Origin of the sequence: Vreelandella zhanjiangensis DSM 21076, assembly GCF_000377665.1 — a bacterium.
Lineage (GTDB): Bacteria > Pseudomonadota > Gammaproteobacteria > Pseudomonadales > Halomonadaceae > Vreelandella > Vreelandella zhanjiangensis.
Genome location: NZ_KB898648.1, coordinates 1 through 56,563 on the forward strand (window position 1 = coordinate 1; position 56,563 = coordinate 56,563).

A 56,563-nucleotide genomic window follows, 5' to 3' on the forward strand; every position below is an offset into this window, starting at 1 on the left:
GCTTACCGGCGCAAACTCGCGGAGTATGGTGTGATCCAGAGCATGTCACGCAAGGGAAATTGTCTCGATAATGCCGCCATAGAGAGCTTCTTTGGAACGCTGAAGTCTGAATATTTCTACCTGAACCGGTTCGACAATATTGAACAGTTACAGGCGGGCATCCGACGCTATATCCATTACTACAACTACGAGCGCATTAAGACCAAGCTAAAAGGCCTGAGTCCGGTACAGTACCGAAATCAGGCCTTGGCCGCTTAGTTTTTTTACTGTCCAAATTTATGGGGTCAGTTCAGACTGGCGGCTTTTATCGATCGTACTTATCAGGCTTACGCCTCGCGCCGATAGATCAGATCCCATACGCCGTGACCCAGCTTCTCGCCGCGGGCTTCAAACTTGGTTAGCGGGCGGAAGGTGGGGCGGGGCACGTAAGGCGCCGTGTCGGCATTGGCCGTGTTGGCGTAGCCGGGGGCGGCTTCCATTACTTCGGCCATCCACTCGGCATAGGCTTCCCAGTCGGTCGCCATATGGAAGGTGCCGCCGGGCTTGAGGCGCGTGCGAATCAGCTCGACAAACGCGGGCTGCACGATGCGCCGTTTGTGGTGCTTTTTCTTCGGCCAGGGGTCGGGGAAGAACAGCTGCACGGTGGTCAATGAGCCTTCCGGCAGGCATTTTTCCAGTACGGCCAGCGCGTCTTCCTTGTAGATGCGCAGGTTGGTCAGGCCGCGCTTGTCCACTTCATCCAGCAGCTTGCCGACGCCCGGCGAATGCACCTCAATGCCGATAAAGTCGGTGTCCGGATGGGTTTCGGCCTGCTCGATCAGCGAGTTGCCCATGCCGAAGCCGATTTCAACCACACGCGGGGCTTCCCGGCCAAACAGCGCGGTCAGGTCCTGCAGGCCGTCGTCAATCGTCAGACCAAAGCGTGGCCATACGTCTTCAAGGCCCCGGTTCTGCGCCTGGGTCATGCGCCCGGCACGGATTACATAGCTTTTAATCCCCCGACGATGCAGCGGCGCTTCAGCGCTTTCCGGCCCGGTTGAGGACTCGTCGGTACTTTTAATATCAGTCATAAAATCTCTTAACCGTTAATGCGGCCAGCAAAAGGTGATGATGGGTCTGCCGTTTGGCGACGCGGCATGCGTCCGGCCAGGAAAGCATCACGCCCGGCTTCTACGGCGCTTTTCATGGCACGCGCCATGCGCAGCGGATCGCGTGCGTGGGCAATCGCCGTATTGAGCAATACGCCGTCACACCCCAGCTCCATGGCCATAGCGGCATCCGAAGCTGTACCGATACCGGCATCCACCAGCACCGGCACGCTGCTTTGTTCCACAATCAGGCGCACGTTGTGCGGGTTCTGAATGCCATGACCTGAGCCAATCAGCGAGCCCAGCGGCATGATGGCGCAGCAACCCATGGCTTCAAGCTCGCGGGCTACAATGGGGTCATCGCTGGTGTACACCATGACGTCAAAACCATCGGCCAAAAGCGTCTCGGCGGCTTTCAGGGTTTCAACCACGTTGGGGTAGAGCGTGGTCTCATCGCCCAGCACTTCCAGCTTGACCAGTTTATGCCCGTCGAGCAGTTCGCGGGCCAGACGGCAGGTGCGCACGGCGTCTTTGGCGGTGTAGCAGCCTGCCGTGTTGGGCAGCAGGGTATAGCGCGATGGCGAAATCACGTCGAGCAGGTTGGGCCCTGCTTCCTGGCCCAGGTTGGTACGGCGTACGGCAAAGGTGACGATCTCGGCGCCGCTTTCGGCAATCGCCGCGCCGGTCTCGTCGAAGTCTTTATATTTGCCGGTACCCACCAGCAGGCGAGAGCTAAAATTACGTCCGGCAATGGTAAACGGCGCATCGTTTTGAAGTGTCATAGCGAATCCTGGATAAAACGCGAGCAATAGAACGCGAAAAAAGGGCGTAGCCAGTCAAAGAGACATAAGTGCTGCGGGTTAGCCACCGCCGATGGCATGCACCACTTCCACCTGGTCGTCTTCAGCCAAGCGAGTGGTGGCCAGCTGGCTGCGCGGTACGATCTCTTCGTTGATCTCTACCGCGACCCGCCGGCCGGTGAGCGCCAGTTGATCGATTAGATCTGCGGCTGTCAGGCCCGCTTCCAGCGTGTAAGGCTCGCCATTGAGTTGAATGTGCATAAAACTGTCTCGTCTATCGAGGCATAGGGTCTATAAGAGTTAGGGCTAACCCTAGCGTAATACTTAAAAGTGCCTCTATTGTAGCGGTTTCCCGCAGCGCAAGGTATGCCGAGTCGCTCGCGAGCTTTACAGGTGCGGTAACACCTTGAAAGGAGCAGCAATGCAACGTAACGAACGAATCATTTGGTGCCTGATCGCGCTCTCCGGGGCTGTCACGGTCATGGTGGGAGCTTACGCGGCCCACGGTCTGGCGCTACGGGCCAGTGCCGAAATGGTGCATGCGGCCGAAACCGGCGTGCGCTACCAGGCCTGGCACACGCTGGCGATGATGGCAGTGCTAATTGGTCAGCGCGTGTTTGGTTTCAAGGGCTGGCAGTGGCCGGTTGCGCTGTGGGGTTTGGGAGTCGTGGGTTTCTCCGGCTCGCTTTATGCCATGGCGATGGCCGGTTTGAATGCGGGCATCGTGACGCCCATTGGTGGCGTTTTGCTGATTGGCGGGTGGTTGATGCTGGCGGTGGCGGTACTAAGAAGTCCTTAATTGGTCTCTAGCTAACAAGCCTCTAACTAAACGGCCCTGGCAGATCCGCTGGCGCGTCGATATCACGCAAAACGCCCGCATCCGCGACCGGGCATTCCCGCAAGCGTGAGGCGTACTGCTTGATCACACCCTTGGCGCCGTCACTGCCGCTAAGTCTCTCAAGCGCAGGCCACATTGCCCGCCCAAAAATCACCGGGTGGCCCTGCTGGTCTTCAAAGCAGGGCCGCACGATGGTGTCTCGGCAGGCCAGGCGCTGCAAGGCCAACATGGTTTTTGGATCAATATAGGGCATATCACCGAGCAGGATTGCCGCGGCGTCAATGTCATCAAGGCCAGGGTCACGGCCCAGTGCGCCCACCGCTTCGGCCAGGCTTTCCCCCAGGCCAAGGTGCGCATTACGAACGCGCACCAGCGCCACATCCCCGGGAATGCCCAATAACGCTGGATCTTCCTCTTCACGCACGGCCACGCGCAGGTGGGTAAACGCTTTTTGAGCGTTGGCAAGCGATGCGGCCAGCAGCGTTTGGCCATTCGGCAGAAGCGCGCAGCGTTTATCGTCAGGCCCAAAGCGGCGCGAGTAGCCTGCGGCCATCAGCAGGGCGACCACCTGAAAGGCGCGCTTAGAGCTCATCGAGCTGTTTTCCGTGCTGAACGCGCACAATATCGGCCATCACGGCCAGGGCAATTTCGGCCGGCGTCTTGCTGCCCAACGCCAGGCCGATCGGCATATGGATACGCGCGATTTCTGCCTCGCTCAGCCCGCCGGAGCGGACCAGCCGCTCGGCTCGCGCCGCCGAGGAGCGCAGTGAGCCCATGACGCCGATATAGAAGGCGCTCGTGCGCACGGCTTCCATCATTGCCAGGTCATCAATACGTGGGTCATGGGTGAGCGCCACCACCGCGGTGGCGCCATGGCAGGTGTTCGGTGAAATATACGCTGAGGGCAGGAGTGCCTCCACCCGGGCGCCGGGCACATTAAAGCCCGCGCAGGCGGCCTCGTTCGGGTCGCAGACAATCACCTCATACCCAAGCGTCACGGCAAACGCCGCACACGGCGTAGTAATCGGCGAAATACCGGCGATGACCAGCCGGTGAGCCGGGGAGACGCGCATGCTGATAGCGTCACCTTGTCTCTCGACACGCGGCCCGGTGGGTGGGGCCGGGTGAAAACCGCGCTCGCCGCTTGCTTTATCGACCCTACGCATTAGCGGCTCGTGGCCCTTGAGCGCGTTAAGAACCACGCTCAGGTGTTCGCGGGTCTCGGCGGTGGGCGCCAGCCGCTCGACCAGTACATCCAGCACGCCGCCACAAGGCAGCGCTACGCCTGGGGCATCGCTGTCTGCCGTGTCGCCGTAGCGGGTGGTGGTGATGGGCCTGTCGAAGGCGCCGTTGTTGAGCCTTTCGAGAAAATCCTCCTCCACGCAGCCGCCGGAGAGCGAGCCGATATGCTCGCCGCGCTGATTTGCGACCAGCCACGAGCCCGGTGCGCGAGGCGATGAGCCGAAGGTTTCAAGCACCGTGCAGAGCCAGATCGTCTCGCCCTTTTCACACCATGTCAGCGCTTGTTCGATGACCTTGAGGTCCAGGTGTTGCATTGATTCACGCGTTCCTTGTTCAGTGACCTGCAAGCCGGGCCGGGGTCTATGTGCCCTTTAGCGTAGACCAATTGTGCGCTGGGGCGGGAGTATCAGAAGAATTGGGCTGGTGGCTTTAATTGTGACTATGCTTATTCCGTCATGACCGTGACTAGGCGATAGCAACGAAAAAATTAAAGGCAATCCAAATGACCTCAACGACGACGTTCGAGAAGCATCGTGACAGCGCCACGACCCGCTCCGCGGTTGCCCTGTCAATCAACGGCCAACGCCACGAGCTGGAACTTGATAATCGCACCACGCTGCTGGACACCCTGCGCGAACACCTGAAACTCACCGGCTCCAAGAAAGGCTGCGATCTTGGCCAGTGTGGGGCATGTACGGTTTATATCAACGGCGAGCGGGTGAATTCCTGCCTGACGCTGGCGGTAATGCACCAGGACGACGAGATCACCACCATCGAAGGCGTGGGCGATGTCGAGCATATGGACCCGATGCAGCAGGCGTTCGTCGATAACGACGCCTTTCAGTGCGGCTACTGCACGCCGGGCCAGATCTGCTCGGCCAAGGCGACGCTTGATGAGATCCGCGCCGGTATTCCGAGCCACGTGACCCAAGAACTCAATGGGCCCATCGAGATCAGCGATGAGGAGATCCGCGAGCGCATGTCCGGCAATCTGTGCCGCTGCGGTGCCTACGCCAACATTTTGAAAGCCATCAATCAGGTTGCCAACGATCAAACTGCCAGGGAGCGCTCATGAAAGCCTTTTCCTATGAGCGCATCGATGATGCCGCCCAGGCGGCGGCGCGCGCCTTTGAAGTGTCAGGTTCCAAATTCATTGCTGGCGGCACCAATTTACTCGATCTGATGAAGCATGAAATCGAAATGCCTGCACACCTGATCGATATCAATGGTACTGGCCTTGATGACATTGTCGCGACCGACGACGGCGGCCTGCGCATCGGCGCGCTGGTCAGCAACACCGCCCTTGGCGCCGACGAGCGCATCAAACGCGACTACCCGGTGCTCAGCCGGGCGCTGTTCGCCGGTGCATCGAGCCAGCTGCGCAACAAGGCCTCCACCGGCGGCAATCTGTTACAGCGTACCCGCTGCCCTTACTTCTACGATACGGCGATGCCGTGTAACAAGCGCGAGCCCGGGGCTGGCTGCGCCGCGCTTGACGAGGGCGCCGATACCCGCCAACTGGGCGTGATCGGAACGTCGGATCACTGCATCGCCACGCACCCCTCGGACATGGCCGTGGCCCTTCGCGTGCTGGATGCCGAGGTGGAAACCGTCAACCCCGAAGGGCAAACACGCAGGCTTACGCTTGATGAGTTTTACCAGCTCCCCGGCGATACCCCGAACGTGGAGAACGCGCTGGAGCCCGGTGAAATCATCACCGGCGTGGTGCTTCCTGCGCCGGTCGGCGGGCGCCAGCAATATTACAAGGTACGCGATCGCGCCTCTTACGCCTTTGCGCTGGTATCCGTGGCACTGATCGAAACCGACGACGGCAAGGGCCGCGTGGCGCTGGGCGGTGTAGCGCCCAAGCCCTGGCGGCGTGACGAGGCGGATGCCGAGCTTGGCAACGGCGCCAAAGCGGTGATGGAAAAGCTTCTGGACGGCGCGCGCCCCACCGATGAGAACGCCTATAAGCTGACACTTGCCGAGCGTACGCTGGCCGCCCTGCTGGCAAAGGAGTGATGTATGGATTTTAATCAATCAGCCGACGAGAACCTCTTTGACCACGCCCGGATCATCGGCAAGCCCCATACCCGGGTCGATGGCGCACTGAAAGTGACTGGCACGGCCCCCTACGCCTACGAGCGCCATGATGTAGCGGATAACCCGTTGGTGGGTTACCCGCTGGGGTCGAGTATCGCCAAAGGGCGTATTACCCGCATGGACGCAACGGCGGCGCGTAACGCGGACGGCGTGGCGGCGGTGATCACGGCGCTGGATATCGACGAGCTGCCGCGTGCCAAAAGCAACGTCGCCAAGCTGTTTGGCGGCGATATGGTTGAACATTACCACCAGGCGATTGCCGTGGTGGTGGCCGACACGCTGGAGCAGGCCCGGGCGGCCACATCGCTCATCGAGGTAGAGTACGAAGAGATTCCAGGCGAGTTCGATCTGGATGATGCCTGGAAGCGGCTACAGGATAGAGACGTGGTTTCGCACGTGGGCGATGTGGACGCGGCCTTTGACAGTGCCGAGGTCACGCTGGATGAGACCTACCACACCGCCTCGCAAAGCCACGCCATGATGGAGCCCCACGCGACGATTGCGGACTGGACTGATGGCAAGAACATGACGCTTTGGACCTCGAATCAGATGATCAAGTGGACCCGCAAGGCGCTGGCCACCACGTTTGAGCTCGACCCGGCCAATATCCGCTTGGAAAGCCCCTACATCGGTGGCGGTTTTGGGGGCAAGCTGTGGCTGCGCGCCGACGCGGTGCTCGCCGCGCTGGGCTCAAGAGAGACTGGCCGCCCGGTGAAGGTGGCGCTGCCACGCTCGTTTATCTTCAATAACGCCACCCATCGCTCCGGCACCGTGCAGCGGCTGCGCATCGCCGCGGGCAAGGACGGTCGGATCACCGCCTTCGATCACTCGGCGATCTCCCATACGCTGCCCGGCGGCAGTGGTGAAGATGCGGTCAACCAGACGCGCTGCTTCTACGCTGGCGAGAACCGCCGTGTGGCGCACCATGCTATTGATATGAACCTGCCTGAGTCCGCCGACATGCGCGCCCCTGGCGAAGCTTCGGGCCTCGCCGTGCTGGAAATCGCCATGGATGAAATGGCCGAAAAGCTCGGCATGGACCCGGTGGAGTTTCGGATTCTCAACGATACCCAGGTCAACCCCGAAGAGCCTTCCAAACGCTATAGCGACCGCCATTTCGTCGAGTGCTTGCGCAAGGGCGCCGAGGTATTCAACTGGAGCGAGCGTAACACCACGCCAGGCGGTAAGCGCGAAGGGCAGTGGCTGATTGGCCAGGGCATGGCCGGTGCCTACCGCGGTGCGCCGACGATGGATTCCGGTGCCCGGGTACGGTTGAGCGAAGGGCGGCTAATCGTCGAGACTGACATGACCGATATCGGCACCGGCTCCTACACCATCATCGCCCAGACCGCTGCCGAAACCATGGGCCTGGAGATGGACGATGTGGAGGTGCGCCTGGGTAACAGCGCCTTCCCGGCGGCGTCCGGCTCCGGCGGCCAAATGGGCGCGGCCAGCTCTACCGCGGGGGTTTATGCAGCGTGTGTGGCACTGCAAGGCGAGATTGCCAAGTGCCTGGGCGTCGAGTCGGCGCGGTTCGAAAGTGGTCAGGTGGTGACCGATGACAAGCGTGTGGCGCTACGTGACGTGGCCCCGAATGAAGAGCTAGTGGGCGAAGATACGCTGCACTTTGGCGACTTCAAGGACGAGCTTGAGATCGGTACCTTCGCGGCGCACTTTGTCGAGGTGGCGGTGCATGCCTATACCGGCGAAACCCGCCTCAGGCGTACGCTCTCGGTCGTGGATGCCGGGCGCATCCTGAACCCTGTCACCGCGCGTAGCCAGGTGATCGGTGGCATGACCATGGCCACAGGCGCGGCCTTGACCGAGAGCCTGAACATCGACTCACGGCGAGGGTACTTTACCAACCACGACTTGGCCGGTTACGAAATCGCCGTGCACGCCGATATTCCCGAGCAGGAAGTCATCTTCCTCGACACCCAGGACGGTGCCTCTACGCCCTTGAAAGCCAAAGGAGTGGGTGAGCTGGGTATCTGCGGCGGCGCGGCGGCGGTAGCCAATGCCATGTACAACGCAACCGGCATACGCCTACGCGATTACCCCATGACGCTGGACCGTATGCTTGATCGATTGCCCGACGCGTAAGCCAGTGCGGTAACCATTAAAACGCGGGAGCAGGCAACTGCCCCCGCGTTTTTTATGCAGGCATATAACGCGATGGCTAGGGTTTAAGCCGCCCAGTGCTTTTACGCACGATCAAGTGGCTGCTTAGCGTTTGATGGCGTATGGGCTGCTCGCCACGCAAAAGATGGAGCAGCAGCTGCATGGCCTGCTGGCCGATTTCATTGCGCGGCTGGCTAATAGTCGTCAGTTCCGGGTCGCAGTATTCGCTCAGGCCAATATTGTCAAAGCCGACAACGGACAGCTGGTCGGGCACGCTAATACCCAACTGGCGGGCGGCTTTCAGCACGCCAACCGCCATCTCGTCACTATGACAAAAAATCGCGGTGGGTCGGGGCGTTTTCCCCTCCAGCAGGGCTAACCCCTGCTGATACCCGGAGCGAAAGCCAAAGTTACCCTCTGCAATACGCGCTTCATTGCTCAATTGATGCGCCGCTAGCGTATCGCGATAGCCGCGATTGCGTTCCTGGCAAATAGGGTTATGCGCTGGGCCAGAAAGCGTTGCGATACGTTGGTGGCCAAGCGACACCAGGTAATCAATCGCCTGGGCGCTTGCTTGATGGTTGTCGATAGCAATTAACGGCAGGTCGATATCGCTAAAAAATTCACACGCCATGACCAACGGAAAGTCCGCCTGCTTATCCGCTTGCTTGACCAGCGCCCTGGGAATCTCGGAGGTCAACAGCACAATACCATCGGCCTGGTTGGTGGAAAGCAGCCGAAAGTAGGCCTCTGCGCGCGCAGGGTCGTGTTCGCAATCGCCAATCAGTATCTGATAACCCGCCTGATGGGCAACATCCTCCATGCCGCTAATAATCTCGGAAAAAAACGGATTTGAAATATCCGGCAAGAGCGCCACGATGGTTTTGGACTCCGCACGGCGCAAGTTGCGCGCGGCAATATTGGGCGAATAACCCACCTGAGCAATTGCCTGATTCACCCGCTTTCGAGTGGCATCGCTGACTTTTTCAGGCGTTGCCAGGGCGCGTGATACGGTCGCTGTCGAACAGCCCGCCGCTTTCGCCACGTCTTTAATCGTCGGCACGCTATGCGGCTGTTTGCTCGTTACCGGGGTGTTAAGCATTGAACGATGGTCCTGAAAAAACGCGCCTGAAAGCGGGCGGTTAAAGACAATGTTGGCGCGCTATTCGCTAAAATGTAAATGTTTACATTCAAATTCTAGCAGCGTTAACCACAACATTTAAACGCATCTTTACTATTAGCGCGTTAATTATGTAGCTATTTATTTGCTCTTTTTATGTATTCTTTAGTCTAAATTATAGGCGCTTAGATAGAATTTAAAGATTTAAAATCCTTTTACAGCAGTACGTTATCAATTTTATTTTAGCCTTTTTGTCACGCTTGACCGATGTATGTTGCTCTGCTGAAATGTAATCCATTACATTGTGTCTTTCAGCAGTGGTTGCTGACGCCAAAACAACAAAACAAATGAGGTCGATGATGAAGACCCTTAAAGGGCCCGCGCTCTTTCTAGCCCAGTACATTGGTGACGAGCCGCCTTTCGATAGCCTGGAGCATATTGCGCGCTGGGCATCGGAGCTGGGCTTTAAAGCGCTGCAAATGCCCACGCTGGATAAGCGGTTTTTTGATCTTGAGCGAGCGGCAGAAAGCCAGGCGTATTGCCAGGAAGTACAGGCGCTTTTAGCGCAATATGACTTGGAAATTTGCGAGCTTTCGACGCATTTGCAGGGCCAATTGGTGGCCGTGCATCCGGTTTATGACAGCCTGTTTGACGGCTTCGCCCCGCCTGAACTGCACGGCGACCCAGTCGCGCGCCAAGCCTGGGCTGTCGAGCAGCTAAAGCTTGCCGCGCAGGCCAGCGCCAATCTGGGGTTGAAGGCCCATGCCACGTTCTCCGGCTCGCTGCTTTGGCCGTTTCTTTACCCGTGGCCACAGCGCCCCGCTGGGCTGGTTGAAGATGGTTTTGCCGAGCTTGCCAAACGCTGGCGCCCTATTCTGGATGCCTTTGATGCCGCTGGTGTGGACTTATGCTTTGAGATTCACCCCGGTGAAGACCTGCATGATGGCGCGACTTTTGAGCGTTTTTTAGCCGCCGTGGACCATCACCCGCGCTGCTGCATGCTGTATGACCCCTCGCATTTGGTGCTTCAACAGCTTGATCACCTTGCCTTTCTTGATCGTTATCACCCGTATATCCGCATGTTTCATGTCAAGGATGCCGAGTTTCATCCTACCGCCCAGCAGGGCGTTTACGGCGGCTACACCTCTTGGGTCGAGCGGGCAGGCCGCTTTCGCTCCCTGGGCGATGGGCAGGTGGATTTCAAAGCGGTGTTCTCGAAACTGGCCCAGTACGATTTTGACGGCTGGGCGGTCATCGAGTGGGAGTGTGCGCTCAAGCATCCTGAGCAGGGCGCGGCGGAAGGCGTCACGTTCGTGAATGAGCACATTATCCAGGTGACCGACCGCGCGTTTGATGACTTTGCCGATGCCGGAACGGATCGTGAGGCTAATCGCACGCTGCTGGGTCTCGGCTAAACCACGCTCAGGGGTTAGGTAATGACAACAAACAACAACACACCGCGCAGACTTCGCCTTGCCATGATAGGCGGCGGCCAGGGTGCTTTTATCGGCGGTGTGCACCGTATGGCGGCGCGCCTGGATGACCGCTTTGAGCTGGTAGCCGGGGCTTTTTCATCCCAAACCGAGCGCAATCTGGCGACCGCCAACGAGTTGGGCGTTGATGGCCAGCGCTGCTATGCCGACTACGCATCGCTGTTGGTAGGCGAAGCCACCCGCGAAGATGGCGCCCAGGTCGTGGCGATAGTCACACCCAACCATCTGCATTACCCGGCGGCGCTGGCAAGCCTGGAAGCGGGCTTTCACGTGGTGTGTGAAAAACCCATGACGCTCAGCGTTGAGGAAGCTGAACAGCTGGCGCAAGCGGCTGAGAAAAGCGCTCGCCACTTTGTATTAATGCACAACTACGCGGGTTATCCATTGGTTCAGCATGCCCGTGAACTGATTGCCCAAGGCGCGCTAGGGCAGCTTCGCCACGTGCAGGTCGAGTATATTCAGGAGTGGTTAAGCGAACCCCCGGAAGCCGATAACCGCCAGGCCGCCTGGCGTTTAGACCCCACCCAGGCGGGGGCTGCTGGCTGCCTGGGAGATATTGGCGTGCACGCGTTTCAGCTGGCTCAGTTTATCAGCGGCCAGCGCGTCAGTGAGGTAAGCGCTGAGCTGGTGACTGCCGTGCCGGGGCGGGCGCTTGATGATAACGTTCAGGCACTGCTGCGCTTTAACGGCGGTGCGCGGGGCATGCTGTGGGCAAGTCAGACGGCAGCGGGTTATGAGAACGCGTTAACCATTCGTGTCATCGGCGAGAAGGCCAGCCTGCAGTGGGCCCAGGAGCAGCCCAACGAGCTGTGGCTGAAACCGCTTAACGGGCCAAGCCAGCGCTTAACACGGCGCGATGACTGGCTAAGTGCGAATATCGCTCAAGGCGTGCGCGTGCCGGGCGGGCATCCGGAAGGCTACATTGAAGCCTTTGCCAACCTGTATCAGGCGTTGGCCGATGGGCATGCATCAGGCGAATATCCCACTTGGCTGCCCGGTATTGAAGACGGTGTGGATGGTATGCGCTTTATTGCCGCGGCGATTACCTCACACCAGGCGGCAGGCAGTTGGACGCCGCTGCATCTGAGGAAAGCGCCAGACGCTTCCGGGGGCGCTTCATGAGCGAGCCTATTTTAACGCTTGAAGGGATCGGTAAAGCCTTCGGCCCCGTTCAGGTGCTGAATGATATTTCCCTTTCCGTTATGCCGGGCGAAGTGCTGGGTATTCTGGGGGAAAACGGCGCCGGGAAATCCACGCTGTTAAAGATCATCAGCGGTATCTACACGCCAACGGTGGGTACGATCCACCTGAATGGTCAGATATTTAGTGCGTTGGACCCGATTACGGCGCGTTTTCACGGCGTGGCGATGATCCCCCAGGAATTCAATTTAATCCCCACGCTGCGTGTTTACGAAAATGTCTTTTTGGGCCAGGAAGTACGCCGTCATGGTTTTCTTGACCACGCAGGCATGCGTAAGCGCACCCAGGAACTGCTCAGCTCGCTTGAAGTGGACCTGGACCCTGAACTTCCCATTGAGCGGCTAAGCGTTGCCCAAAAGCAGATGGTTGAAGTGGCCAGGGTGCTGGTTAACGACGCGCGACTGCTGATTCTGGATGAGCCCACTACGGTACTGACCGACCGTGAAGTTGCGGTGTTGTTCAGGGTAGTGCGTGCGCTGGTCGCCAAGGGCGTCACGATTTTATTTATTTCTCACAAGCTAAAAGAGGTCAAAGATCTCTGTGACCGGCTGCTGATTTTACGCGACGGCCAGCAGGTAGAGCTGTGCGAGACCGCGACGCTTAATGAAGAGGACATGGCGCGCAAAATGGTCGGGCGTGAGCTGTCACAAATTTACCCTGAGAAGCTTGCGCAAAGTACTGATAACACGCCGCCCGCGCTGCGGGTGCGGGGCTTGAGCCTTAAAGGCAAACTCAAGGACATCAACCTTGAGGTACGCCGTGGCGAAGTGCTGGGGTTTGCCGGGCTGGTAGGTGCGGGGCGCACCGAAATTGCTGAAACCATCATGGGGCTGCACCGCAAAGAGCAGGGTGAGATATTTATCGATGGCGAGCTTGTTGATCTTCGTTCACCCAACGAAGCCCACGCCCACGGCTTGGCGTATCTGTCGGAAGACCGCCAGGGCAAGGGGCTGATTCTCTCGTTTAACGTCATGCAGAACATTACCGCCCTTAGCCTGAAGCGCTATGTGCGCGGGTTTATCAAGCATCGTGCTGAACGGCGTCAAGCCGAACATTACCAGCAGCGCCTGACCATCAAGGCATCCAACCTGGCGGCGCCGGTGAGCCTTCTGAGTGGCGGTAACCAGCAGAAGGTTTACTTCTCAAAGCTACTCGATATCGAGCCCGATATCCTGATTCTCGATGAGCCCACCCGCGGCATCGATATCAGCGCCAAGCAGCAGATTTACCGGTTGATTCGCGACCTTACCGAACAAAATAAAGCCGTTATCGTGATCTCCTCCGAGCTTGAAGAGGTCATTGGTATTGCGGATCGGGTGTTAGTGATTCGCGAGGGGCAAATAGCCGTTGAGCTTAACGGTGACGATATCAACGAAGAACAAATAATGCTGTATGCCGCTGGCGCACGACAGCACGCCAACCGTGAACAAGTGGGGAATTAAGATGGCTCAACCGCCTAATACCAAGTCAATGGGGAGCGTTGCACGCCAAGGTCTGCGCAGGCTGCCCCTTAACGCGACGATTCTGGCCCCGCTGGTGGCGCTGATTTTGCTGTTCGTGGTCTCGTCCATCGCCAGCGAATATTTTCTGAATACGCGCAATATTTCCAACGTGATGCGTCAGGTTTCCTATACCGGCATTATCGCCATCGGCATGACCTTTGTGATTATCGCCGGTGGGATCGATCTGTCGGTGGGGTCGATGGTGGCGCTTGTGGGCGTGGTTATCCTGTATATCGTCAATAGCATTAGTGACCCCATTCAGGCGGTGCTTCTCGGCCTGTTGGCCGCTATCGCTGCGGGCGGGCTGTTAGGGCTATTCAACGGCTTGTTAGTCACCCGAGGGCGCATAGCGGCCTTTGTGGTAACGCTTGCCAGTATGTCGATCTTTCGCTCACTGGCGCTCTACTTCACCGACGCGGCGGTGGTTTCTACCCCCAATCCGCACTTCTCAAGCGTGGGCGGCGGCTTTTTGCTGGGCATTCCGGTTCCGGTAATCGTGTTTTTTGGCTTGGCGATCATCGCGCATGTGCTGCTGTTTCATACCCCTTACGGGCGGCATGTGTGCGCGGTGGGCGCTAATCCTCAGGTAGCACGCTATTCGGGCATTCGGGTCGAGCGCATTGTGCTCTCCACCTTTGTGATTGCGGGGATCTGTGTGGGGCTTTCGGCCATCATGCTGACCTCACGGCTCAACTCGGTAAGCCCGAGCGATGCGGGCTACTTTTATGAACTGGATGCTATCGCTGCCGTCGTCATCGGAGGCACGGCGCTTTCCGGCGGGCGCGGTTCGATATGGGGCACGGTCATCGGTGCGCTGATTCTGGGTATTATCAACAACATGCTTAACCTGACCGGCGTTTCCCCTTATTTACAGGGGCTGGTCAAAGGCGGCGTCATTTTGCTGGCGGTGCTGCTGCAGTACAAGCGTGCCTGATTCGTTAATACGGGTTTTAAGAACGGTTTTAAGAACAAGCGTTAAAAACGGTCTTTTCGGTCGCTATGCCCAAACAGGGCCGACGATCACACTGGGCGGGGTTGGCTCGTCCATCCACGATGTACGTTAGAAAGGGAGCAATAACAATGACACTATCACGCCTTTTCAAGACTGCCGCGCTGGCAACGGCCATAGCGAGTACGTCCAGCCTGGCGCTGGCCGACGACTACCATATTGGCGTCACCGTGCCGTCCGCTGACCATGGCTGGACCGCAGGCCTTTTATGGTGGGCGCAGCAAGCCGCCGGCGAGCTAAGCGAGAAGTATCCGGATGTCAGCTTTACGGTACTTTCCGCTAACTCCGGTACGGCCCAGGTCTCTAACGTGGAAGATCTGATGATCCGCAACCTGGATGCGCTGGTCATTTTGCCACACGACCCGGCAACGCTTCAGGCGGTTATTTCCGAAGCTTATGACGAAGGCATCTACACCGTTGTGGTCGACCGCGAGCTTGAAACGCCTGCACAAAACGTCTTTATTGCGGGCGATAACCCCGGTTTAGGCGAGCACGCCGCGCGTTATATCGCTGAAGAGCTGGGCGGCGAGGGCAATATTCTGGTGCTGGAAGGCCCGCCCATTCCTATTAATAGCCAGCGTGTCGATGCCTTTAACAGGGTGATGGAAAACTACCCCAACATCAATATTCTGGCCTCTCAAACGACCAACTGGAACCCACAGCAGGCGCTTAGCGTAACGGAAGACCTGCTGGGCAGTAACCCGGAAGTGGATGCCATTTGGGCGGGTGACGATGACGTATTGATCTCGGCGCTTCAGGCGGTGGATGAAAACAACCGCGACGATATCCAGCTGATTGTGGGCGGTGGCGGTTCGCAGCGCGTGATTGAAATGATCCGTAACGAGCACCCGATGGTTAAAGGCACCGTAACCTATCCGCCGAACATGATTGCCTCGGCCATGGCGCTAGCGGTACACGGCGTTAAAGGCGAGCATCTGGGTGATATGTACCACGGCGTGCCTTCACGGCTCATTCTTAACGCTGACCTGATCACCCTCGATAATGTAGAAGAGTACTACGAGCCAGAAGCCGCTTACTAAGCGCTCTAGCCGCTAAAACGCCCCGCCCTCAAGCTAGTGAATAGCCAAGGGGCGGGGCGTTTTTGTCTTGAGAGCGGCTTTAACGTTAGCGCTGTTCGCCGCTACAGAGGCAGGGCGTAGCTTGCGGTGATATGGGCAACCGGCCGGATGTTATCCGCGGCGGAGAAAACCTGTACCTCGCCAACGCCTAATCGGCGGCCTAGCTTGATCAGTTTGGCGTGGGCGATAATGTCGTGTTCGCCTGAAGCGGCGCGCAGGAAGTGACAGTTGAAGTCGCTGGTCACCGCCATGGGTTCCGGGCCGATTTGGCCCAGAATCGCCACATACAGCGCCACATCGGCAAAGCCCATCATCGTGGGGCCGCTTACTCGGGGGCCGGGGCGCAGGTGTTCATAACCTACCGTTAAGCGCATCGTGGCACACATCTCTCCTACGCTTTCCACTCTGCCCATTCGCTGGGGAAACACCTCATCTAAAAAGTGCTCGATCTGTTCGACAGTCATGACGGTCATTGTTGTTATCCTTCATAAAAAAGCCCCAAGGCATATGCCTTAGGGCTAGTTGTACCATAAAACGAATTTACTTCGCCTTATGCACCTGACGCCATTCGTGAAGTAGCGGCTCGGTGTAGCCTGACGGCTGCACGCGACCCTTGAAGATCAAATCTGAGGCGGCCTTGAAGGCGGTGGAGTCCTCAAAGTGACTGCTCATTGCGGTGTAGGTGGGGTCACCGGCGTTTTGCTCATCGACGACCTTGGCCATGCGCTTGAGGGTTTCTTTCACGCGAGCCTCATCGACAATGCCATGATGCAGCCAGTTGGCAATGTGCTGGCTGGAAATGCGCAGCGTGGCGCGGTCTTCCATCAGGCCCACGTCGTGAATATCCGGCACTTTCGAGCAACCCACGCCGTGCTCTACCCAGCGCACCACGTAACCCAGTATGCCCTGGCAGTTGTTGTCCAGCTCCTGCTGCTTCTCGTCATCGGACCAGTTGGCGTTTTCAGCCACCGGCACGCTGAGTAGATCATCCAGGAAATCAGGCTCGCCCAGGCCTTCAAGCTCGCGCTGAACGTCAGTTACGTTCACCTGATGATAGTGCAGCGCGTGCAGGGTAGCGGCCGTGGGCGAAGGTACCCAAGCGGTGTTGGCACCGGCTTTCGGGTGGCCGATTTTCTGTTCCAGCATGTTGTGCATTAAATCGGGCATGGCCCACATGCCTTTACCGATCTGGGCGCGACCGCGCAGGCCACAGGCAAGGCCTACCTGTACGTTGCTCTTCTCATACGCCGCGATCCATTTGGCGCCTTTCATATCGCCCTTGCGAACCATCGGGCCCGCTTCCATCGCGGTATGCATTTCATCACCGGTCCGGTCGAGGAAGCCCGTGTTGATGAATGCCACGCGTGAAGAGGCCTCGGCAATACACGCCTTGAGATTCACCGTAGTGCGGCGCTCTTCGTCCATGATGCCCATTTTCAGGGTATCGCGGCTCATGCCCAGCAGGTCTTCCACGCGGCCAAACAGCTCGTTGGCAAACGCTACTTCAGCAGGGCCGTGCATCTTGGGCTTGACGATATACACTGAGCCGGTGCGCGAATTGCGCGGCTGATCGGCATCTTTTTTCAGATCGTGCAGGGCAAGCAACGAGGTCACCACGGCGTCGAGAATACCTTCCGGCAGCTCGTTGCCATCCTCATCCAGAATCGCTGGCGTGGTCATCAAGTGGCCCACGTTACGCACGAACATCAGTGAACGGCCGGGTAAGGTCACCTTGCCGCCTTCGGTGGTGTTCCAGGTGCGGTCTGCGTGCAGCTTGCGCGCGAAGGTTTTGCCGCCCTTGTCGATGTTCTCTTCCAGATCGCCCTTCATCAGGCCGAGCCAGTTGCTATACACACCGACCTTGTCTTCGGCGTCCACGGCGGCCACTGAGTCTTCGCAATCCATAATGGTGGTCAGCGCGGCTTCCACTACCACGTCTTTCACGCCCGCCGGGTCGGTTTTGCCGATGGCGTGACTGGCGTCGATCTGGATTTCCAGGTGGAGGCCGTTATTGGCCAGCAAAATAGCTTCAGGTGCCGTCATTTCACCGGTAAAGCCAATCAGCTTGGCTGAATCTTTTAGCCCGGTTTCCCGGCCGCCTTCCAGCGTAACCACCAGATGGCCGTCGCGAATCGCGTATTTAACCGCGTCGCGGTGAGAGCCTGTAGCCAAGGGCGCGGCACGATCCAGAACGCCTCGCGCGTAGGCAATGACTTTGGCGCCGCGCTTGGGATTAAAGCTGGTGCCTTTTTCCGCGCCGTCTTCCTCGGAAATAGCATCGGTGCCGTAGAGCGCATCGTAAAGGCTGCCCCAGCGCGCATTCGCCGCATTCAGGGCGTAGCGGGCGTTACTCACCGGCACCACCAGCTGCGGGCCGGCTTGAAGTGCTACTTCACGGTCCACGTTGGCAGTATTGGCTTTCACGTTCGCCGGCGCATCTACCAGGTAACCGACCTGTTTTAAAAACGCACGGTAAGCCGACATATCGCTTATCGGGCCGGGGTTTTCACGGTGCCAGGTATCGAGTTTTTCCTGCAGCGCATCACGCTCTGCTAGCAATTGACGATTTTTTGGGGTCAGATCATGAAACAGAGCATCGACACCGGCCCAAAAAGCGCTTTTATCCACACCCGTTCCGGGTAGCGCCTGTTCATTAATAAAACGGTCCAGCTCGGCGGCCACCTGTAAACGGTGGTGCGTGATACGCTCGCTCATGGGGAGTTCTCCTGTGAAGATGCCCGTGGATTGTTTGAAGGCCACAGCTAGAGTGAAAATATATTTATGGAAAATACTTCCACATCTGATTGGGCATGTAAACAGCGTAGACCTTAAAGCAGTAAAATGCTCGACCAAATGATGAGAAGAGGCCCCGAGTGGCCTTCTTAAAATAATGGAAGTAGGGCGTTCACGGAGAGACAGGGATGCAGGATTTCCAGCAGCTGGAAGGCTTGTTTCGGCAAGCATCAGGCGAGTCAGCGTTCTCTCGATTAATACCGGGTGAGACGCTTTGGAACATAGTGCAGGACTATTTCCTGCACTATGGCCTCGAAACACTATTGGAAGACACCGATGAGGTGCACGCAGGGTTTATCGATACCGGGCGCTTTAGCCTGTGGTGCCAGGTCTGGAGCCCGCCCAAGCCGTCCGGCACGGCGTTTGTGGTGCACGGCTACTTCGATCATTTAGGGCTTTATCGACATTTATTGGCGCACCTATTGGCGAAAGGCTGGCGGGTAGTGCTATGGGACTTACCGGGCCATGGTCTTTCAAGCGGCCCGCGGGCGGAAATTGAAGATTTCGACGACTACCAGCACTGCCTGACACATATGCAGAATACTCTGCAAACATTGGAGATGGCTCCTAAGCCCTGGCTGGGGGTTGGGCAAAGCACCGGGGCCGCTATTTTGGCCACCGACGCGTTAACCCGCCGTGAGGCATCCGGGTGGGATGGCTTAGTGCTATTGGCGCCATTGGTACGTCCCTGGCGGTGGAGCCAGGCCAGCTGGGTGCATTTAATCGCGAGCCCGTTTTTAAAAGAGCTGCCGCGTAAATACCGGCCCAACTCGACCGATGAAACGTTTACCGAATTTCTGCGTGATCGTGACCCGCTCCAGCCCGAGCGATTGAGCGTTGCCTGGGTCAGCGCCATGCGCCGCTGGATGCCGCGCCTGCTGGCGCTTGCGCCTGTGGATATCCCAGTATTGATTTTGCAGGGCCAGCAGGATTTAACGGTGGACTGGGAATGGAACCTGAACATTCTGGCGGAAAAATTCACCTCTTCTGAGGTTCATTACCATCCAGACGCGCGCCACCATTTGGTGAACGAGGCAGAGCCGATTCGCCAAGTGCTGTTTGAAGCCATCAATACGTTTATTGATGAGATGCCCGCCGGTAAGCCTGAGGCTACCGACCAATAAGCCATTGACTTAACAGGAGTGTTAACAGATGACTGCAGCGCCCAAGGTATTAGTATTTGCAGGCAGTAGCCGCCAGGACTCACTCAATAAGCAGCTAGCCCAGCTAGTGGCCAAGCGTATTGAAGCGCTGGGCGGTGTGGCAACGTTCGTGGATTTAAAAGACTATCCGTGCCCGCTGTTTGATGAAGATATCGAAACCCAGGGCATACCCGAGAACGTGCTTAAACTGCGTAAGCTTTTAGCCGATCACCAGGCGCTGTTTATCGCCTCGCCCGAATACAACGGCTTTATCACCCCGCTGTTGAAGAACACGCTGGACTGGCTGTCTCGCCCTTATGAAGATACGCCGGGCCTGGCACTTTACTCAGGTAAATGGGCCGCGCTGGTATCGGCTTCCCCCGGCGGGTTAGGCGGCATTCGCGCCATGCCGTTGGCCCAACAGCTGCTCGCCAATCTGGGTTTGATCGTACTGCCCCAGCCCATGTCGCTATCCAAAGCGCACACTGCTTTTGATGAAACGGGCGCGCTTATCGAAGAAGCCAATAGCAAAAAGCTTGATGCCCTTTGTCAGCGGCTGGTGGATATTCTGGTGCGTACCAACGCGTAACTTCTACCTCCTCATCATCAAGCGCGCAGGCGGCTTCGAGTGTCTTGGCCACCGAGGGCGCCCGCCCCAACTCAAGGGAGTTTCCTCTTATGTCGGATATTCTGATTAGTGCCCATGATCTGTTGGATCGTCTGAACAGTGACGCGCCACCCAAGGTGTTGGATGCATCGCTGCCTAACAGCCCCATTGCGGCTCATGTACCGGAAGATGATCGAAAAATACCCGGCTCACTCGAGTTCGATATCGAGCAGGTCTTTTCCGACCGCGAGGCGGCATTTCCACATACGCTGCCCGCAAAAGAGGCGCTGGAAGCGGCGTGCCAAGGCCTCGGCCTGGCCCCTGATGATGAGATCGTGATTTACGATAATCGAGGCGTTTACTCAGCCCCGCGCGCCTATTGGCTGCTTACCCAAGCGGGCTTCAAAAATGTAAAACTGCTGGATGGCGGTTTGCCCCATTGGCTCTCGCAGTCGCTGCCGGTTCAACAGGGCTACTCTGCTTCCACGCCGCTGCCGGTGCCGCCTGTGCTCCAGGCTAATAAAAGCGTGGTCAGCGTGGATGAAGTTCACGACAACATCGAACGCCAGCGCTTCAAGGTGGTAGATGCCCGAAGTGCTGCGCGCTTTTCAGGGCAGGCCCCCGAGCCCCGCCCAGAATTTCCCAGTGGGCATATCCCTGCCTCTTTTAATCTGCCCTTTACCGAGGTTCTGGAAAACGGGCACTTCAAGAGCCGGGAGGAGATTTCAAGGCTCATGCGCAGCAAAGAGCTTGAGCCGTCGGATCATCTGACCTTCAGCTGTGGCTCCGGCATCACCGCCTGCATTGTGTGGGTGGCCGCGGAGCTTGCCGGGTACGAGCATCTTGCGCTGTTCGATGGTTCATGGACGGCGTGGGTGATGAGCGGCCGCCACGAAAGTTGATGGCAAGCCTTGCTGCATGGCGCCTTCAGCCTTTGCCCAGCATCCGATCCAGCTGCCGATAGCCGATGGCCTCGATCAGGTGCGCCTGGGAGGGCTTGGGCTCGCCCTGTAAATCAGCCAGCGTCAGCGCCACGCGCAGCACGCGGTGGTAGGCGCGGGCGGAAAGTTTGAGCTTTTCCAGCACACTGGCAAGCCAGGTGCGCTCCTCATCGTTCAAGTCGCAGGCGGCTTCCAGTGCCTTGCCGCCTAGCTGGCTATTGAGCGCGCCGCGTGCCATTTGACGCTCTCTTGCAGCCATCACACGCTCGCGCACCGCCTCGGACGATTCGCCTTGGGTTTGGGCGGTGAGCTGTTCCGGCGGTAGCGCGGGGACTTCGACCTGTAGGTCAATACGATCCAGCAGCGGGCCGGAAAGCCGCGCCTGATAGCGCTGAATCTGGCTGGCGGTGCACTGGCAGCGCTGTCGCGGGTCGCCCAGGTGCCCACAGGGGCAGGGGTTCATGGCGGCTACCAATTGAAACTGCGCCGGGTAACGGCGTTCGTGACTGGCCCGGGCCAGATGGATCTCGCCCGTTTCCAGCGGCTGTCTTAAAACTTCTAACACGTTGCGGGAAAATTCCGGCAGCTCGTCTAAAAACAGCACGCCGTGGTGGGCAAGCGAGATCTCTCCCGGTTTGGGTTTTGAGCCACCGCCCACTAACGCGGCAGCACTCGCACTGTGGTGCGGTTGGCGAAATGGGCGCTTGCCCCAGTCGGCATCCAGGGGTAATCCACATACCGAACGCACGGCGGCGACCGCTAACGCATCCTCTTCAGAAAGCGGCGGCAGAATGCCCGGCAGGCGGCTGGCGAGCATGGTCTTGCCGGTGCCCGGCGGGCCGGCGAACAAAAGGTTGTGCCCACCGGCAGCGGCGACTTCAAGCGCCCGGCGTGCCTGCTGCTGGCCGCGCACATCGGCCAAATCGGCCATCGGCGTGGTGGTCTTAACAGAAGCAGGCAAGCGGTGGGGTGGGATTTTTTCCTGGCCGAGCAGGTGAGCGACAACCTGCCAAAGCGTATCGGCCGGCAGCACCGGCAAGTCGCCCGCCAGCGCGGCTTCATCCGCGCACTCGCGGGGAATGATCAGCGCTTTTCCAGACCGGCGCGTTGCCAGGGCAAAGGGCAGAATGCCGTGTACGGCGCGCAGCTTGCCGTCCAGCGCCAGCTCGCCCGCGCACTCCATGCCTTCCAAGGCTTCTACCGGAATCTGGCCCGAGGCGGCAAGAATCCCCAGCGCAATCGGCAGATCAAATCGGCCGCCTTCCTTGGGGAGGTCCGCGGGTGCGAGGTTCAGCGTAATCCGTCGAGTGTTGGGGAAATCAAACCCTGCGTTGACCAGGGCGCTGCGCACCCGTTCGCGGCTCTCTTTCACGGCGGTTTCCGGCAGGCCCACCAGCGTCAGCCCTGGCAGGCCGTTGGCAAGGTGTACTTCTACGTGCACCGCCGGTGCGTCTAACCCCACGCCTGCGCGCGTGGCAACAATGGCCAATGTCATTGTGCTTCCTTGCTAGGTTTACTTAACCCTAACTTAACTTATTTAAGCAGACGTTGATAGCGCAGGGCTGGCGGCGGTATAGTGAATATAAATCACAACGATTATCACTAAAAAGATTTTATGCCCCTCTGCTCCTAACCAAACCGAGTGCTCAACATGCCGTCTTTACCGTTTGTGCGCCGCCCCCTGGCGCGTTCCATTGCCGCGTTGATTCCTGTCACCGCCGTTCTTGTATGCGCCACTGCTAGCGCTCAGGAGGCGGTTAATAACGATACCGTTGTGGTGGTCGGCACGGCCTTGAAAGTGGACGCCCCGCTGGTGGAAACGCCGCGCCCGGTTTCAAGCGTTGACCGTGAAGAGCTTGAAACCCGCAATGTGCAGCAGCTGGATGAAACCTTCCGCTACCGTGCTGGGGTGCTGGCCGGCCACTACGGCAGCGATAACGATACCGACTGGTTCAAGGTGCGCGGGTTTGACCAATCCACCTACCAGGATGGCCTGCGTATCTATCGTGAAGGCTTCTATCAGTGGTTGCCTGAGCCCTACGGCCTTGAGCGGATTGATGTATTCAAAGGGCCGTCTTCGATTCTTTACGGTGAGGCGCCTCCCGGTGGCTTGATCAACGCGGTGAGCAAACGCCCGACCGATACGCCCCAGGGCAACGTGAATTTGCAGATGGGCAATCGCAACCACCGCCAGATAGGCGTGGATACCAGCGGGCCGGTAGGCGAGTCAGACGATGTTCGCTACCGTTTGGTGGGCATGTATAAAGAGCGCGACGGCGATCTGGATAACACCGAAAACGAGCGCTACTACTTTGCACCCAGCCTGGCGGTGGACTTCAGTGAAGACACCAGCGTTACCTTCCTGGCCAGCGTGCAGAAGGACGACGGCGTGCCCGTCAATGGCTTCAAGCTGCCCTACGGCAGCATTCAGGATACGCCGTTTGGCCGGGTCAGCCCGCAGTCCAACGTCAGCGAACCTGACTACGACCGCAACAAGCGCACCCAGTGGGGCGTAGGTTACGAGCTGCGTCACGATTTCAACGACACCTGGGCGTTCGAGCAGGATTTACGCTACAGCGAACTCGATCTGGAACTGCGCAGCACCTATGCGCTCTCCATGGTGGATGATCGCCGGGCATCACGCGGTTTGACGCTGCGCGACGGCAAGGCCGATAGCTGGACGGTGGACAACCGCTTTGTGGGCAACTGGTACACCGAACGCACCGAAAATACCCTGCTGGTGGGCGTCGATTACCAGAACCTGGGCCTCAAGGGCCAGGAGGGCGACGACTACGCCTTTGGCGCGCCGATCGATATCTTTAATCCCACTTACGGCAACTACACGCCGTTTGCCGATGAAGACTTGGTCGAGCGGCATATCGACAAAGAGCAGACCGGCGTTTACCTGCAAAACCAGCTGCGCCTGGATGACCGCTGGGTAGTGCTGGGTGGCGTTCGTTATGATCAGGCGGAAACCGAAAATACCAACGTTACTACAGGCGTTACCGAACGCTCCGATGACGATCAGCTCTCCTGGTCCGGCGGGGTCATGTATCTCGGCGAGAACGGCATCAACCCTTACGTCAGCTACACCGAATCGTTCGAGCCGATTGCTCAGTCCGACAGTGCGGGTAACCTGTATGACCCGCGTGAGGGCCGCCAGTGGGAAGCGGGTGTGAAGTATGCGCCGATAGGCTGGGATGGCTACGTGACGGCCGCCGTGTTTGATCTGGAAGAAAGCAATACGCTGGTAACTTCACCGGCCGGTTTCCAGGTGCAGGAAGGCGAGCGCACTTCCCAAGGCTTTGAGCTGGAAGGGGTAGGCTACGTCACCGATAACCTGAAGGTCACCGCAGCCTATACCTATACCGATTCGCGCCTGGAAGATGACCAGCGCGCCAGCCTGATTCCGCGTCACCAGGCGTCTACCTGGCTGGATTACGCCTTTACCGGTGGCGCGCTGGATGGCGTGACCCTAGGCGGCGGCGTGCGCTACGTGGGTGAGAGCGTGGATGGCGATACCCAGGTGGGCAGCTTTACCCTGGCGGATGCCATGATCGGCTATGAGTTTGCTGAAGGCTGGCAGGCTCAGCTTAACGTCAACAACCTGACCGACAAAGAGTATGTGGCAAGCTGCGATTACTGGTGCTACTTCGGTGAGTCGCGCAGCGTGATCGGCAGCGTCAGCTACCGCTGGTAAGCCGCACGCTAATCGTTACTTTGGCCGCTGGGCGAAGTTTTTTGCTTCAGTTCAGCGGTCAGCACGTTTGCAAAGCGCTGGGCCGAGGGCAGTGCCCCGAAGCTCCATACCGGTGGCAGGCGTAGCAGGTTGGCGTTTTTGGCAATCGGTAGCTGCTGCCACAGGCCGCTTGTGGCCAGCTGTTCTTCCACACCCAGGGGTAGCGGGTCGATGATCACTAGACGGGCGTCTGGATAGCGGGCGAGCGCCTCAATACCCGTCAAGGCAAATCCCCAGTCGTTAGTAGGCTGATCCCAGGCGTTAGCCAGGCCAAGCTGCTCAAGTACCGCGTTATATAAGCTGTTTTCGCCAAAGATGCGTACGTGTCGAGCATCCATGAACTGCATCATCAACAGCGGTGCGGTGTCCGGCTGGGTTTCGCGCAGCGAATCCATCAGCGTTTGCGTGTCTTCAATCAGTTGCTCTGCCGCGGCCTCTCGGTCGGTCAGCTCCCCCAGCGCGCGCGTCAGCGCCTGCATTTCCTGCCAGGTATCCGCGCCGGGTGAAAAGAGCGCAAGCGAGGTGACCGGGGCAATGCGCTCCAGACGCGGCGTGAGCGAGGCGAACATTGGCGATATCAATATTTGCTCGGGGGCAAGCTGGGCCAGCAGTTCAAAATTGGGCTGAGCGCGCAGCCCAAGGTCAGTGGCGCCTTGCGGGATACGCGGCTCACCCACCCAATCGTAGTAATCCTGCTGCTGGGCCACGCCGCTGATTGGCGCACCGATGGCCACCAGCGTCTCGGCGATGGTCCAGTCCACCGTGGCAAATTGGGCGTGGGCGCTGGTAAACGTCAGCAGGCTGGTGAGCAGGAGCGTGGCTCGAGCGAAAAGAAGCGTCACGGTACGGCGCATGGGGAAGAGCCATTTTAAAAGAAGAGCTGTATTTAAACGATAATCCTTCTTGCTTGCAACGCCATACGTTCAGGCATTGGGAAGGGTAGACGTCGTAGATTTTGTATCCGCCGCGTTGCCTGATCTCGCCAATCCAGCGGTAAAGGCAAGGCAGGCGAAGGCTGTGACGGCGTAAGTGGGCGTCAATTGATCCATGATCAACCCGAAAAGGGGAGCGCCAGCAGTTTGGCCGATAGCGATGGTCAGAAAACCGATGGTCAGGCCTGTCGCGGGGCGTCTGGGCAGTGCCGAAACGCCCCACACCAAATAAACGCCGGTGAGCATGATGTAGGCCAAGCCGAATAGCGCCCCACCGAGTAGCGTCAGCGCGGGAGTGGTGCCTTCAAAGCCCACCAGCAGGATGCCGCCGGCCAGCGTAACCAGAAATAGCCAGTGGGTCCGGTCAATTCCAAACCGGGCAACGAGCGACCCAGCCCCCGCGCCCGCCATGCCTGCCGCACCGATGGCAATCCACAGAAGCCCCGCGCCAGTATGGCTCCAATCCAGGCGTAGCGTGACCAGCTGGCTGCCAAAAGACCACAGGGCCGTGCTTGAGGCGCCCATTAGAAAAGATGCGATGATTAATCGCTTAAGAGTTTTATTGAGCGTCGGTAAGCCTTTTGCGCGATTTTCTGCTGATTGGGCGTTACCCGGTACGCTGACGACGACTGCTATCGCCATGCACAATGCCATTGCTGCAAAGATCAAAAAAGCGATCCGCCAATGGCCGCCCATCAATAGCGCCACGGGCCCTGAAAGTACCACGCCTGCGCCGGTTCCGGCGTTGATGAGTGTATTGGTGGCGCCCTGTCGGGCGGGCTTGACCGCCGCAGCCACGGCGGCGGCCATGGGCGGCGACGCAAGGCCTGTGCTGGAGCCTGCCAGCATCACAGCACCGGCAAGCCATAGCGATGAGGGCGCCGTTGCAATGCCTATCATGCCCATTGCCGCCACCAGCGCCGCACCGGTTGCCACCGCGCGGGGGCCTAGCCGCTCGGTCAGGTGGGCAGAGACAACAATCGCCACGCAATAGCCCAGAAAAGAGCCACCTGATATCAACCCGCCCACGGTTGAGGATAAAGAGAGATCCGCATCGATTTGGGGAAGAAATAGCCCAAAAGCAAAGCGGGCAAAGCCGTAGCAGATGGCAATGAGCCCAAATCCCACGGCGCCGAGCGTCATGCCCGGGCTCATGATGATGCCTGTTTGACTAGACGAACCGCGCAATGTCGAGCGGTGGCAACGGCATCCGCGCCGCGATAGATGGCGGTCGCCGTTGCGCCTTCGAACAGAATCAGAATTTGCTCGGCGAGCTGCTCATTGCCGCGACCGTTGGTTTCGAGTGCAATGATTTCCTGGATCTTGCTCCAGACTCCGGCCTTGTGAGCGGCCATGACCTCGGCAATTTCCGGTACATCGCCACCGGTTTCCCCATAAGCGCGTAGAAAAAGGCACCCTCGGCAGCCTTCTACCCGCACCCAGTCTTCAAGCGCTTTGAACAGTGCATCAACACTGCTCACATCCAATCTACGTAAGAATCGCTTGTCGCGCTCCGAAAGCACTTTGGCGATAAGTGAATGTTTGCTGCCCGCATGTTTATAGAGCGTTCTGCTCGACATGCCGGCAGCCTGCGTAAGCCGATCTATCCCGGTGGCGGTAAAGCCATGCCGGTCGAAAAGGGATTCAGCGGCGGAGATAAGCTTCGTTTTAATGTCCATGCATTCAATGTAAAACGATCACTTTACATTGTCAAAAAAAGAACCTGCTTTGCTTAACCCCAGGGCGTGTTAACGAAACAGGCACCGGGGCACAGTGGCTTTCATAAAACGTGTTTAGAAGCGGTAGTGAACGCTTGCGGTAATTCCGCGCTCAGCGCCGAAGTAGCAGTAGTCCAGCGAGTTGCATGAGGCTACGTACTCTTTATCCAGCACGTTGTTGACGTTCAGGCGGGTTTCGACGCCGTTAACGCCTACGTGACTCCAGTCATAGCCGATGGTGGCGTCCACCAGGGTGTAGTCGGGCACGGTTTCGGTATTGGCGCGGTCCGCGGCGATGTCTGCGTAATGGCGTACCCCAACGCCTGCATCCACGCCGTTTAGCCAACCGCTATTGGCTGCATAATGGCCCCATAGCTGCACCTGGTGCCGGGGGGAGTAAATGGCGTTGTTGCCCTGGTTGCCGTCGTCGCTCTTGGCATAGGTAATATCGGTGAAGCTGTAGCCTGCCTGTAGCGAGAGCGTTTCGGTCAGTTGGGTCTGGGCTTCCAGCTCAAGGCCTTGGGATTCGATTTCACCCACCGCGCGGTAGGGGTCAGAGGGCTGCTCTTTGGTGGCCACGTTTTTCTGGCTGATGTGGAAAAGTGCCGCGCTGTACTGGCTGGCGCTACCGCTGGGTTGGTATTTCACTCCGGTTTCCCACTGCTCGCCTTCCATGGGGGAGAGCAAATCGCCGCGCGCGTCTACAAAGCTTGTGGGGGTAAACGCGGTGGAGTAACTCAGGTAAGGCGCCACGCCGTTATCGAACAGATAAACCACGCCGGCACGGCCGCTGAATTGGGTATCGCTGAGCGAGCTTGAGGCATCGGTATCCAGGTCCGTGTTATCGATACTGACCCAGTCGTAGCGCCCGCCCAGGGTGAAGCGCCAGTTATCAAGCGCGATTTGATCCTGTAGATACACACCGGTCTGTTCGATTTCATGACGCTCGCGAATGGGGGCGTAAAAGGCCACCGGGCTCGTGCCATAGACCGGCTCAAACGCGTTGATCGGCTCAAAGGCGCCGGAAGGCCAGGCAACCTCGTTTTCGCGCTGCTGATAATCCACTCCCAAGAGCAGCGCGTGATCCATAAAGCCGTCGCTGAGCCGGGCTTCCAACTGATTATCAATCGTCCAGGCTTGAAGGGATTCGTCGCTACCGGAGTAGTAGCGGTTCAGCTCATTGGAGGTAGGTGACGTCCAGCCAAAGCCGTAAGGCTGGTTGAGTACTACGTCCGAGTTGAGGTAACGCAGCATTTGGCGGCCGGTCATCTGGTCATTAAAACGGTGCTCAAGCGTATAGCCGAACATGCGCTGCGTGCGCTCATAGGCATCGTAATCTTCTTCGCCGTCAAAGAAGTTATTGCTGATTTTACGCCCGTTGCGGGGTACCACGGCGCCTTCATAAGGCACGCCAGAGTGATAACCGCCTTCGGGTTCATCTTGCAGGTAGGCTTCAACGGTCAGGCTGGTATCGTCGGTCATGTCCCACGTCAAACGCGGGGCAATGGCGTAGCGCTGCTCTTCGGTGGGGCCGAACTGGGTATCGGCGGCGCTGGCAATACCGGTCAGGCGAAACGCCACCCGCTGCTGCTCGCCAATCGGCCCGGTAAGATCAAACGCGGCGCTGCGCTGATGATTGTTGCCCACTCGCAAGCGCAGCTCGCCGCCCTGCTCGAATTCAGGGCGCTTGCTGTTGAGCGCCACTACGCCGCCTGGGGATGCGCGGCCGTAAAGCACGGACGCAGGACCGCGGACGACTTCGATGCTTTCCAGAAACCATGGGTCAATACGCATGGAACTGTGCGAGTTGGCATCGCCCATTACCTTGAGCCCGTCTAGAAAAGTATTGCTCAAGCTGCCGTCGGAAAAGCCGCGCAGCACCAGGTAATCAAAGCGGTTGGAAGCGCCCACCTGATTTGAATAAACGCCGGGCGTGTAATCGGTCGCCCGCTGAACGGTGCTTACCCCACGGTTCTCCATCTGCTCGCGGGTAATCGTGGAAACACTTTGTGGGGTTTCGATAGCTGGTGTTTCCAGTTTGGTCGCGGCTTGCTGAGCGGTCACCGTCACCGTCGATAGCTGGCGCGAGGCATCCAGCGCTTGTGCATAGGTAATGGGTATCGAGCCACCTGCCAGGGCAATGGATAAAACAAGGTGGCGATAGGGGAAGCGGTGCTGGCGCGTAAGCATGGCAATAAGTCTCAACCGTTTATAGTAATGAGAATTATTGATCTTAAGTGGCCCGCTGAGCTATGCCAGATGCCAAACCTGATATGCGTAATGCTAACGCTTAAGCAAATATGCAAAGCATCCGCTTTCACGGCTTGGGCGTTTTATAGGCGTGCCGATTAACGTCCGTGGGCGGAATGCCAAAGTGGCGCTTGAAGGCGGTGGCAAAGTTGGTCGCGTGGCGATAGCCGCAGGTATGGGCTGCCTGTTGAACGCTATAGCCTTTTGCCAATACGCAATATGCCCGCTGAAGCCGGCATTGGCGTAAGTGATCAAAGAGGGAGTAGCCGTAAAGCGCACTAAACTTTTGCCGCAGGCTGCTGGGGCTCATCGCCGCGCTGCGGGCCAGGTCACTCAGGCGGTAATCGATCATGGGGTTATCGCGTAGCTCGGCATGTAAGCGGGCGAGCCGCTCGCGCTCGCGATGCTTAATGCCTGGGGCAGGCTTAATATTGCTGGGCTGCGATGTGGGTAACCCATAGCCTAAAAGCTGCAAGGCAAGCCCTTGCCAGACTAACGACTGTCGCCAGTCGTCGAGTGGAAATTCACGGGTGGCACACAGCTGTTCAAAGAGCGCGGGAGGGAGCGTCCAGGCGTGCAGTTGAGGCTCATGAGCGCTGGGTAGCGCATAAGACTCGGTGGTCAGAACGGCGATGTTCAGCGTACGTAGCCGTGCTTGAGCGGGCTGTTCGACGATCAGTGGTGCCTGCGGCGTGAAATGCGCACACAGCCCCTGACCGGCGCTAATCACCAAACGCTTTTGTCCCTGGGCGATCTCAATACCGCCTTCCATCACGACACATAAAAACCATGGTACCGTCTGCGTGGAGCGCGAGGCGTAGCGCTGGCGTACCTCAAGGTCGGATAACGTGAGATGCAGGCCAGGGGGCAGCGGCAAGTCGCTGACGCTGCCCAACGCAATGGGGTGATCATGCCCTTGATAAGCGTGTAAGTAATCGATGCCGAACTTATGCCCCAACTGACTCAAGGTCGACGGCGTGAGAGACGTAATAGTCGGCATCGATAGACTGACCTATGGCTTAGTAATCCAGTGACCAACCCAGCGTGAACGTACGGCCACGACCCTGGTAATCGTAAAGGTATTCTGGCCCGTAGGTGGGTGAGTAGAAACCTACGGCGCGCTGACCCCAGGGGGTCGAATACTGCTCATCGGTCAAGTTGCTGATACCCAAACTGAGGGTGCCCAGCGCGGTATCCTGGCTGCCGATCAGGTCGAAGGTGGTGAAGCCGTCGATGCGGCCATCACCACTGTCTTTATAATCGCGCGCGTGGCTGCCTTGAAGGCGCAGTGTTCGATCATTATCTGCCCAGGCAACATGAGCGGTCAGGCTATCCTGCGAAGGGTAGGGCGCCACGGTAATGCCGCGATCCTGCCAACTGCCATCCTCCTTGCGTTCTGAGACGAGTGTATGCAGCGTGCCGCCCACTTCCCAGTGGTCGCCGATAAAGCGAGTGACCGATGCTTCCAGGCCGTAATCGCGACGGTCGTCGTCGACCTGGGTAACGTTCAGGTCACTATCAAGCTCCATGGCGGTATCCGACCAGGCATAGTAAACCGCGGCCTGGGTCATCCAGTCGCCGCCACGGTAGCGCCAGCCAAGCTCCACCTGCTGCGTCTTGATACCATCCAGCGGGTTGTCGGCAACGGTTTGTCCGGCTTTTCCGTAGTATTTGGACGGATCGGGTAGCTCGAAGCCTTCCGAATAGCCAAGCCAGCTTTGGTGGCCGTTGTCGAAGTCGTACAGGGTACTGATGTTATACAGCGTGACGTTGTAGTCGCTTGAACCGCCCGGCACGTTATTGAAGTCGTCGATATCCACATCCATGCGCTGGTGGCGAATGCCGCCGCTTAGCTGGAGCTGGTCCGTCAGCCACCACTCGCTTTGCGCAAATAGAGCCAGAGTGTCGATATCGAAGCCTGGGTAGCGCGGTGTGATACGGTCGGCGCGCTGCACGAGCCCACCGGAGGCGTCGCTTGCCGCGCGATCAAAGCGCATCTGCGTGGCGTCGAAGGATTCACGATCCAGATCGGCGCCATAGGTCAGGTTGAGACTATCCGTCAGGTCCGCCGAGAAGAGCCCTTTCAAGCCGCTTAACGTGGTGTTCTGCTGGGAGGCCGCAAAGTAATAGCCACCGCCTTGGGCCGCGTAGGGGAACGGGTGGAAACTGGATTCTTCTTCACGATGGAACGCCTGAAGATAGAAATCCTGATTCAGCAAATTGGCATGGTGGTAGTTGACGCTAAACATCTTGCGGTCGGTGCGCGGGTCGCGGTCGGCGGTAAAGCCGTCGCGGATATCGGCATCGTTAAGATTGGGCGCAGCGGCCGCCAGGTTGGGGTAGTAAACCCCACGGTCGCCCTGCTTGCCTGACTCATATAGCTGGCCACTGAGCGTTAGCGTCTGTTCGTCGCTTAGCTCAACGTGCACGTTGCCTAAAATATCCAGGCTACGGTTGTCCTGCAGATCGCTCTGGGCGATATCGGGAAAGATCTCATCGCCTCTGGTGTCGTACTGGCGGCCATTTTCGACTAGCGATACGCCAATGCGCCCCTGTACCGTATCGTTACCGCCGCTGGCCGACTGGGAGAGGCGCCGATCAAGATCATGGCTGTGATTGAAGCCGCTGGTCACACTGACCTGGGTTTCAAAATGCGGCGCGCCGCTTTCGCCCTGCTTGGTAATGATGTTGATCAGCCCGCCCGTGGCGCCACCGCCATACAGGCTGCTGGTGCCGGAGAGCACTTCGACGCGTTCGATATTGAACGGATCAATGGCATCGAACTGGCGCGATAAGCCGCGCGAATTGTTCAGTGAAATGCCGTCAATCAATACTTGAACGCTGCGCCCACGCATGTTCTGCCCCGCGTTGGTGCGCCCCTGCGGGCCAAAATCGAGCCCCGGTACCAGCTTGCCCAAGGCCGTTTTAAGATCACCGCCCGCACTGATCTGTTGCTGAAGCTCTTCGCTCTCAACAATATGAACGGCGCCTGAAATCTGGCTGATATGCGTTGGCGTACGCGAGCCTACGACGACTAGCGTTTCCTGGGCGGCGCTTTCATTCGTTTGGGCCGTTGCTGTTTGGGTATTTGTTGTTTGTTCAGCTGCTGTCTGTGCATTGGAGGTTTGCGCAAAGGCCAGCAAAGGAAAAGCGCCGCTCAAAAGACCGACGCTTAATACGATAGTGCGGTTCATGGGTTATCCAGAGAACAGGTTGTTGTTAACCGTGATCCTATCATTGGCGAGAGGAAACGCAATGATAAATGTTCTCATTGTTAACCCAGGAAGCCTTACTTATCGTCTTTCAGATTGCGGCTAGCGGTTGGCTTGCTGGGGGCTACCGTGTCGTCGGCCTTAGGCTTTTTGTCCGCTGTCTTGGGGGTGTCTTTCGACGGGCTTTCCGTCGCTTCGACAGAAGCCGTGGGCGCGGGCGTCTGTGGGGCAGACTTCTGGTTTTCAATCGTGGTTTCCAGGTTTGCCACCTGACGCTCCAGCGCCTCCACGCGGGAGCGCGTGCGCTGTAGTACATCCATCAGGATATCAAAGTCTTCCCGAGAGACGAGTTCCAGACGATCAAAGGCGCCGCGAACGACCTGCTGTACACCTTTCTGAATATCTTCCGGGGCCTGTGATGCATTCTGTAAACGATCGCCGATCTGCTGGGCCAGTCGGCTAATACGGTCTTGGGGCGCCATCGTTCTCTCCTTGATAGGGGGTCATACAAAAGTGGGCACTCTCTCAAGGATACGCAACCCTTAAAGAGTACGCATGTATTGCATGGAGTGTTTTAGGGATTTGTCTTCCATGAGGCGCTGCGCTTCTTCTTGGTGCGGCGGCATATTCTGATTGCGCTGTGCTGGTGCATGCCTTGCCGCGTCAGCCAGGCGATGCTCCTTTTTCGTGCTTAGATTTTCATTTTTTAAATATAAGTTAATGAAAATAAGAATAAAAAAATTCGGTGGCACGGTATGCGCATTAGTAGGGCATTGCCATTTTTAGCGACGTGTCGCTACACATCCAGCAGGCCTTATCCAGCAGGGGAGATCGGGATGAAACTCATCACCGCCATCATCAAGCCATTCAAACTTGACGACGTTCGTGAGGCGCTCGCCGATAACGGCGTCCAGGGGATTACCGTCACGGAAGTAAAAGGCTTTGGTCGCCAGAAAGGCCATACCGAGCTTTATCGCGGCGCTGAATACGTTGTCGACTTCCTGCCCAAAGTAAAAGTGGAAGTGGCGGTTGACGATGCGCGTCTGGAAAGCGTTATCGATGCTATCTGCAACGCCGCGAATAGCGGAAAAATCGGCGATGGCAAAGTCTTTGTCACCCCGCTTGAGGACGTTATCCGTATTCGTACCGGTGAGCGCGGCGCAGACGCTGTGTAGGCAGTGAGTGACAGGGATACTTTCATAGTTCAACGGGGAACTAACAATGAATGAACTGGCTGATCTGAGCTACGCGCTCGATACGTTTTACTTCTTGATTTGCGGTGTGCTGGTCATGTGGATGGCCGCGGGCTTTGCCATGCTTGAAGCAGGCCTGGTGCGCTCCAAGAATACCGCGGAAATTCTAACTAAAAACATCGCGCTATTCGCCATTGCCTGCACCATGTACTTACTGGTCGGCTACTACATCATGTACTCAAGCGACGCGGGCGGTTTCTTGCCGAGCCTGGGCTTTTTGATAGGTACCGAAAACAGCGTTGATGCAGTGCTGGCCGGTGGTGAAGATGCGCCGTACTACGCTATGCGCGCTGACTACTTCTTCCAGGTAGTGTTCGTTGCAACGGCGATGTCGATTGTGTCGGGCGCCGTGGCTGAGCGCATGAAGCTCTGGGCCTTTTTGGCCTTTGCCGTGGTGATGACGGCATTTATCTATCCTACTTCCGGTTACTGGACGTGGGGCGGCGGCTGGTTGTCTGAGGTGGGTTACTCGGATTACGCCGGTTCAGGCATTGTGCATATGGCCGGCGCTGCGGCGGCCCTGGCCGGTGTGCTGGTGCTCGGCCCACGGAAAGGCAAGTACGGTAAAGATGGCGCTATCCATGCGATCCCCGGCGCCAACATGCCGCTGGCAACGCTGGGTACGTTTATTCTGTGGATGGGCTGGTTCGGCTTTAACGGTGGCTCTGAGCTGAAAATGTCGGATATCGGCTCGGCCAACAACGTCGCCCAAGTGTTTGTGAATACCAATGCTGCTGCGGCTGGCGGCGTGATTGCTGCATTGGTTCTGGCCAAGCTGTGGTTCCGTAAGGCGGATCTCACCATGGCGCTCAACGGTGCGCTTGCGGGCCTTGTCGCGATCACCGCCGACCCGCTTTCCCCAACAGGTTTAGGGGCTGCAACTATCGGTGCATTGGGCGGTTTGATTGTGGTTATCGCGATCATCACGCTTGATAAGCTGAAGCTGGATGATCCGGTCGGTGCGATTTCAGTGCACGGCGTGGTAGGTATCTGGGGTGTTCTGGCTGTGCCGATCACTAATGAGGAAGCCTCCTTCGGCGCTCAGCTGATCGGTATCGTCGGCATCTTTGCCTGGGTATTCCTGGCAAGCCTGGTGGTCTGGCTGGTGCTTAAAGCCATCATGGGCATCCGGGTGAGCGAAGAAGAAGAGTATGAAGGCGTGGATATCGCAGAATGCGGTCTTGAAGCCTACCCCGAGTTTAGCGTTAAGAAATAAGCATAATGCTAAGCAAGTGAGCTGGCGTGCTCCTTATGGCCTTCCTTTCGAGGAAGGCCTTTTTATTCTCTGCCTGTAGCGGTGTATGCTTAGCGTTAGAGGTGGCTGGCTTTCGCCGCACCCAATAGACAAGACAATGGCCACCAAGCTAGAGGATGTCGCAATGAAATTGATCTCAGCCATTATCAAGCCGTTCAAGCTTGATGACGTACGCGAATCGCTCTCCGATATCGGCGTGCAGGGCATTACCGTCACAGAAGTAAAAGGTTTCGGCCGTCAAAAAGGCCACACTGAGCTTTATCGTGGTGCTGAGTATGTGGTGGATTTCCTGCCTAAAGTGAAGCTCGAAGTAGCCGTTGACGATGATTTGGTGGAGCAAGTCATTGATGCGATTACCCAGGTTGCTAACACGGGTAAAATCGGTGACGGCAAGATTTTCGTAATGCCGCTTGAGCAGGTCATTCGCATCCGTACCGGCGAAACGGGTAAAGACGCGGTTTAAGCGGGTGAGTAGTGAATGGTAAGGCGTGAGGCGTAAAAAAGCCCCTGCGGATCGCATCCGTCAGGGGCTTTTTGTTGGAAGGTGGCGGCAACCGAACTAGAGTTTTCTATTCACCCTTCACCCTTCACCCTTCACCCTTCACCCTTCACCAACAAATCACTTCTCAACAAACGCACGCTCGATCACGTAATCACCCGGCTCGCCCATACGCGGGGAGATATTCAGGCCGAGTTCATCCAAAAGCGCGCTGGTGTCGTCCAGCATTGCGGGGCTACCGCAGATCATCGCACGATCCTGGCGCGGGTCGATTGGGGGAAGGCCGGTATCTTCGAAGATTTTACCGCTGCGAATATGGTCGGTTAAGCGTCCCATGGTGTGGAACTCTTCACGAGTTACCGTGGGGTAATAAACCAGCTTGTTGGCGATATCTTCGCCCAGATACTCGTGGGCAGGCAGCTCTTTGGTAATAAAGTCGGCGTAGGCCAGCTCAGAGACTTCACGCACGCCGTGTACCAGTACGACTTTATCGTAGCGCTCATAGACTTCCGGATCTTGAATCAGGCTCATAAACGGCGCCAGCCCCGTACCGGTTGAAAGCATATACAGGTTGCGACCCGGCAGCAGGTCGTCGCAAACCAGCGTACCGGTTGGCTTGCGGCTGACCATGATCTGATCGCCCACTTTCAGGTGCTGAAGGCGTGAGGTCAGCGGACCATCGGGCACTTTGATACTGAAAAACTCAAGGTGATCTTCGTAATTGGGGCTGGCAATGGAGTAAGCGCGCATCAGCGGTTTGCCATTAACTTCCAGACCAATCATGACGAACTGGCCGGTTTTGAAGCGCAGGCTACGCTCGCGCGTAGTGCGGAAGCTAAACAGGGTATCGTTCCAGTGGTGAACGCTGAGTACTTCTTCTAAAGCAAACTTACTCATGCCGACTTCTCCATCAGGTGATAAAGCGTTAGCCTCACCACTCATATACTTAAAAAGAATAAGAATTTCTTAAAACGTTGTCAGTAAGTCTAAGCAAAGAGTGGTATATCTGTTAAGCAAATTATATTGATAACGTTTATCTCTAAAATAGATATAGGCCTTGTATGCACTACACCTTGCGCCAGCTGGAAGTGTTTGTAGCGGTAGCCCAGCATGAAAGCGTCTCTCACGCCGCCCGTGCCTTGGCCATGTCACAGTCGGCTACCAGTACCGCCCTGGCTGAACTGGAAAGGCAGTTCGACTGCCAGCTGCTTGACCGCATAGGCAAGCGCTTAAAGCTCAATGCGCTGGGCTTCCAGCTTCTGCCCAAGGCGGTAGCTCTGCTTGACCGTGGCGAGGAGATAGAGGAGCTTTTGCGCGGCCAGCAGGGCGTAGGCACGCTGGATGTAGGCGCGACACTGACGATCGGTAACTATCTGGCAACGCTTTTGATCAGCGATTTTATGCAGCGCTACCCCGGCAGCCGGGTGCGCCTTTCGGTGCGCAATACACGCCATATTATCGAGAGCGTGCGCCAGCACTCGTTGGACCTGGGCCTGATCGAAGGCCAGTGCGATGACGAGATGATCATCAGCCAGCCCTGGGTCGAAGATGAGCTGTGCGTGTTCTGCTCGCCGCGCCATCCTTTAGCCGGAAAAGACCATCTTGAGCTTGAGCAACTGTTGCGCGAAGACTGGATCATGCGCGAAGAGGGCTCAGGCACCCGGATGACCCTAGAGCACGCCGCGCGCCACCGGCGCAGCCGCTTTAATACGCTGCTGGAGCTTGAACATACCGAAGGGATTAAACGTGCAGTGGAGTCTGGCCTGGGTATCGGCTGCGTATCCCGCCTGGCGCTGCGCGATGCCTTCCGGCGTGGCAGCCTGGTACCGCTACCCACGCCGGAGCTGGATCTAAAGCGTCAGTTCACCTTTATCTGGCATCGCCACAAGTACCTGACGACCGGCGTACGCGAGTTCCTGCGCCTGTGTCGCGAAATGACCGCTGGCGCCAAGCGCAGTGATGATATTGAGCTGCCGCCGGTGCCTTGAACGCTGCGTTAGAATTCGTCCCACTCGTCCTGGGTAGTGACGGCCGGTGCCGGCCGGGACTGTGATGCGAGCGCTGGCCTCTTCGTCGGGGCCGTCATCGGCGCTGCGGTGTGGGCAGCGGGCCTGGCCTGTGACATCTTGAAACTACCGATGGTGCCCGCCAGGTGGTCGGCCTGCTCTTTCAGTTGCTCAGCGGCAGTAGTGGACTCTTCCACCATGGCTGCGTTCTCTTGGGTCATACGATCCAGTTCGGCAACCGCAATGTTGACTTGATTAATACCATCGCTTTGTTCGCTGGTGGCTGCCTTGATCTCTTCCAGAACATCGGTCACGCGGGTGATATGGGCCACGATATCCTGCATGGTCGTGCCAGCATTACGGACTAACGTCGTGCCGTTATTTACCTTGTTTTGTGAATCTTCGATCAGCTTCTGAATATCACTGGCGGCATCACTACTACGCCCCGCTAGCTTGCGTACTTCATCAGCCACCACTGCAAATCCGCGTCCGTGCTCGCCAGCGCGCGCAGCTTCCACCGAGGCGTTGAGTGCCAACAGATTGGTCTGGAAGGAAATGCTGTTCATCAGGGTGACGATCTCACCGATTTTGTCGGAGGAGCGGGTGATCTCTTCCATGGTGGTCACCACACTTGCCACGACTCTTCCGCCCTCGTTAGCGACTTCTGAAGCGGTTTGCGAAAGTTTGTTGGCTTCCTGCGCCGAGGCCGCCGTATGCTGGACGGTACTGGTGATTTCTTCAATCGAAGCGGACGTTTGCTGAAGACTGGCCGCTGCGTTATCGGTACGACGGGAAAGATCCTGGCCACCCATAGCGATTTCATTGGCGGCGTGATGTACGGATTCACTGCTTGCGCGTACATCCATCAATACCGCTTCCATTTTGCCGACGAAGCGGTTGAAGGCACCACTTATTTGAGCCACTTCATCACGACCTTGCTCTGGCAGCCGGCGGGTCAGATCGCCTTCACCACTCGCGATATCATCTAGCGCATCCCGTGCGCGCTCAAGGCCAGAGAAAGTACGCTTTAGCCATAGGCTTAGCAGCACGGCAGTGATGGCAATAATGGTGAGCAGCGTGATCAGTGCGACCTTGATAATAGCGCGTAGGCCTGCGGTTGCTTCGTACTCATCAAGCGCTACGCCGAGCTCCCAGTCGGTACCTGCAATGGGGGTTGTCGTAATCCGCTTGTTCTGGCCATTGACTTTGATGGGTTCCCAAGCATTGCGGGTTGCATTTAGCCGCTCGATAGTAGTGGGCGTCAAGGTATCGCTGAGCCGGGTAAGCGGCTGCAGAGTAAGCGCCGCCTCCGGGTGTGCAACCACTGTCTCGCCAGCGCTACTTAAAAAGGCGAAGCTCGACGGTGTTGGCCTAATGGCATTGACCTGACTGACCAAATTATCGATCGCCACATCGCCGCCGATGACGCCGTAAAGGCTTCCATTGCGTTTGACGGGCGTTGCAAAAGTAACCACTAATTTACCGGTATCTGCATCTACGTAGGGTGGAGACACGGTGGTTGCATCCTGCGCCACGGCTAATTGGTACCAGGGCCGGGTGCGAGGATCGTAATCACCGCCTGGTACCAATCCGGTAGAAGTGGTGTGGGTGCCGTCGGTTTGACTAAAAAACGCAATCATAAACCCGCCTGACTCGGCGAGCTGGATGAGCGGTGAAGTCGGGTCGCCATTGAGCAACGGCGTACGCGCTGCCTCTATCATCGCCGTACGGGAAGCAATCCACTCCTCGATCGCCAGAGCATTCCCTTGGGAGATGGACGCCAACTGTTGGGTCACCTGTTCATCGTTATGTGTCTTCAAGGTGAGATAGCTGACCGCGGCGTTGATGGTCAATGCAAGAGTAATCACCACCAGAGTGATGACCAGGATGCGCAAGCGCAGGGATGACAGCATGAATGAAATCTCTTTAAGGCAGGGGGGCGACGGAGGGAGGCCGCCTTATGGGCTATATCTGTTGTCATGCTATCGGCATTGATAAGTACGACTTTAGCTAGGTGCTGAAATAGGTGGCGATAAAGTGTGTAACCTAAAACAGGGGCCTCATAACGAGGCCCCGACAAGCGTTCAAGATAATCGATGGAGTGGGTTAGTAACCTGCTGGGGTTGGAGAAGGCAGCCGGTAATGGGCGGTGGCACTGTCGCCTTCAAGCGTAAATCCGCCTACTAGCTCGGCAAGCCGTTCGGCCTGCTCTTTAAGCTGTTCGGCGGCAGTGGTGGACTCTTCGACCAGGGCAGCGTTTTGCTGGGTCATCTGGTCAAGGTCGCTCACCGCAATACTGACCTGGCTGATACCGTCGTTCTGCTCACGCGCGGCGGTACTGATATCGCCCAGCATCTGGGTGACCCGCGTCACACTTTCAGATAGCTCATGCATCGCGCTTCCCGCGTCGTGCACCAGCTGAGTGCCGCTTTCTACCTTGCCTGACGAGGCATTGATGCGCTGGCGGATATCCGCCGCCGCATCGCTGCTGCGCCCGGCCAGCTTGCGTACTTCATCTGCCACCACGGCAAACCCGCGGCCGTGCTCGCCTGCCCGGGCAGCTTCCACCGAGGCGTTCAGGGCCAGCAGGTTGGTCTGGAAGGCGATGCTGTCGATCACGCTGACGATGCTTTGAATCTCGGTGGCGTTGGTGCGGATATCGTCCATGGTGATGACCACCTGCTCGAAAGCGCCGTTGGTGCGCGTAGCGAGTTGCGAGGCGGTTTGCGCAAGCCCGCTGGCCTCTTGCGATGCGCTGGTGGTGTGGCCCACGGTGCTGCTGATCTCTTCCATGGCTGTCGAGGTCTGCTGCAGGCTGGCGGCGGCCTGGTCGGTGCGCCGTGAAAGGTCCTGGCCGCCCTGGGTGATTTCGCTTGCGGCGTGGTGGACCGATTCGCTGCTGGCGCGTACATCGACCAGCACATCGTGGATTTTCACGGCAAAGGCGTTGAACTGGATCGCCAGCTCAGCGCTTTCGTTACGCCCGCGCACCGGCAACCGCTGGGTCAGATCACCGTCGCCGGAGGCGATATCGCGCATGCGGTCGGCCAGGTTTTTCAGCGGGCGAGAGATGCTGGTTCCCAATAGCCAACTGGCCAACAGGCCGAGGCCTGCAATCAGCAGCCCCATTAGGATCATTCCCCACATGGAGGCTTTGCTCTGTTCACTAAGCTGATCTTGCAAACCATAGAGACCCGCCATGACGGCACTTTCAGGGAGGCGAATCATCAATACCCACGGCTGGCCGCTCTCATCGATAGCAAACGGCCAGTACAGTTCGGTCATGCCCTGCTCAGTATCAAGCTTATGCACACTCTCGCCCTGCTGGGCCTGAGCGATGCTGGCCTGAAGTTCAGGGTCGAGCACGTTTTCAACGCGTTTACCCATTAGCTCGGGCGCACCCGTATAAGCGGCCAGGGCGCCATGAGCAGCAACCAGGGCCATTTCGCCCACGCCGTCATAAAGAGTTTCGTTTGCCTCTTCAAGCAAGCCCTGAATGAATTCAACCGAGAGGTCTACGCCGGCACTGCCGCGAAACTCGCCGTCCACGATAATGGGGGCGTTAAAAGAGGTCACCAGCAAGGTTTCGCCGTTATAGTCGTACAAGTGTGGGTCGACAATACAGCTGCGCTGGGTTTCCTTGGTGCACAGGTAGTACTCTCCGCGGCGAATGCCGTCTGCATCGCGTTCCTGGTTTTCTATGTCACTGCCCAGCGCGAGAACTTCAATGCTGCCACTGTTAGTGCGATACCACCACGGCATAAAACGGCCATCGGGGCTATAGCCCTGGTCTTCACGATCAGTAAAGCGAGCATCACTACCGAACGCATCTGGCTCCCAGCCAATAAAGGCGTCCAGCAGGTCAGGGTTGTTAACCACCGTTTGACGTACCAGCATTGAGACCTCACGCCGGCTCAAGGACATCAACGGCCGGCCGTCGGCATCCTGTTGGCCCAGCATGGCGTTGGTATGCGCCAGATTAGTCGCAAGCGTTAGCGCATGCTCCAACTGACCCTTTATCTCTTCAGCCTGGCCTGAGGCAATGGCGGTGAGACGCGCCTCGATATTACTTTCGAGTAGCGTCTGGGTTTCACTTCTCACCAGCGACTGGGAGCGTGCGTTGGCAATCACCGAGTAGATCACCAGCGCCGCAATCACCAGGAGAATACAGCCACCCACCAGAGTGGCTATCAGCGTACGGACGGACTTGAAGTTCATTTTTATTGTTGCCCTCAGTGTGGTTGCTGCTTAACGCGGCAGGTAGGCAGGCGGCATAAGCCGTTGGCTTGAAGAAGCTGAATTGCTTGCCAGGGTAAAGCCGCCCACCAGTGCTGCGAGACGCTCGGCCTGATCCTTGAGCTGCTCGGCAGCGGTGGTGGACTCTTCTACCAGCGCCGCGTTTTGCTGGGTCATCTGGTCAAGGTCGCTCACAGCGATGCTGACCTGGCTGATGCCGTCGCTCTGCTCGCTTGCCGCGGTGCTTATCTCGGCCAGCATCTGGGTGACGCGTGTGACACTTTCCGTCAGCTCATGCATGGCTGTTTCAGCGCCCTGGACCAGCTGGGTGCCACTTTCCACTTTGCCGGTTGAGGCATCAATGCGCTGGCGGATATCCGCGGCAGCGTCGCTACTGCGAGACGCCAGTTTACGCACTTCATCGGCAACCACCGCAAACCCACGGCCATGTTCACCCGCACGCGCCGCTTCTACCGACGCGTTCAAGGCCAGCAGGTTGGTCTGGAAGGCAATGCCGTCGATCACGGTTACAATTTTCTGAATTTCAGCCGACGTCGTGCGGATGTCATCCATCGTGACCACCACCTGCTCAAACGCCGAATTGGTCCGCGAGGCCAGCTGCGACGCCGTTTGAGAAAGTCCGCTGGCTTCCGTGGAAGCGCTGGAGGTATGGCCCACTGTGCTGCTGATCTCCTCCATGGCGGTCGAGGTTTGCTGCAGGCTGGCCGCGGCCTGGTCGGTGCGCCGTGAAAGATCCTGACCACCCTGGGTGATCTCGTTGGCCGCATGATGAACGGATTCACTGCTGGCGCGTACATCGACCAGCACATCGTGGATTTTAACGGCAAAGGCGTTGAACTGGATGGCAAGTTCGGCGCTTTCATTGCGTCCGCGCACAGGCAGGCGCTGCGTCAAGTCGCCGTCGCCCGAGGCAATGTCACGCATACGATCGGCCAGGTTTTTCAGCGGGCGAGAGATGCTGGTTCCCAATAGCCAACTGGCCAACAGGCCCAGAAACGCGATGCCTAGACCCATGCCAAGCATGCTCAACGTGGAGGCTGTGCGTTGCTCCTGCATCTGCTCCTGCATGTCGTTTAAGCCAGCAAATACGGCTTGCTCGGGTAAGCGAAGCATCAATACCCATCGGGCTTCAGTATCGCCGATGGTAAAGGGCCAATAGAGTTCGATCATGCCCTGCGCCTGATCAACGCTACGGACTACTTCGCCCTGTTGTGCACGGCGAAGATTCCCCTGTAGGGAGGCGGTAAATGCTTCGCTTGCGGATTCTCCCACTAGGGAGGCATCGCTGGTGTAGGCCGTGATGCCTCCCTGCGAGGCAATAAGCGCTATTTCGCCCGCGCCGCTGTAAAGCGCCTGGTTGGCCTCGTTAAGTATCGATTGAATAAAGTCGACCGTATAATCAACGCCCGCAATGCCACGAAACTCGCCATCAACGATAATAGGGGCATTGAACGAAGTGACCAGCGTGAGCTTGCCGTCGTAATCGAACTGCGACGGGTCAACGATACAAGGGGCTAGCGTTTCACGTGGGCATAGATAGTACTCGCCGCTGCGCACGCCGCTTGCCTGGATAGCCTCACTCTCCATAGCGTCGCTTAGCGGAAGCGCGGCTAAATCACCGTTCTCGGTGCGGTACCACCAAGGGCGGAAGCGCCCATCGTCGCCGTAGCCAAGGCCCTCACGTCCGGCAAACCGTGCATCCAGCCCAAAGGCGTTTGGCTCCCAGCCGATATAGGCATCGAGTATCTCGGGATTGGCGATTACCGTTTGGCGTACCAGCAGCGAAATTTCGCGGCGGCTGAGGTTGAGTGCCGGTCGGCCGTTGTCATCCAGCTGGCCCAGCATGGCATTGGTGGCGGCCAGGCTTTCGGCGATCTTGAGGGTTTTTTCAAACTGGCCCTGGATAAGCTCTGCCTGCGCTGAAGCAACGGCCGTTAAGCGTGCTTCGATATTGCGCTCAAGTAGATCTCTGGTCTGGTCTTCTACCAGTATCTGAGAGCGCGCATTGGCAATCAGTGAATAGATTACCAACGCAGTCACCACCAGCAGAATACAGCCACCTACTAAAATGGTAATCAACGTGCGGACGGACTTGAAGTTCATTTTTATAGTTGCTCTCGATGCTCAGTTACCGCTTAACGCGGCAGGGAAGGGGACGGCATGAGCCGCCCATCTACTTGGGGCGATGAATTGGTTGATAGGGTAAAGCTGCCAAAGACATCGGAAAGGCGCAGGGACTGCTCTTTCAGTTGCTCGGCGGCGGTGGTGGACTCTTCTACCATGGCTGCATTTTCTTGCGTCATGTGGTCCAGTTCGGCCACCGCAATATTGACCTGATGAATACCGTCGCTCTGCTCGCTGGTAGCAGCCGTGATTTCTTCAAGTACATCGGTTACGCGAGTGATGTGCGCCACGATATCCTGCATGGTGGCGCCAGCATCGCGTACCAGGGTTGTGCCGTTATTCACCTTGCTTTGCGAGTCTTCAATCAGCTTTTGGATATCGTTGGCGGCATCACTGCTGCGTCCTGCCAGTTTACGTACCTCATCGGCGACTACCGCAAATCCACGGCCGTGTTCGCCAGCGCGGGCGGCTTCCACTGAGGCATTGAGCGCCAGCAGGTTAGTCTGGAAGGAAATGCTGTTCATCAGAGTGACAATTTCGCCGATCTTATCCGAGGCGTGAGTGATGTCTTCCATGGTGGTCACCACGTTCGCCACCATTTTTCCGCCCTCGTTAGCTACTTCTGAGGCGGTTTGCGAGAGTTTGTTGGCCTCTTGGGCCGATGCTGCGGTGTGCTGAACGGTGCTGGTAATTTCCTCAATCGAGGCGGACGTCTGCTGCAGGCTGGCGGCCGCGTTGTCGGTACGGCGGGAAAGGTCCTGCCCGCCCATGGCGATCTCAGTAGCCGCATGGTGCACCGATACGCTGCTGGTGCGCACATCAATCAAGACTGCTTCCATCTTACCCACGAAGCGGTTAAAGGCCTTGGCAATTTGGGTAACTTCATCGTTGCCCCCTTCGGGTAAGCGCTGAGTTAGGTCCCCTTCGCCAGAGGCGATATTATCCATAGCGTTACGCACAATCAGCAGGCGGCGCAGCAATAGTGATAGCAGCAAGCCAAAGGCAAGGGCGGTCAACAGCGCCACAACCACTAAAATAACGATGGAAGAGGTGGCGATTGCACGTAGGCCAGCCGTTGCCTCATGTTCATCCAACGCGACCATAAGACGCCAGCCATTTTCACCGCCAATAGCGCGGCCGAGTAATAGCTTGTTACTCCCCTGGAGAGTTAGAGGGAGCGGGGTGCTGGCACTCGTCAATTGGTTAATCAAGCCCGTCGTGAGCTGGCTGTTAATGGCTGAAACCGGACTGAGGATCAAATCAGTATCGGGGTGAGCGATCAACGTGCCATCGTGAGTGGTAAGAAAACCAAAACTTGCGGGAGTCGGCGCAATGCCGGTGACAGTTTCGACAATATTACCGATAGGAATATCCGCACCTACCACGCTGGTGAGTTCAGCATTGCGATAGAACGGCCGGGCAAATGTAATGACCAGCCCGCCTGTCTGATCATCAATATAGGGTGCGGTAACAATCGTATCCTGTGCTGCTACTGCTGCTTTGTACCAGGGGCGTTCGCGCGAATCATAGCCGTTGCTCGGCGATGCTCCGTTGTCATAGGTAATGGAACCATCATCGGGATAGCCAATATAAGTAGAAATAAACCCACCCGAGGTGAGGAACTGGCGAAGCGCCGGGCCGGGGTCGTTACTGTTAGCGGCTGTCTCCATGCTTTCCAGCATATTTAGCCGAGTATTGAACCACTCGTTCAAGGCTTGAGTATTGCCGCTCACAACCGCTTTTAAGTTGCTGGCTATCTGTACATTGTTGTGATGTTTTACCGTCATGTAACTGACGATGCCATTAATCACCAGGCCAAGAATAATCGCTGCCAGCGCAGCAAATAAAATACGTAGTCGAAGGGAGGAAAACATGGTCGCTCTCTGTGTCGATAAGCTACCGTATGCACTGCTGCTACGGAGTGAAGTTATCAAGCTTATCGGCGAGAGCGACTGCTACTTTAGTTAACTATAGGGTGATTGTCGTTAAGCGCTCAACGCAAGTCGCTGACGGCTTCCTGAATATCTTTCAGGGACGCCTTACTAAGATCTTTTGACAGCGTGTGCGTCACCAGCTTCTGGGTCGGTGCGTCGAGTTTCTCACGCAGCAGGCCCAGAAACTTGGGTGGTGCGACCAGAATCAGCTTTTCCATGCTGTTATTGACGCGTGCGTTATACAGACACTGGGTCACTTCTTTGGCAAACAGCTCGTTTTCGTGCTTTAACGCCGTGCCCCCTTCAGAGGATGAGCGTGATGACGACGATCTTGATTCATGTACGTCGGCCCCGGCGCTGTCAGTGATCAGGTCGCCTTCATGCAGGCGACCTTCGGCATGAACCAGGCTCTCTTTTTCCTCCAGGTTAAGTGCATCACGGGTGAAAATACGCGCCCGAGCAGCATCAGCTACCACGATATAGGTTGTCATCATTAAACGTCCTCCGTGTCGTTAAGCGTCTGTTAACCATGGCAAGCGTTTGGCATTCGGTCAACCTGGAGTGCTCTTTGAGTACAGCAGCTAGAGCACTTTGCGCCGTAGCAGGCTGGTGATCGCTTCACCGATCAGCACCAGTACAATGATCGCAATCAGGATGGTCGCCACGGTCGGCCAGGCGAAGGTATCAATCGCGCCTTGCAGAATCACCCCGATACCACCTGCACCCACCAGACCCAGCACCGTAGATTCACGAATATTGATATCCCAACGTAAAATCACAATGGCGAAAAAGGCGGGCATGACCTGAGGCACAATCGCATAGATGATGACCTTGGCCTTGGAGGCGCCGGTGGCTTCCATGGCCTCAACCGGCCGCTTATCGATCTCCTCAATGGCTTCGCCCATCAGCTTGCCGATAAACCCGATCGAGCGAAACACGATGGCGAGTATGCCCGCCAGTACGCCGGGCCCGAAAATAGCCACAAACAGCAGCGCCCAGATAATCGTATTCACCGAGCGGCTAGAGACCAGAATAAACCGTCCAAGCCACAGGCAGGCGCGGTTGGGCGTGGTGTTTTGCGCGGCGATATAGGCCACCGGCAGCGCCAGGAAAATGGTCAGAAAGGTGGCTAACGTGGCAATGTGAACCGTTTCAATCAGCGCGTTCAATATATTGCCAAGCCCGGCCGCGCTGGGTGGCCACATACGGCCGCCAAGGTTTGAGATTTGGTTGGGCGCATCCCACACCCAGGGCCAGAAAATATCGATATCGCGCACCGCCCATACCACTACCATCAGGGTCACGAGCAGTACGGCGTAGCGAATAAGGCGCTCCTTGCGATCAAAACGTTGCCAGACGTGATCGGCGAGCTTTTGTGCGTGATCTACCATATTTTTTTCCTTACCCAGCCGCTGATGCCTTCACTGAGCAAAATAACCGCAATGATGACCAGCAAGATCGCAAAGGCGAAATCGTAATCGTAGCGCCCAAAGGCGTTCATCAAAGTACTGCCAATTCCGCCGGCCCCGACAATACCCACCACGGCAGAGGCACGCAGGTTACTGTCCAACTGGTACATGGAAAGCCCTACCTGGCGCGGTAAAATCTGCGGGAATACGGCGTAGAAGAGCGTCGCCAGGTATCCGGCGCCCGTGGCGCGCATCGCCTCTACCTGCCCCCAGTCAATCTCCTCGATCTCTTCGGCGAGCAGTTTGCCTACAAAGCCAATCGAATAGAGAGTGAGCGTGAGAATGCCTGCCAGCGGGCCAAAGCCGACGGCCGCCACAAACAAGATGGCCACAATGACCGGGTGAAAGCTGCGCGAGATAATGATCACCGCGCGACCCACCAGATAAATAGGCATGGGGGCGACATTGCGTGCAGCCATCACGGCAAACGGAATCGACAGAAAAACGCCCAGCAGGGTGGCCAGAATGGCAATCTGAAAGCTTTCTTTAAAGCCCGTTAGCAGCAGCTCGTAGCGCTCAAGATTGGGCGGAAACCCGCCGCTGAAAATACGCGCCGCGCGGGGCAGACCTTCTGAAATACGCGCCCAGTTAAACGGCAGTGAGCCAAACGCCCACACCAGGTAGGCAACCGCTAAAATAAGAATGCCGTAACGAATTAGCGGGTTAGCGATAAACGGCGGTTTTTTCCAGGTACGCGGCGCCGTGGTATGAGCATCAGGCCGGGTCATGGGTGCGCTCCTCGGTACGGGCGTCGCTTACGGCCTCGTCAGGTGCTTCGATACCGCCATAAATGGCGTCCAGGGCGTCTTTATTGAAATCGGTAGGTGCGCCATCAAAGATCATCTTACCGTGACGCAGGCCCACAATACGCTCGGTGTAGGTTTTGGCCTGGGCGACGTTATGAATATTGATCAGTACCGGCAGCGACAGCTCGCTTGCCAGGCTCTGCAGCAGCATCATGATCTGTTCAGAGGTACGCGGGTCGAGTGACGCGGTGGGTTCATCGGCCAGCAGTACTTCGGGTTCCTGCATCAATGCACGTACTACGCCTACCCGCTGGCGCTCGCCACCGGAAAGCTCATCGGCGCGCTTGTTGGCGTACTGAGCAATGCCTACGCGCTCCATCAGCATGAACGCGCGCTCAATATCCGCCTGAGGGTAACGGCGGGTAATCGCCTGATAGAGGTTTACATAGCCCAGTCGCCCAGCCAGCACGTTTTCCATGACGGTCAGGCGGTCGAGCAGGTTAAAGCCCTGAAACACCATGCCGATTTTGCGGCGCGCGCGGCGTAAGTCGCCGCCTTTGAGGTTGACGAGCTCGGTGCCGTTTAAGGTGATTGAGCCGGAGGTAGGTTCTACCAGACGATTGATACATCGCAGCATGGTGCTTTTGCCGGCACCTGAGGCGCCCACAATCGACACGACGCTATTGCCCTCTACCTTCAGATCCAGCCCTTCCAGCACGGCCTTATCGCGGCCATAACGTTTGACCAGATTTTTAATTTCCAGCATGTTTTCGTTTCCATCCGCTAGGAATAACCGCGCCACGCGAGCGTGGCGCGGTGCGTTTTACTCTTCCAGATTTTCAGGCGTATAGCTCACGCCATTGGCGGCCTGGATGGTGCGAATAACCTGCCAGTTATCCTTGTAGTTGATGGGGATAAACTTTTCGACGCCTTCAAACTCTTCGCCAAGTTCTGTACCTACGAAATCAAAGCTGAAGAAAGCTTCTTCGATTTTTTCAACCAGATCAGGGTGCAGGTTGTAGGCGTAGTTGTAGGAGGTCGTGGGGAAGCGGTCTGATTCGTAAATCAGGCGAACGTCGTCGGTATCGTAAAGCCCACGCGCGGCCATGCGGTCAACCACTTCCGAGGCAACCGGAGCGGCATCGTAATCGCGTGCCACAACGCCCAGCATGGATTGGTCGTGGCTACCGGAGTAGACCACCTCGTAATCTTCATCAGGCGTTATGCCGAGTTCCGGCAGCAGCGCGCGAGGCGCCAGGTTACCCGAGTTGGAAGTGGGTGAGGTATGGGCAACGCGCTTGCCTTTAAGGTCTGAAAGTTCCTGGATATCGGAATCAGCATGGGTGAATAGCTGCAGAGTGTAGCCAAACTGGCCATCATCTGAACCCATCAGCGCAAAAGGAACCGCGCCTGCCAAGTTCACCGCAAACGGCGTGGGGCCTGTGGAGAAGCCGGCGATATGCAGACGCCCGCTGCGCATGGCCTCTACCTGGGCCGCGTTGGATTGGACCGCGAAGAAGCGCACGTTGCGCCCGGTCACTTCTGACAGGTGATCGATAAAGGGTTGCCAGATATCCGAGTAAATCGCCGGGTCTTCAACCGGAGTGTAGGCAAAAATTAGCGTATCAGGATTGGCCCATTTCGTCTCATCGGCTGGACGGTCGGCGACCATATCGCCATTTTCATCACAGTAAAGGGCATCAAGATCACCGCGCTCACACTCGGCATAAGCCTGGGTGGAAAGCAGGGCGAGGGGGAGCAGCGCTGCAGCAGTCAGTAACGCAAGCGGGCGCTTGCAAAAAAGCGACGTAGCCATGGAAAGCCTCATTAGTAAGTTATTTTTGTGGTCTTGCTGTTTATGGTCGTGCTATTTGTTGATGCATTATGGGTAGCTAACAAGCGTCTTGAGTGTTCTTTTCTCTGCGCTATGGCACCTTCATAAAGACACTCGCTTTTCGAAAGTGCGCATTTAGCGGCTTAAATATTGGTTTTCGAAAATCAACACTCTCAATCTAGGGTTTGTGACAAAGTTATGTCAAACACTTTCCTTGCCTCCTCCGACCATTGGCGCAACCGCTACTTATTAATGCGCCATGGTCATAGCCAGGCGAATCAGCAAAAGTTGATTATTAGCAGTCCGGAGCGCGGACTTAGCGCCTTTGGGCTTTCAGAAATGGGCGAACAGCAGCTCGCGCAGGCGGTGGCCAAGTGGGCATGGCCAAGCCCTACGCGGGTGGTGCATTCCGATTTTCTGCGCACTACCCAAACGGCCGCGCGGGTTGCGAGTGCCTTCAAGCTTGAGATGAGCAAGGATGAGCGTTTGCGTGAACGCTATTTTGGCGAATTCGACGGCGAGGGGGATATTCATTATCCAGACGTATGGGCGCTGGATGCTTGTGACGCCGAGCATTGCCACCGTCAGGTGGAAGCGGTGAGTTCAGTGGCGGCGCGTATGATGGCCGTGATTGAGCATTGGGAAGCGCAAACCCATGATGAAACGATTTTGCTGGTAAGCCATGGCGACCCGCTGCAAATACTGCTCACCGCATTGGCGGGCAAGCCGCTCAGCCAACATCGTGAGCAGCTTGCCTTGTTACCGGCCAGTATTACCGCTGTAGGCGCACGTTAAGCACGCAGCAAAGCTTAATGGCCCAGGATCTGGCTTAAGAACAGTTGAGTACGCTCCGACTGGGGGTTATTGAAGAACGGTTCCGGTGCGTTTTCTTCAATAATCTGCCCTTGGTCCATAAAGATCACCCGGTCGGCGACGGTTTTGGCAAAGCCCATTTCATGGGTGACGCAGAGCATGGTCATGCCTTCATTGGCAAGCTCCACCATTACGTCCAGGACTTCCTTGATCATTTCCGGGTCAAGAGCGGAGGTGGGCTCATCGAATAGCATGATATCCGGGTGCATGCACAGCGAACGGGCGATGGCTACGCGTTGCTGCTGGCCGCCAGAGAGCTGGCCGGGGTATTTCCTGGCCTGTTCTGCGATCTTTACCCGCTCCAGATAGCGCATCGCCTGGGCCTCAGCTTCCTTGCGGGGCTTTTTTTGTACCCACATCGGCGCGATACAGCAGTTCTCAAGCACGCTTAAATGGGGGAAGAGATTGAAGTGCTGAAACACCATGCCGACGCTGCGACGAATCTGCTCGATACGTTTTACATCTTGGGTAAGCGGCACGCCGCCGACCACTATTTCGCCTTGCTGATGCTCTTCAAGGTGATTGATGCAGCGAATCAGCGTCGATTTACCCGAACCGGACGGGCCGCAGATAACGATGCGCTCACCGCGTTTTACTTCAAAATCAATATCGCGGAGTACGTGAAAGTCGCCGTACCACTTGTTAACGCCGCGCATTTCAACCATCAGATCAGGAGTACTTGTGTCCGTACTTGTGTCATGAGTGCTTATATCAGAACTATTAGTGGCTGCTTGTGTCATGTGTGAAATCCTACTCAAAATCTTTAAGGAAAGCGGCGTTAGTGCTTATGGCCGGTATTGAGCTTGCGTTCCAGATACTGGCTATAGCGCGACATGCTGAAGCAGAAAATCCAGAAAACGAACGCTGCAAATACATAGCCTTCAATGGAAAAGCCCAGCCAGTTCGAGTCGGAAAGCGCGGCCTGCACAATACCCAATAGATCAAACAGCCCGATAATCATGACCAGCGTGGTGTCTTTAAATAGCGAGATAAACGTATTGACGATGCCCGGAATCATCATCTTCAGCGCCTGCGGCATTACGATAAGCCCCATGCGCTTCCAGTACGTCATCCCCAGTGCGGCAGCCGCCTCTTCTTGGCCTTTGGGAATCGCCTGCAGGCCGCCGCGAATCACCTCTGCCATGTATGCGCTTTGAAACAGCGTCAGACCAATAAGCGCGCGTACCAGGCGGTCCACACTAATGCCGGAAGGCAGAAAGAGCGGCAGCATGACCGAGGCCATAAACAGCACGGTAATCAGCGGCACACCACGCCAGAATTCAATAAAGATGACGCAGAAGCTTTTCACGATCGGCATATTGGAGCGCCGCCCCAGGGCCAGCACAATGCCGATGGGCAGTGCCCCGATCATGCCCACAGAAGCCAGCAGCAGCGTTAGCATCAAGCCGCCCCAGCGGTGGGTCGGGACACGCGGCAAATCGAAATAGCCGCCGTGCAGCAGCACATAAGCCGCGACCGGAAAGCCCACTAACGCAAGCACAGCCACCCAGCGCTTAAACGGCATACGCGGTATGGCGAGCCACGCAATAAGCGCAAAGAAGCCCGCAAAGACGATATTGGCCCGCCAAACCTCATCGCGTGGGTAGAGGCCATACATGAACTGGCTAAAGCGCGCCTTCACAAATACCCAGCAAGCGCCCTCGCGTGAGCAGTCTTCACGCGTGGTGCCGGTCCAGTCAGCATTAATAAACGCCCACTGAATGGTCGGCACCACCAGTAGATACAGCACGTAAAGACCAATCAGGGTAAACAGCGTGTTGATCGGCCCGCTAAATAAGTTGGCGCGAAGCCAAGCAAGCGGACCAATCGTATTGGTAGGCGCTGGCCGCTGATTGATCATTGTTTGATTATGAATCATGCAGAAATCCTCACCGTCACTTAGCGCTCGACCAGCGCCACGCGGGCGTTGAACCAGTTCATAAACATGGAAACCAACAGACTGATGGTCAGGTACACCGCCATGGTCATGGCAATGACCTCAATGGCCTGGCCTGTTTGGTTGAGCGTTGTGCCCGCAAACACTGAAACGAGGTCGGGATAACCGATCGCGGTGGCCAGTGACGAGTTCTTGATCAGGTTCAGGTACTGGCTGGTAAGCGGGGGGATAATGACCCGCAGCGCTTGAGGAATGACCACCAGACGCAGCACAAGATTGCGCGGCAGGCTTAGCGCCTGCGCCGCTTCGGTTTGCCCATGAGAAATAGCCTGGATACCCGAGCGGACAATTTCCGCAATAAACGCGGCGGTATAGATCGACAGCGCCAGCCATAAGGCCAAAAACTCGGGAATGATCGTAAAGCCGCCGCGGAAGTTAAATCCGCGCAGCTCAGGCACATCCCAGGTCACCGGCACGCCCGTGGCGAGCAAGACCAGCAGCGGTAAACCAAAAATGAGCGCCAGTGAGATCCAGATAGCCGGCAGGCGCTTGCCCGTGGCCTCGTGACGACGCCTATTCCAGATTACTAAAATAACGCTGGCAACAATCGCTACCAAAAACGTTACCGGAATTAACCCGAAGCCCGACTCAAAAAGCGGCTCGGGCAAATAAAGGCCCCGTACGTTAAGAAATAGAACTTCGCCAAAAGACAAGCTATCCCGGGCACTTGGCAGAGCCCGCAGCACGGCAAAGTACCAAAAGAAGATTTGCAGCAGCAGCGGAATATTACGAAAGGTTTCGATGTAGGCGGTGGCGAGGCGCGCCAGCAGCCAGTTAGGCGATAGGCGGGCAATCCCCACAATAAAGCCAATCGTAGTGGCCGCTAATACCCCGAACCCACCCACCAGTAACGTATTGAGCAAACCTACTAAAAAGGTACGCCCATAAGTGTCTCGGGAGGAGTAGTCGATCAGGCTTTGTACGATACCAAACCCTGCGGTGTTACTTAAAAAGCCAAAACCGGTAGTAATCCCCCGGGCGGATAAGTTGTCCTGAACATTACCCACGATATATAGCAGGAAGGCGGCGACCGCCGCCGTTAAAAGAAGTTGGAAAATCAGTGCACGCTTAGCGCGGTCTCGCCAGAACGGCGGCTTTTGGCCAGCGGGGCGAGTATTGGGTCTTACCGACATGGGTAGCGTCTCCGCGATACGGAAGGTCAATCAAATGGCCCGCCTGCCCTTAAAACAGGAACTTAAAGCACGTACTGGATGCGTACCTGATAAGGGCGACGGGCCGGGTCAAGCGAGACGCTTAGCGAATCGGCGGTGCGTACTGGAAGCCACCTTGGTTCCACAGGGCGTTAGCACCCCGTTCAATTTCAAGCGGAGAGCCCATGCCGACGTTGCGCTCAAAGCTTTCGGCGTAGTTACCCACCTGGCTGATAATGTTGTAGGCCCAGTCAGCTTCTAAGCCCATGCCTTCGCCGTAGTTACCGTCCTGACCCAATAGACGCGCGATATCGGGATTTTCGGAGCTGGTCATGTCGTCAACGTTTTCGCTGGTCACGCCGTACTCTTCCGCGTTCAGCATGGCGAACAGCGACCATTTGACGATATTGAACCAAGTGTCATCGCCCTGGCGTACCACCGGGCCCAGCGGCTCCTTGGAAATGATATCGGGTAGAATGACCGCACCCTCTGGATCATCAAGCTGAATACGCAGGGCCGCCAGCTGAGAGGTATCGGAGGTCAATACATCACAGCGGCCGGCCTGGAAGCCACCCACGGTCTGTTCTGATGTATCAAATACGATGGGGTCGAACTGCATATCGTTGGCGCGGAAATAATCGGCCACGTTAAGTTCGGTGGTGGTGCCGGTTTGGATGCAGATCGCCGCGCCATCAAGCTCGTCTGCGCCGCTAATGCCTAGGTCGCGGCTAACCATAAAGCCGATGCCGTCGTAGAAGTTGACGCCTGCAAAGTTCAGGCCCAGCGTAGTATCGCGGGTAGTGGTCCAGGTTGTATTACGCGAAAGCACATCCACTTCGCCTGACTGGAGAGCGGTAAAGCGTTCTACGGCATTAAGTGAAATGTAGTTTACTGCATCGGCATCGCCCAGAACGGCAGCTGCTACGGCACGGCACACATCGACGTCCAGCCCTTGCCAGTTGCCATCGCCATCGGGCGCGGAGAAGCCTGGCAAACCGTCACTGACGCCGCACTGAACCGCGCCACGCTCAACCGTATCTTCCAACGTAGCTGCATTCGCCGTCGAGGTTCCCGCCAGTGTGACGACGCCTGCTGAAGCCAGCAGTACCAGGTGTTTTTTAGTTAGCATGATCATTTCCCATTGTGTTTAGTCTTGTTATGCATGCAAAGGCATGACATATAAAACTAGCAAGGAAGATGCCAACATGGGATATCGCCAAATTCAGCGCTTTTCAACGCAAAACATCCCGGTTCCGACGAAAGTTTAGGTGCAAAAAATTAGAAGCGGTTACTGCACGCCCTGGTTTGGTGCAGTAACCGCCGGTTGCTGGCTAAAAGTGGTTAACGAATGGGCGGCGCGTACTGGATACCGCCATCTTTCCACAGCGCGTTCAAGCCGCGAGCGATCTTGAAGTTGGAATCCGCCCCCACGTTACGCTCATAAACTTCCGCGTAGTTACCCACCTGACTGATGATGTTGTAGGCCCAGTCAGCTTCCAAGCCCATGCCTTCGCCATAGTTGCCGTCCTGGCCCAGCAGGCGGGCGATGTCAGGGTTCTCGGAACTCACCATTTCATCGACGTTTTCGCTGGTCACGCCGTACTCTTCAGCGTTCAGCATGGCAAACAGCGACCACTTCACAATATTGAACCACGGATCATCGCCTTGGCGTACGGCAGGGCCAAGCGGCTCTTTGGAAATAATCTCAGGCAGCACGACGGCCATATTCGGGTCGGCAAGCTGCATACGCTGGGCGTAAAGCTGAGAAGCATCAGAGCTTAAAACATCGCACCGGCCCGCCTCGAAACCCGCAATGGATTGCTCAGGGGAGTCAAAGACCACCGCGTCGTAACTCATGTCATTAATACGGAAGTAGTCGGAAAGGTTCAGCTCGCTGGTCGTGCCCGACTGGGTGCATACCGCCGCCCCGTCGAGTTCCTCGGCACTCTGTACGCCTAGGTCACTGGCGACCATAAAGGCCTGGCCATCATAGTAGGTCACCCCGGTAAACTGCAGGCCCAGCGTCGTATCGCGGCTTGATGACCAGGTAGTGGTGCGAGACAGCAGGTCTACTTCGCCAGACTGCAGCGCGGTAAACCGCTCGACCGAGTCCAGTGGTACAAAATCTACCTTACTGGCGTCGCCCAGGGCGGCTGCGGCAACCGCACGGCAGATGTCAGTATCCAGGCCCTGATACTGATCGTTGTCGTCCAGCGAGGAGAAGCCGGGCTGCGCGGCATTAACGCCACAGCGCACGCTGTCGCGGGATTGCACTT

The 56,563-nt window shown here is 57.2% G+C and carries 51 protein-coding genes (1 of these 51 cut by a window edge); 19 read left to right on the plus strand and 32 right to left on the minus strand.

The features are described from left to right. A partial coding sequence (locus D467_RS0107125) for an IS3 family transposase (protein ID WP_018916814.1) occupies positions 1–258 on the plus strand: 258 nt, incomplete at its 5' end. Between the two features lie 68 nt (positions 259–326). Here the strand turns inward: D467_RS0107125 and trmB are convergent. The 3 genes from trmB to thiS form a co-directional block, all read right to left on the minus strand. After that, positions 327–1,070 carry a tRNA (guanosine(46)-N7)-methyltransferase TrmB gene (trmB, locus tag D467_RS0107130; RefSeq protein WP_018916815.1) on the minus strand — a complete coding sequence of 248 codons (744 nt, stop codon included), beginning with the start codon at positions 1,068–1,070 and terminating at the stop codon, positions 327–329. 8 nt (positions 1,071–1,078) lie between these two features. After that, the gene (locus tag D467_RS0107135; protein WP_018916816.1) at positions 1,079–1,870 is read right to left on the minus strand and encodes a thiazole synthase; all 792 of its coding nucleotides are present in this window, start codon (positions 1,868–1,870) and stop codon (positions 1,079–1,081) included. A gap of 78 nt (positions 1,871–1,948) precedes the next feature. Continuing rightward, on the minus strand, positions 1,949–2,149 hold the full coding sequence (thiS, locus tag D467_RS0107140) for a sulfur carrier protein ThiS (protein ID WP_018916817.1): 201 nt from the start codon (positions 2,147–2,149) through the stop codon (positions 1,949–1,951). 160 nt (positions 2,150–2,309) lie between these two features. Here thiS and D467_RS0107145 point away from each other — a divergent pair, with 160 nt between their 5' ends. Further along, positions 2,310–2,687: a DUF423 domain-containing protein gene (locus D467_RS0107145; protein ID WP_018916818.1), complete on the plus strand. Its 378-nt coding sequence runs from the start codon at positions 2,310–2,312 to the stop codon at positions 2,685–2,687. A 22-nt stretch (positions 2,688–2,709) separates the two neighbouring features. On the opposite strand, the gene D467_RS0107150 is transcribed toward D467_RS0107145, so the two are convergent. Then, complete coding sequence (locus D467_RS0107150; protein ID WP_018916819.1) at positions 2,710–3,318, minus strand: nucleotidyltransferase family protein; 609 nt, start codon at positions 3,316–3,318, stop codon at positions 2,710–2,712. Next, a complete protein-coding gene (locus tag D467_RS0107155) occupies positions 3,308–4,282 on the minus strand; it encodes an XdhC family protein (protein ID WP_018916820.1) in 975 nt (324 codons plus the stop codon). Before D467_RS0107155 ends, D467_RS0107150 begins: the two co-directional genes overlap by 11 nt. A 188-nt stretch (positions 4,283–4,470) precedes the next feature. Between D467_RS0107155 and D467_RS19090 the strand changes: the two genes are divergently transcribed. From D467_RS19090 to paoC, 3 genes are read left to right on the plus strand one after another with little or no spacing between them, the layout of a single operon-like run. After that, positions 4,471–5,043: a 2Fe-2S iron-sulfur cluster-binding protein gene (locus D467_RS19090; RefSeq protein WP_018916821.1), complete on the plus strand. Its 573-nt coding sequence runs from the start codon at positions 4,471–4,473 to the stop codon at positions 5,041–5,043. Further along, positions 5,040–5,990, plus strand: a complete 951-nt coding sequence (locus D467_RS0107165; RefSeq protein WP_018916822.1) for an FAD binding domain-containing protein — start codon at positions 5,040–5,042, stop codon at positions 5,988–5,990. The genes D467_RS19090 and D467_RS0107165 overlap by 4 nt, the downstream gene beginning before the upstream one ends. A gap of 3 nt (positions 5,991–5,993) precedes the next feature. Next, on the plus strand, positions 5,994–8,174 hold the full coding sequence (gene paoC / locus D467_RS0107170; RefSeq protein WP_018916823.1) for an aldehyde oxidoreductase molybdenum-binding subunit PaoC: 2,181 nt from the start codon (positions 5,994–5,996) through the stop codon (positions 8,172–8,174). A 76-nt stretch (positions 8,175–8,250) separates the two neighbouring features. Here paoC and D467_RS0107175 read toward each other — a convergent pair whose 3' ends face one another. Then, positions 8,251–9,294 (minus strand): LacI family DNA-binding transcriptional regulator, encoded by a 1,044-nt coding sequence (locus D467_RS0107175; protein WP_018916824.1) that lies wholly within the window; start codon positions 9,292–9,294, stop codon positions 8,251–8,253. A 377-nt stretch (positions 9,295–9,671) separates the two neighbouring features. On the opposite strand from D467_RS0107175, the gene D467_RS0107180 reads away from it, so the two are divergent. The 5 genes from D467_RS0107180 to D467_RS0107200 all read left to right on the plus strand — a co-directional run bounded on the left by D467_RS0107180 (position 9,672) and on the right by D467_RS0107200 (position 15,556). After that, a complete protein-coding gene (locus tag D467_RS0107180) occupies positions 9,672–10,727 on the plus strand; it encodes a sugar phosphate isomerase/epimerase family protein (RefSeq protein WP_018916825.1) in 1,056 nt (351 codons plus the stop codon). 21 nt (positions 10,728–10,748) lie between these two features. Continuing rightward, positions 10,749–11,927 (plus strand): Gfo/Idh/MocA family protein, encoded by a 1,179-nt coding sequence (locus D467_RS0107185; protein ID WP_018916826.1) that lies wholly within the window; start codon positions 10,749–10,751, stop codon positions 11,925–11,927. Further along, positions 11,924–13,447: a sugar ABC transporter ATP-binding protein gene (locus D467_RS0107190; protein WP_018916827.1), complete on the plus strand. Its 1,524-nt coding sequence runs from the start codon at positions 11,924–11,926 to the stop codon at positions 13,445–13,447. Before D467_RS0107185 ends, D467_RS0107190 begins: the two co-directional genes overlap by 4 nt. A 1-nt stretch (position 13,448) precedes the next feature. Then, entirely contained in the window at positions 13,449–14,441 is a 993-nt protein-coding gene (locus tag D467_RS0107195; RefSeq protein ID WP_018916828.1) for an ABC transporter permease, read from the plus strand. A gap of 146 nt (positions 14,442–14,587) precedes the next feature. Then, the gene (locus D467_RS0107200) at positions 14,588–15,556 is read left to right on the plus strand and encodes a substrate-binding domain-containing protein (RefSeq protein ID WP_018916829.1); all 969 of its coding nucleotides are present in this window, start codon (positions 14,588–14,590) and stop codon (positions 15,554–15,556) included. A 101-nt stretch (positions 15,557–15,657) separates the two neighbouring features. Here D467_RS0107200 and D467_RS0107205 read toward each other — a convergent pair whose 3' ends face one another. Both D467_RS0107205 and D467_RS0107210 read right to left on the minus strand, forming a co-directional pair. Continuing rightward, positions 15,658–16,068 carry a PaaI family thioesterase gene (locus D467_RS0107205; protein ID WP_018916830.1) on the minus strand — a complete coding sequence of 137 codons (411 nt, stop codon included), beginning with the start codon at positions 16,066–16,068 and terminating at the stop codon, positions 15,658–15,660. A 67-nt stretch (positions 16,069–16,135) separates the two neighbouring features. Beyond that, positions 16,136–18,310, minus strand: coding sequence for a malate synthase G (locus tag D467_RS0107210; RefSeq protein WP_018916831.1), 2,175 nt, complete (start codon positions 18,308–18,310; stop codon positions 16,136–16,138). Positions 18,311–18,516: 206 nt separating this feature from the next. Here D467_RS0107210 and D467_RS0107215 point away from each other — a divergent pair, with 206 nt between their 5' ends. The 3 genes from D467_RS0107215 to D467_RS19095 all read left to right on the plus strand — a co-directional run bounded on the left by D467_RS0107215 (position 18,517) and on the right by D467_RS19095 (position 21,039). Next, the gene (locus D467_RS0107215; RefSeq protein ID WP_018916832.1) at positions 18,517–19,512 is read left to right on the plus strand and encodes an alpha/beta hydrolase; all 996 of its coding nucleotides are present in this window, start codon (positions 18,517–18,519) and stop codon (positions 19,510–19,512) included. A gap of 28 nt (positions 19,513–19,540) precedes the next feature. Further along, positions 19,541–20,119, plus strand: a complete 579-nt coding sequence (locus D467_RS0107220; RefSeq protein WP_018916833.1) for an NADPH-dependent FMN reductase — start codon at positions 19,541–19,543, stop codon at positions 20,117–20,119. Positions 20,120–20,208: 89 nt separating this feature from the next. Continuing rightward, positions 20,209–21,039: a sulfurtransferase gene (locus D467_RS19095; protein ID WP_018916834.1), complete on the plus strand. Its 831-nt coding sequence runs from the start codon at positions 20,209–20,211 to the stop codon at positions 21,037–21,039. Positions 21,040–21,064: 25 nt separating this feature from the next. Here D467_RS19095 and D467_RS0107230 read toward each other — a convergent pair whose 3' ends face one another. Continuing rightward, a complete protein-coding gene (locus D467_RS0107230; RefSeq protein WP_018916835.1) occupies positions 21,065–22,573 on the minus strand; it encodes a YifB family Mg chelatase-like AAA ATPase in 1,509 nt (502 codons plus the stop codon). A 156-nt stretch (positions 22,574–22,729) separates the two neighbouring features. Here D467_RS0107230 and D467_RS0107235 point away from each other — a divergent pair, with 156 nt between their 5' ends. Continuing rightward, positions 22,730–24,778: a TonB-dependent siderophore receptor gene (locus tag D467_RS0107235; RefSeq protein ID WP_018916836.1), complete on the plus strand. Its 2,049-nt coding sequence runs from the start codon at positions 22,730–22,732 to the stop codon at positions 24,776–24,778. An 8-nt stretch (positions 24,779–24,786) separates the two neighbouring features. Here D467_RS0107235 and D467_RS0107240 read toward each other — a convergent pair whose 3' ends face one another. The 8 genes from D467_RS0107240 to D467_RS0107275 all read right to left on the minus strand — a co-directional run bounded on the left by D467_RS0107240 (position 24,787) and on the right by D467_RS0107275 (position 33,681). Beyond that, positions 24,787–25,671, minus strand: a complete 885-nt coding sequence (locus D467_RS0107240; protein WP_018916837.1) for an ABC transporter substrate-binding protein — start codon at positions 25,669–25,671, stop codon at positions 24,787–24,789. A gap of 69 nt (positions 25,672–25,740) precedes the next feature. After that, entirely contained in the window at positions 25,741–26,892 is a 1,152-nt protein-coding gene (locus D467_RS0107245) for an MFS transporter (RefSeq protein WP_244147813.1), read from the minus strand. Positions 26,893–26,900: 8 nt separating this feature from the next. Next, on the minus strand, positions 26,901–27,428 hold the full coding sequence (locus tag D467_RS0107250) for a TetR/AcrR family transcriptional regulator (RefSeq protein WP_018916839.1): 528 nt from the start codon (positions 27,426–27,428) through the stop codon (positions 26,901–26,903). Between the two features lie 114 nt (positions 27,429–27,542). Continuing rightward, positions 27,543–29,657 (minus strand): TonB-dependent siderophore receptor, encoded by a 2,115-nt coding sequence (locus tag D467_RS0107255; RefSeq protein ID WP_018916840.1) that lies wholly within the window; start codon positions 29,655–29,657, stop codon positions 27,543–27,545. 127 nt (positions 29,658–29,784) lie between these two features. Continuing rightward, positions 29,785–30,717, minus strand: coding sequence for a helix-turn-helix transcriptional regulator (locus D467_RS0107260; protein WP_026285649.1), 933 nt, complete (start codon positions 30,715–30,717; stop codon positions 29,785–29,787). A gap of 19 nt (positions 30,718–30,736) precedes the next feature. Then, positions 30,737–32,911 (minus strand): TonB-dependent receptor, encoded by a 2,175-nt coding sequence (locus D467_RS0107265; RefSeq protein ID WP_018916842.1) that lies wholly within the window; start codon positions 32,909–32,911, stop codon positions 30,737–30,739. A 95-nt stretch (positions 32,912–33,006) separates the two neighbouring features. Next, positions 33,007–33,411 carry an accessory factor UbiK family protein gene (locus tag D467_RS20075; RefSeq protein ID WP_018916843.1) on the minus strand — a complete coding sequence of 135 codons (405 nt, stop codon included), beginning with the start codon at positions 33,409–33,411 and terminating at the stop codon, positions 33,007–33,009. Positions 33,412–33,471: 60 nt separating this feature from the next. After that, entirely contained in the window at positions 33,472–33,681 is a 210-nt protein-coding gene (locus tag D467_RS0107275; protein ID WP_018916844.1) for a hypothetical protein, read from the minus strand. Positions 33,682–33,765: 84 nt separating this feature from the next. On the opposite strand from D467_RS0107275, the gene D467_RS0107280 reads away from it, so the two are divergent. The 3 genes from D467_RS0107280 to glnK all read left to right on the plus strand — a co-directional run bounded on the left by D467_RS0107280 (position 33,766) and on the right by glnK (position 35,900). Continuing rightward, positions 33,766–34,104 carry a P-II family nitrogen regulator gene (locus D467_RS0107280; RefSeq protein WP_018916845.1) on the plus strand — a complete coding sequence of 113 codons (339 nt, stop codon included), beginning with the start codon at positions 33,766–33,768 and terminating at the stop codon, positions 34,102–34,104. A gap of 46 nt (positions 34,105–34,150) precedes the next feature. Next, complete coding sequence (gene amtB, locus D467_RS0107285; protein ID WP_018916846.1) at positions 34,151–35,398, plus strand: ammonium transporter AmtB; 1,248 nt, start codon at positions 34,151–34,153, stop codon at positions 35,396–35,398. A 163-nt stretch (positions 35,399–35,561) separates the two neighbouring features. After that, positions 35,562–35,900 carry a P-II family nitrogen regulator gene (glnK, locus tag D467_RS0107290; RefSeq protein WP_026285650.1) on the plus strand — a complete coding sequence of 113 codons (339 nt, stop codon included), beginning with the start codon at positions 35,562–35,564 and terminating at the stop codon, positions 35,898–35,900. A gap of 156 nt (positions 35,901–36,056) precedes the next feature. Here glnK and D467_RS0107295 read toward each other — a convergent pair whose 3' ends face one another. Continuing rightward, positions 36,057–36,833, minus strand: a complete 777-nt coding sequence (locus D467_RS0107295; RefSeq protein ID WP_018916848.1) for a ferredoxin--NADP reductase — start codon at positions 36,831–36,833, stop codon at positions 36,057–36,059. A 164-nt stretch (positions 36,834–36,997) separates the two neighbouring features. Here D467_RS0107295 and D467_RS0107300 point away from each other — a divergent pair, with 164 nt between their 5' ends. Further along, complete coding sequence (locus tag D467_RS0107300) at positions 36,998–37,924, plus strand: LysR family transcriptional regulator (protein WP_018916849.1); 927 nt, start codon at positions 36,998–37,000, stop codon at positions 37,922–37,924. Positions 37,925–37,932: 8 nt separating this feature from the next. On the opposite strand, the gene D467_RS0107305 is transcribed toward D467_RS0107300, so the two are convergent. The 9 genes from D467_RS0107305 to phnD all read right to left on the minus strand — a co-directional run bounded on the left by D467_RS0107305 (position 37,933) and on the right by phnD (position 50,288). Further along, on the minus strand, positions 37,933–39,855 hold the full coding sequence (locus tag D467_RS0107305; protein ID WP_018916850.1) for a methyl-accepting chemotaxis protein: 1,923 nt from the start codon (positions 39,853–39,855) through the stop codon (positions 37,933–37,935). Between the two features lie 193 nt (positions 39,856–40,048). Beyond that, a complete protein-coding gene (locus tag D467_RS0107310; RefSeq protein WP_018916851.1) occupies positions 40,049–42,160 on the minus strand; it encodes a methyl-accepting chemotaxis protein in 2,112 nt (703 codons plus the stop codon). 30 nt (positions 42,161–42,190) lie between these two features. Beyond that, positions 42,191–44,302 carry a methyl-accepting chemotaxis protein gene (locus D467_RS0107315; RefSeq protein ID WP_018916852.1) on the minus strand — a complete coding sequence of 704 codons (2,112 nt, stop codon included), beginning with the start codon at positions 44,300–44,302 and terminating at the stop codon, positions 42,191–42,193. A gap of 32 nt (positions 44,303–44,334) precedes the next feature. Continuing rightward, positions 44,335–46,197, minus strand: a complete 1,863-nt coding sequence (locus D467_RS0107320) for a methyl-accepting chemotaxis protein (RefSeq protein WP_018916853.1) — start codon at positions 46,195–46,197, stop codon at positions 44,335–44,337. A 119-nt stretch (positions 46,198–46,316) separates the two neighbouring features. Then, positions 46,317–46,748, minus strand: coding sequence for a host attachment protein (locus D467_RS0107330; RefSeq protein WP_026285651.1), 432 nt, complete (start codon positions 46,746–46,748; stop codon positions 46,317–46,319). Positions 46,749–46,838: 90 nt separating this feature from the next. After that, a complete protein-coding gene (phnE, locus tag D467_RS0107335; RefSeq protein WP_018916856.1) occupies positions 46,839–47,648 on the minus strand; it encodes a phosphonate ABC transporter, permease protein PhnE in 810 nt (269 codons plus the stop codon). After that, positions 47,642–48,454 carry a phosphonate ABC transporter, permease protein PhnE gene (phnE, locus tag D467_RS0107340; RefSeq protein WP_018916857.1) on the minus strand — a complete coding sequence of 271 codons (813 nt, stop codon included), beginning with the start codon at positions 48,452–48,454 and terminating at the stop codon, positions 47,642–47,644. Before phnE (D467_RS0107340) ends, phnE (D467_RS0107335) begins: the two co-directional genes overlap by 7 nt. Continuing rightward, a complete protein-coding gene (gene phnC, locus D467_RS0107345) occupies positions 48,441–49,238 on the minus strand; it encodes a phosphonate ABC transporter ATP-binding protein (protein ID WP_018916858.1) in 798 nt (265 codons plus the stop codon). Before phnC ends, phnE (D467_RS0107340) begins: the two co-directional genes overlap by 14 nt. Positions 49,239–49,295: 57 nt before the next feature. After that, positions 49,296–50,288, minus strand: coding sequence for a phosphate/phosphite/phosphonate ABC transporter substrate-binding protein (phnD, locus tag D467_RS0107350; RefSeq protein WP_018916859.1), 993 nt, complete (start codon positions 50,286–50,288; stop codon positions 49,296–49,298). 216 nt (positions 50,289–50,504) lie between these two features. Between phnD and D467_RS0107355 the strand changes: the two genes are divergently transcribed. Then, positions 50,505–51,101, plus strand: coding sequence for a histidine phosphatase family protein (locus tag D467_RS0107355; protein WP_018916860.1), 597 nt, complete (start codon positions 50,505–50,507; stop codon positions 51,099–51,101). A gap of 14 nt (positions 51,102–51,115) precedes the next feature. Here the strand turns inward: D467_RS0107355 and D467_RS19105 are convergent, their stop codons facing one another. From D467_RS19105 to D467_RS0107395, 5 genes are all read right to left on the minus strand, one after another. Next, a complete protein-coding gene (locus tag D467_RS19105) occupies positions 51,116–51,844 on the minus strand; it encodes an amino acid ABC transporter ATP-binding protein (protein ID WP_040460265.1) in 729 nt (242 codons plus the stop codon). 113 nt (positions 51,845–51,957) lie between these two features. Further along, positions 51,958–53,058, minus strand: a complete 1,101-nt coding sequence (locus D467_RS0107380) for an amino acid ABC transporter permease (RefSeq protein WP_018916862.1) — start codon at positions 53,056–53,058, stop codon at positions 51,958–51,960. Positions 53,059–53,078: 20 nt separating this feature from the next. Further along, positions 53,079–54,269, minus strand: a complete 1,191-nt coding sequence (locus D467_RS0107385; RefSeq protein WP_018916863.1) for an amino acid ABC transporter permease — start codon at positions 54,267–54,269, stop codon at positions 53,079–53,081. Positions 54,270–54,390: 121 nt separating this feature from the next. Continuing rightward, positions 54,391–55,416, minus strand: a complete 1,026-nt coding sequence (locus D467_RS0107390; protein WP_018916864.1) for an amino acid ABC transporter substrate-binding protein — start codon at positions 55,414–55,416, stop codon at positions 54,391–54,393. 212 nt (positions 55,417–55,628) lie between these two features. Continuing rightward, a protein-coding gene (locus tag D467_RS0107395; RefSeq protein WP_018916865.1) for an amino acid ABC transporter substrate-binding protein crosses the window boundary here: on the minus strand, positions 55,629–56,563 show its 3' portion. The gene runs 82 nt beyond the window's last position; the window shows 935 of its 1,017 coding nt (coding positions 83–1,017); its start codon lies off the right edge, out of view — the gene reads right to left on this strand; the stop codon is at positions 55,629–55,631.

Excerpts from the sequence above, each read along its gene's own strand:
- trmB (WP_018916815.1), bottom strand. The coding sequence starts at position 1,070 with ATGACTGATATTAAAAGTACCGACGAGTCCTCAACCGGGCCGGAAAGC.
- D467_RS0107135 (WP_018916816.1), bottom strand. The coding sequence starts at position 1,870 with ATGACACTTCAAAACGATGCGCCGTTTACCATTGCCGGACGTAATTTT.
- thiS (WP_018916817.1), bottom strand. The coding sequence starts at position 2,149 with ATGCACATTCAACTCAATGGCGAGCCTTACACGCTGGAAGCGGGCCTG.
- D467_RS0107145 (WP_018916818.1), top strand. The coding sequence starts at position 2,310 with ATGCAACGTAACGAACGAATCATTTGGTGCCTGATCGCGCTCTCCGGG.
- D467_RS0107150 (WP_018916819.1), bottom strand. The coding sequence starts at position 3,318 with ATGAGCTCTAAGCGCGCCTTTCAGGTGGTCGCCCTGCTGATGGCCGCA.
- D467_RS0107155 (WP_018916820.1), bottom strand. The coding sequence starts at position 4,282 with ATGCAACACCTGGACCTCAAGGTCATCGAACAAGCGCTGACATGGTGT.
- D467_RS19090 (WP_018916821.1), top strand. The coding sequence starts at position 4,471 with ATGACCTCAACGACGACGTTCGAGAAGCATCGTGACAGCGCCACGACC.
- D467_RS0107165 (WP_018916822.1), top strand. The coding sequence starts at position 5,040 with ATGAAAGCCTTTTCCTATGAGCGCATCGATGATGCCGCCCAGGCGGCG.
- paoC (WP_018916823.1), top strand. The coding sequence starts at position 5,994 with ATGGATTTTAATCAATCAGCCGACGAGAACCTCTTTGACCACGCCCGG.
- D467_RS0107175 (WP_018916824.1), bottom strand. The coding sequence starts at position 9,294 with ATGCTTAACACCCCGGTAACGAGCAAACAGCCGCATAGCGTGCCGACG.
- D467_RS0107180 (WP_018916825.1), top strand. The coding sequence starts at position 9,672 with ATGAAGACCCTTAAAGGGCCCGCGCTCTTTCTAGCCCAGTACATTGGT.
- D467_RS0107185 (WP_018916826.1), top strand. The coding sequence starts at position 10,749 with ATGACAACAAACAACAACACACCGCGCAGACTTCGCCTTGCCATGATA.
- D467_RS0107190 (WP_018916827.1), top strand. The coding sequence starts at position 11,924 with ATGAGCGAGCCTATTTTAACGCTTGAAGGGATCGGTAAAGCCTTCGGC.
- D467_RS0107195 (WP_018916828.1), top strand. The coding sequence starts at position 13,449 with ATGGCTCAACCGCCTAATACCAAGTCAATGGGGAGCGTTGCACGCCAA.
- D467_RS0107200 (WP_018916829.1), top strand. The coding sequence starts at position 14,588 with ATGACACTATCACGCCTTTTCAAGACTGCCGCGCTGGCAACGGCCATA.
- D467_RS0107205 (WP_018916830.1), bottom strand. The coding sequence starts at position 16,068 with ATGACCGTCATGACTGTCGAACAGATCGAGCACTTTTTAGATGAGGTG.
- D467_RS0107210 (WP_018916831.1), bottom strand. The coding sequence starts at position 18,310 with ATGAGCGAGCGTATCACGCACCACCGTTTACAGGTGGCCGCCGAGCTG.
- D467_RS0107215 (WP_018916832.1), top strand. The coding sequence starts at position 18,517 with ATGCAGGATTTCCAGCAGCTGGAAGGCTTGTTTCGGCAAGCATCAGGC.
- D467_RS0107220 (WP_018916833.1), top strand. The coding sequence starts at position 19,541 with ATGACTGCAGCGCCCAAGGTATTAGTATTTGCAGGCAGTAGCCGCCAG.
- D467_RS19095 (WP_018916834.1), top strand. The coding sequence starts at position 20,209 with ATGTCGGATATTCTGATTAGTGCCCATGATCTGTTGGATCGTCTGAAC.
- D467_RS0107230 (WP_018916835.1), bottom strand. The coding sequence starts at position 22,573 with ATGACATTGGCCATTGTTGCCACGCGCGCAGGCGTGGGGTTAGACGCA.
- D467_RS0107235 (WP_018916836.1), top strand. The coding sequence starts at position 22,730 with ATGCCGTCTTTACCGTTTGTGCGCCGCCCCCTGGCGCGTTCCATTGCC.
- D467_RS0107240 (WP_018916837.1), bottom strand. The coding sequence starts at position 25,671 with ATGCGCCGTACCGTGACGCTTCTTTTCGCTCGAGCCACGCTCCTGCTC.
- D467_RS0107245 (WP_244147813.1), bottom strand. The coding sequence starts at position 26,892 with ATGACGCTCGGCGCCGTGGGATTTGGGCTCATTGCCATCTGCTACGGC.
- D467_RS0107250 (WP_018916839.1), bottom strand. The coding sequence starts at position 27,428 with ATGGACATTAAAACGAAGCTTATCTCCGCCGCTGAATCCCTTTTCGAC.
- D467_RS0107255 (WP_018916840.1), bottom strand. The coding sequence starts at position 29,657 with ATGCTTACGCGCCAGCACCGCTTCCCCTATCGCCACCTTGTTTTATCC.
- D467_RS0107260 (WP_026285649.1), bottom strand. The coding sequence starts at position 30,717 with ATGCCGACTATTACGTCTCTCACGCCGTCGACCTTGAGTCAGTTGGGG.
- D467_RS0107265 (WP_018916842.1), bottom strand. The coding sequence starts at position 32,911 with ATGAACCGCACTATCGTATTAAGCGTCGGTCTTTTGAGCGGCGCTTTT.
- D467_RS20075 (WP_018916843.1), bottom strand. The coding sequence starts at position 33,411 with ATGGCGCCCCAAGACCGTATTAGCCGACTGGCCCAGCAGATCGGCGAT.
- D467_RS0107280 (WP_018916845.1), top strand. The coding sequence starts at position 33,766 with ATGAAACTCATCACCGCCATCATCAAGCCATTCAAACTTGACGACGTT.
- amtB (WP_018916846.1), top strand. The coding sequence starts at position 34,151 with ATGAATGAACTGGCTGATCTGAGCTACGCGCTCGATACGTTTTACTTC.
- glnK (WP_026285650.1), top strand. The coding sequence starts at position 35,562 with ATGAAATTGATCTCAGCCATTATCAAGCCGTTCAAGCTTGATGACGTA.
- D467_RS0107295 (WP_018916848.1), bottom strand. The coding sequence starts at position 36,833 with ATGAGTAAGTTTGCTTTAGAAGAAGTACTCAGCGTTCACCACTGGAAC.
- D467_RS0107300 (WP_018916849.1), top strand. The coding sequence starts at position 36,998 with ATGCACTACACCTTGCGCCAGCTGGAAGTGTTTGTAGCGGTAGCCCAG.
- D467_RS0107305 (WP_018916850.1), bottom strand. The coding sequence starts at position 39,855 with ATGCTGTCATCCCTGCGCTTGCGCATCCTGGTCATCACTCTGGTGGTG.
- D467_RS0107310 (WP_018916851.1), bottom strand. The coding sequence starts at position 42,160 with ATGAACTTCAAGTCCGTCCGTACGCTGATAGCCACTCTGGTGGGTGGC.
- D467_RS0107315 (WP_018916852.1), bottom strand. The coding sequence starts at position 44,302 with ATGAACTTCAAGTCCGTCCGCACGTTGATTACCATTTTAGTAGGTGGC.
- D467_RS0107320 (WP_018916853.1), bottom strand. The coding sequence starts at position 46,197 with ATGTTTTCCTCCCTTCGACTACGTATTTTATTTGCTGCGCTGGCAGCG.
- D467_RS0107330 (WP_026285651.1), bottom strand. The coding sequence starts at position 46,748 with ATGACAACCTATATCGTGGTAGCTGATGCTGCTCGGGCGCGTATTTTC.
- phnE (WP_018916856.1), bottom strand. The coding sequence starts at position 47,648 with ATGGTAGATCACGCACAAAAGCTCGCCGATCACGTCTGGCAACGTTTT.
- phnE (WP_018916857.1), bottom strand. The coding sequence starts at position 48,454 with ATGACCCGGCCTGATGCTCATACCACGGCGCCGCGTACCTGGAAAAAA.
- phnC (WP_018916858.1), bottom strand. The coding sequence starts at position 49,238 with ATGCTGGAAATTAAAAATCTGGTCAAACGTTATGGCCGCGATAAGGCC.
- phnD (WP_018916859.1), bottom strand. The coding sequence starts at position 50,288 with ATGGCTACGTCGCTTTTTTGCAAGCGCCCGCTTGCGTTACTGACTGCT.
- D467_RS0107355 (WP_018916860.1), top strand. The coding sequence starts at position 50,505 with ATGTCAAACACTTTCCTTGCCTCCTCCGACCATTGGCGCAACCGCTAC.
- D467_RS19105 (WP_040460265.1), bottom strand. The coding sequence starts at position 51,844 with ATGGTTGAAATGCGCGGCGTTAACAAGTGGTACGGCGACTTTCACGTA.
- D467_RS0107380 (WP_018916862.1), bottom strand. The coding sequence starts at position 53,058 with ATGATTCATAATCAAACAATGATCAATCAGCGGCCAGCGCCTACCAAT.
- D467_RS0107385 (WP_018916863.1), bottom strand. The coding sequence starts at position 54,269 with ATGTCGGTAAGACCCAATACTCGCCCCGCTGGCCAAAAGCCGCCGTTC.
- D467_RS0107390 (WP_018916864.1), bottom strand. The coding sequence starts at position 55,416 with ATGCTAACTAAAAAACACCTGGTACTGCTGGCTTCAGCAGGCGTCGTC.